Source organism: Methylobacterium sp. WL64, assembly GCF_008039945.1.
GTDB lineage: Bacteria > Pseudomonadota > Alphaproteobacteria > Rhizobiales > Beijerinckiaceae > Methylobacterium.
Window position 1 is genome coordinate 1 of the sequence record NZ_VRVA01000025.1, and the last position, 54404, is coordinate 54404.

The window sequence follows — 54404 nt, forward strand, 5'->3', positions numbered from 1 at the left end:
GGGGACAGGACGGGGACGGAGCCCGTCGCGACGGCGCGCGGCCACGCTCCACGGCCCGAGCCGGCAGCGCGCGCGCGTCGGATTATCGACCCGGGGGCGGCTTCGCGGAAACGGCCCGGTACGCGCTGGGGCTCAGGCCGTAGCGCGCCTTGAAGCGGCGGGCGAAATGGGCCTGATTGGTGAAGCCGCTGCCATACGCGAGGTTGCCGATCGCGATGTGGGCGCAGCCCGGATCCGCCAGGCGCTCGGCCGCGGAGTCCAGCCGGCGCTGCCAGATCCAGTCGGAAATGTGCTGGCCGCGCTCGTGGAACAGCTCCTGCAGACGGCGCAAGGAGACCCCGACGGCGGCCGCGAGACGGGGCGGGTCGAGGGTCGTGTCGCCCAGGTTGGCCTCGACATGGGCCTTGGCGCGCTGGACCACGACGCTGCCGTGGAGCGGTCGCGGCACCTCCCTGGCCAGGCGCTCGGCGAGGCTCGCCACGATCAGGTCGATGCCGACACCGGCCATGCGTTCGGCCGTCACGGCGTCGAGGTCCGCGTAGACCCGGACGAGATCGGTGAAGAAGGCCTTCACCAGCACGCCGGTGCCGTCGTCGCCCCCGAACGTCAGGGCGGTGAGGTGCTGGGTCGGCCCCAGCATGTGCGTCAGGGGCGCGACCGGGATCTCGAGCACGAGGGACTGATCGCTGGGCCCCGAGATGTGCACGTTCGGCCGGTCGGCCAGCAGCACGATCTCGCCGGGCCCCTGGATGGCCTCCCGGCCGTCCTGGATGTTGATCGAGCGGCCTTCGAGCTGGATCAGCGCGAACACCGCCCCCGTCCGCTCGCGCCGACGCAGGGTCTGCGGCGTGATCTCCGACCGCACGTTGCTTTCGCGAATGCGGGTGATCCGCAAGCTGCCGACATCGGCCGCCTGTATCAGTCCTTCGAAAGGCCGGTCACAAGTCTGACTCAGCTCAATTGGCCCCATGCGGTCGGAGATGACTTCACACCACAGTTTGAACCGCGTGTTTTCTTTGACTTCGCATGTAGAAAGGACTGTCTGCACACACCCTCGCGCACATCGCCGACGATTCGAGATTTGGAACCGTCATCGCAGGATAGCCCGGTCTTAATCTTATCATACGTTATTTTAATCCGTTTTAGACCGCCGCCGGTACTGGTCTTGCAACTGGTCTTGCAGACGCATCCCGTACGGTGACGATCGGACCTGCGGCCGGCGGCACCCAGGCGTTGGGCTGCGGCTTCGCCAGCCGGGCCCGTTTCTCTCGCCGTTTGAACGCACGCCTCGGCATGGCACCCAGCGCGTATCGCCACGCGGCTCTCCTCTGCACCCCGGCACGTTTCGACGAGGCGTGAAGCCCCCGGATCGATGCCGGCCGGTCACGCGTTTGTAGGAGAGCCGTCGATTCAGTGCGCTCGCCGATGCCGAACCAGTATTCGTTTCGGCGGCGAGCGCGAACGGCTCTTAGCCCGGGAGGATCGTCGTGGGACTCACTGCGTTCGTTTTTTTCGTCGTGCCCTGGATGCTGGTCGCGGCATGGATGTTCCGCTCGGCCAACGCCGTGCGGATGGGCGTGCCGGCTGCGCCCTGGCGCCCCCTGACGGATTTCCCGCCGCCACCGCGCGACCAGCGGGCCATGGTCGAGACCGGCACCGTGCCGAAGGGCGCGGCCACCGATACCGACGACGACAAGCACCGGCCGCTCCAGATGGTGTGAGATTTTTCGCCGGGGTCCAGGGTCTTTCGCGCGGCTGACCCGCCGCGCGCGATCCGGCGCGCCTCCGGTCCAAAGCCTGTCCGATCCGCGCCGTGGTTGGGACGCCATCGGTTCGAGGCGCCCTCGCCCCGGCTGGGCTCGACCGGACGTCGCCGGTCGCGCCGACGGATTTTTAGGCCGCAACCCGATCTTCCGCGGCAGGACGATACGCCGATCCGGCGCAAACCCGTGCCCTCCCCCGGCCCGCCACGACATTCGCACATCGCTGCCGGATGAACCTAGGGCCAGCCCCAAGCGCGGCTCCCTCCCCTGTGTGAGAGGAGGATCCACACGCCTCATTGGGAGGAAAGCGACCGGCCCCGGCCGTAGCGCGCATCCGACGCGCCGGGCAAGCTCCACGAGCGACGCCGGACAACGAGCCCGGCCTCGACGGGGCCTCACATGCCGGCATGCTCCAGCAGGTGCAGGTTGAAGCTCCCGTCCTCCGCTTGCCACAGGCCGCGCGGCTGCCAGCCGCTCCGGCGGGCCAGCGCCTGGAAGGCCGCCGACGTGTACTTGTGGGAGGTGTCGGTGCGGATGCGCTCGCCCGCGGCAAACGCGATCGCCTGCCCGCCGAGGTGATAGGTGGCCGGACGGAGCGCCTCGAGATGCGCCTCGACCCGTTGCGGATCGGGGCACAGGGTGATCCCGTGCCGGAAGTTGTCGAGGTCGAAGTCGGCCCCGAGCTCGCGGTTGAGCCGGACCAGGATGTTCCGGTGGAACGCCGCCATCAGACCGTCCGCGCCGGCATAGGCCCGCTGCAAGTGCTCGGGCTCGACCGTGGCGTCGGCGCCCACCAGGAACAGGCTGGGCCCGAGGGTCGTGCGCGCCCGCTCCAGGAACAGGCCGGCCTCCGGGGGCGCGAAGTTGCCGATGCTGGTGCCCGGGTAGAAGCCCAGGATGCCGCCCGGCCCCGCCGCGACGGGGAGCGGCACCGGCTTGGCGTAGTCGGCGCAGACCGGCACCATGGCGATGTCGGGGTAATCCGCGGCCAGGCGCCGGATCGCGCCCTCCAGGTATTCGCCGGAGATGTCGATCGCCACGTAGGCGGCCGGCCGGGTCAGCGCGTCGAGCAGGGTGCGGATCTTGCGGCTGGCGCCGCTGCCGAACTCCACCACGGTCACGCCCGGCGCGACCTTGCCGGCCAGCTCGGCGGCGACCCGGGGCAGCAACGCCATCTCCTGGCGGGTCGGATAGTAATCGGGGCTGTGGCAGATCCGGTCGAACAGGTCCGAGCCGGTCTCGTCCCAGAGATACTTGCCCGGCAGGGTCTTCACGTCGGCCGTGAGGCCGGCCAGAACATCGTTCAGGACCTCGTCGTCCAGGACCTCATCGCGCCCGCCATCGGCCTCGCTCATGACCGGGTCCCTGGCTGGGTCCCTGGCTGGGTCACCGTGAGCACCACCAAGGCGAGGCGCTCGACGGCGGCATATTCCGGGTTGGCCAACTCCTCACCGTACTCGTCCGGATCGAACTCGCGGTAGGTCCAGTCCAGGCCGGCGCGGCCGCAGGCCTCGGCCACCGCGTCCCGGAACGGGTCCGCCCCCTCGACGATCGCCGCCCCGGTGAACAGCACCAGGCTGCCCCCCGGCGCCAGCCGCGCGATCGCCTGCTCCACCACCGCCAGCGGCAGGCCGGCCCCGAGCGGACCGCCGCCATGCCGGTAGGCCCGGGCCGCCGGATCGATCATGAAGGGCGGGTTCGAGACGATCAGGTCGAACGTCCCCTCGACGTCGCGCAGCATGTCGCTGTGCCGGACATCGACGCCGTCGGTCCCGGCCAGCCGAGCGTTGACCCGGGCGGCCCGCAGCGCGGCGGGGTTGATGTCCACCAGCACCACCTCGGCGCCGGGCGACCGCTTGGCGATGCAGATCCCGGCGGCTCCGGAGCCGCAGCCGAGATCGACCGCCCGGCGCACCGGCGTCGGCCGTGCCTCCACATGGGCCACCACCGCCGCGACGAAGCGCATCGTGTCCGGCCCGAAGAACACGGCATCGGTGGCGGTCGGCGGGTAGGAGGAATGCGCGAGCAATTCGCCGTCGAGGCTGGAGAACCGGACGGTCGGGCGCAGCAGCGCGCCGTCCTCGACCACGGCCCCGGCATCCCGAAGCCGGCTCAGGATCTCTCCGGACAGGATCTCGGGCCGGAACGGGCGGCTCCAGCCAATCACGTCGCGCAGTGTGCGCGCCTCGGCGTTGCACGACCGTGCGTTGACGATGGCATGGGTCGCGGGGGTCACCGTCGTAAAGGTGTAGCCGCTGTCGCGCAGGGTGCGCCCCAGGGCCAGCAGGGCATCCTGGTTTTCGGGAAACGCTGCGGATCGGGTCATCGGCCGGACCCCGCCTGCCGGCTACGCGAAGTCTGGCGGGACCCGGGCGGGTGGTGGCCCCAGACTTCGTCGATTCTTCGCGTCGTCCGGCGCTGCGCGCGGGCCGGGACCGCGAAGGGACCGGTGCCGCCGGGCGCGCGGAGCCGGGCCGGGACGGCGATCGGGCGACGGATATCCGGGTTGGAAAGCTGCATGGGCGCGTCGGGTCGGGTCGCCGCAGGACGGCAGGAGCGGACGCCCCGCGGCCTCGATCGGCCCCGGACACGTCCGAATGAATACCCCGGCAACTGGAATTCTCAGGCCTTGTTCCCGGATTTATCTCCGGACAACCGAGCGATAACCTATGTTATTCTCGGGTTATTGCCGATCCAATACTTGATGTACGCGGTAGATCTGAGCGCGTCGCCCGTGCGGCCGTTTCGCCACCCTCGCAGGGACGTGATCACCGGGCGATTTATCGTTAACCATCTGATTACCATGCGAACCTAGCGCATTCGGCGGAAACGGCGCATCCGCGCCGGCTGAGCGCGACCGATGATTGCCGCCGACACCGTATTGACCTGGTATGATCTCGCCGGGACCCATCTCGACATCTTCGGATCCCTGGGCCTGACCCTGGGATTCATTGCCGGCCTGATGCCGCGCCGCCCGTGGATGCTTGCCGGGTCGGCGGCCTGCGCCGCCTGCTTCGGCGCCCACTACCTGACGCTCGGAGCGCTCACCGGCGCCGCGATGTGCGCCATCGCGGTGGTGCAGAGCCTGGTCTCCCTGACCTGCCTCGGCGCACCGAACCGGAACGGATGGGTCCATCCCCTGTTCGCCGCCACCACCCTGCTGGCGGCCTGGCTGACGATCGCCACCTGGAACGGGACGCCCTCCGCCTGCGCGGCGATCGGCACCCTGCTGGCGACGGCCGCACGCCTGCAGGCCGCGCCCCAGACGATGCGCCTGCTGTTCCTGGGCGCGTCCCTGTGCTGGGCCGGCCACAACCTCCTCGTCGGCTCCGTGTTCGGGCTGACCTGCGATCTCCTGACCCTCCTGGGCCTCGGGATCGCCCTGTGGCGCGCCCTCCCGGCCCGGCCCATCGCGGCGCCCACCTATCTTCAGGCCTGACCTGAGGCAGCGGGCTGCGGCGATCCATCCGGGAAACCCGATGCGCCGCGGCGGTTGCCTCACTTTCCGGCCGCACAGCCGGAGGCAGCCGAGAGAACCAGGCCTTGCCTGAAGCAACCTATCCACCCCTCGACGTGCTCAAGCCGGTCGCCGAGGACGTCTGGATCGTCGACAGCGGCCCGTTGCGGATCCTGGGCTTCCCGCTCCCGGTGCGGATGACCGTGGTCCGGCTCGGCGATGGTGGCCTGTGGCTCCATTCGCCAACCCGCTACGACGCGGCGCTGCATCGGGCGATCGAGGCGCTGGGACCGATCCGCCACCTCGTCGCGCCGAACATCGCGCACTGGACCTTCCTGAAGGACTGGCAGAGCCAGTGTCCGGAGGCGCTGACCTGGGCGGCGCCCAACCTGCGCCAGCGCAGACAGGTTCGCCGCTCCGGCCTGCGGATCGACCGCGTGCTCGGGGACGCTGCGCCACCCGAGTGGCAGGCGGACCTGCGCCAGCAGGTGGTGCCGGGCGGCCTCGGCTTCCGCGAGGTCGCCTTCTTCCACAAGCGCAGCCGGACGCTGGTGCTCACCGACCTCGTCCTGAACCTGGAACCGGCGAAGATGCCGGCGCTCCTGCGCCCGCTGCTGCGGCTGGCCGGAATGACCGCGCCGGAGGGGAAGCCGCCGCCCTATCTGCGCCTCGTGATCAAGCTGCGTCGGCGCGACGCGGCCCGGGGCGCGGCGGATCTCGTGGCCCTCAAGCCCGAAGCCGTTGTCTTCGCGCACGGGCTCTGGTTCGCACGGGAGGGCACCGCACGCCTGCGCCGCTCGCTGCGCTGGCTCGGCGACTTCAGCTGACCGCAGACCGGTCGACCGGCCGTCCCAGCCTCAGGGCTCCGCTGGCGTGTCGGTATCCCCAGAGCTGTCCAGCGACTTGGCCAGCTCCATCAGCACCTCTTCCACCATGGGCGGCCAGGGTACCCGCTCCTCGTCCAACAGCCGCGCCGCGCCGACCAGGGCATTGACCTGCTCCTCGAAGATCGGCCGCTGAACCAGCTGGGCGTATCGCACCCGGGCAGCCAGGGCGGTCGCGAGGCGCTGGACCTCGGCGATCCGTGCATTCGACGCGCCGGCACCATCCCGGTTGCCCATCCCTCACCCCTTTCGGATCCTCGCAGGGCCCAGATAGGCCTCAGGATGGGGGTCTCGGCAATCCCGGCGGAAGCCGCGTCAGCGATCCGAACGACCGCGAGCCGGGTCTACATGGCGCTCACGCCATGCCCTGGTCCGAGACAGCTCACCATGCCGGGACACTGTGTCCTCCGGCTGATGCGAAGATCGCCAGGGCGATCGCGGCAACCAGGATATCGCGCTTGCGATCGATAGCCCATACGGGCATCGACTCTACGCGGCGGTCGCCGATGAGCCGGGTCAGGCTTTCCGGTAATTGGCTCCGACCTGCGGGAAGCCTGACCCGGGTCCGCCTCAACCAAGCCGCGCCGATCCGCATGGAAGGCTCAGGCCGAGCGGCTCGCATCCTCGATGCGGCGCGGTGCGGTGCTGGCGAGGACCTTTCGCTTGCCGGACCTGTGGCGCACAAAATCGTCGAGGGGCTTGCAAGCCGGCAGGCCTGATGCCGGGGTCGCCACTGCATCCAGGCATGGGGCAGCCGCTTCCGAGTCGGTCGGATCCGCCGGCAGGTCGATCCGCTGGCCGACCAGATAGGCTTCCAGGTCGATCAAGCGGTGACGCAACCGCCAGATGTCATTTTCTACGCCATTCAACTGGACAAGAAGGTCTGAGACGGTCCCTTCACGGGCCGCGATGGCCGAGAGGACGGTCGCCCGCTCGTTCAGCAACACAGCCTTGACGGTCGGGTTCATCTGGAGCCCCATTAAGCGCGACCGTGTCAGGGACTAGTAATCCCGCGCAGCCGGCAAGCCTCAATAGGACTTAGCCGATACGCCGGATGGCGAAGTCCTGAATGGGGCGTACGAAGTCTGGATGCGGCAGCATCAACGGTTGGAGCTGAAAGTCCGAATCTGCGCGTCAACGGAACTTTCGCTCGGCAAGTGCGTCAGTTCCACGCAGAACAAAGCGCCGGGAGGTTATTATGCGCGCGCCCTTGAAGATCGCTACCGTCGCCTTCCTCGTCGTCGGCATTCAGCCAGGCTGGGCACAATCCATTAGCCAGACGGGGACGGGGGGCGGTCCGACCACGGCTGCGAAGGCCCCACATACCGCGGCTACCGGGCAGACGGTGCCCAATCCGAACGCACTCGGACCCAGCGAGACCGGCAGCATCGAACGGCGGAGCCCGGGCGAACAGCGCAACGACGCGATCACACGCGGGATCTGCATCGGCTGTACGCGCTGACAGACGCCAATCACATGTCCCCAAAAGACAGCATCTAGCGGGTCGGCCACGGATAGGCGTCCGACCCGGCGTCGCTAGCTCTCCGCCCGGAGGCTCTTGATGATGCGGCTGGCGATCTTGCGCACGGCCTCGTCGTCCCGCGCCTCGCCCTCCGCGCGGTCCCATAGGTGCGCCAAGCTGGCGTCAAGCTCATCCAGCAGTTCCGGGTGGCGGTGAGCCAGGAAGCGGATCGTGCCGAACAGCAGGTGTTCGGTGGCCATCTCGTGTCGCCGGGCGTCGGCAACTTGTTCCAGTGAGGCGGATGTTGGCTCGGTCATGGCGGTCCAACGGTCCGGGCAGATGCCGGTTCAGTCACGTCCGCACGGTGCGACCCTGCGGCACGCATCCCGAACGCTGCATCCATGAAACCCAGGCCTGAGCTGGAATGGCGCAGCCAGGAACCGCTGTGAGCAGGGCACGGTTTGACGACTTCACAGGGAGGATGAAGATGGTGGACGCTGCGCAGATCCAGGAACACGCCGAGGTCGTCGGCTCGGACGGGGCCCATGTTGGAACCGTCGATCACATCGACAAAGGCGAGATCAAACTGACCAAGCGCGACGCGGCGGCGGGTGGCCTCCACCACTACATCCCGCTCGACTTCGTTCGGGCCGTCGAGGGCGGCAAAGTCCATCTCGACCGGCCGGCCGACGAGGTGAAGCGCGAGTGGTCGACCTCCTGATCGGCACGCATCGGCGCAGTTTCAACGCCGAAGACCGCCGATCCAGGCGGTGAGCGGCTCCACGAAGGCCGCCCAGGTCCGGGCCCAGACGGTCCCGGTTCTGCCATCCTGCGCAGGCCCGGCTGCCATGAGCGACGCCACGAACGCATCTTCCTGCACCTTGCATTCGTCGAGGGCGTTGCGTTCGTCCCCAGCCCGGCTCTGACCGGGCGGCTGATGGGCGTAGGATTCCCGCAAGCAGCGATGCCACGCCCGTTCGAGCGCGCGCGGATCGGTCGCCGTCGCCATCGCTGTCGACCCAGCGTCGATCAGGACGAGCATCGCGAGGAGGCTGAGCACGGGCGAGCGCATGACGCCTCTATGCCCGATTCGACGACCTGGTGCCTAGAACGAACAAGCAACACCTCGCGATCAGAAGCTGCCCACTCGGATGAGGCGCCAAGCCTGCGACGCCGCTCGGACCGTCGGTTGAACTTGCGGCATCGGCTTTCCCGGTCCTGGCCGCCGAACTGCAACAGTTTCCAACCCTAAGGCCCTGTAAGCCGGAGGCTCGGCAAAGGGTTACGGGATATGCGGCGCATGATGGAGAAGTGGGTACTGGGTCTCGTGCGGGTCGCGGCCTGGATCCTGGTGGCGGCGATCGTCGCCATCACGCTGGTGCCGATCGGCCTCCGTCCGGTGGTGACGGCCAATCCCAGCTTCGAGCGGGCGGCCGCCTACGCGTTGGCCGGCCTTCTTCTGACCCTGGGCTACCCGCGGCGCTGGCCGTGGATCCTGCTCGGAGCCGTGCTGCTGGCCGGCGGGCTGGAAGCCGGGCAGTCCCTCACGGGTACGCGTCACGGCCGGTTTGACGACTTCCTCGTGAAGGCGGCAGCGGCGCTGGTGGGCGGCATTGTGGGCCTCGGGTTGGCATCCTGGGTGGACCGGCGCCTCCAGGCCCGCACCAGCGGGTGACAGGGAAACCGCCGAGTTTCGGGGGCGTTGTCGTTCCGGACTCTCATGCGAGGTGCTGCCATGTTCGGCGCAGGCAAGCTCACGGGGCGGTTCTGGTTTCGGAAAACGTGGTCGGGCAAGCTGATTCTGCTCGTCGAGGAAGAAAGGCCGCGCTGGTTCAGCCGCAAGAAGCTGACTAAGCCGCGCTGGCGAGACGCACGGCTGCTCGATCTAGCCGAGGCGCCGATGCGTACACTGATGACCCTGGAGCGCGCCTACCGCGCCGAATACGGATCCAGCGCGACGCTTCCGGCCGCCGCGCCGTCGGTCAATCGCGGAACGATACCAGCGCCGATCGGGCACGCAGCCAACGCCTGAGCGCTGCCAGGTATAAGGGCGCGGGCCGAGCATGAAGGGCAGGGCTCGGCCCGCCTGTCGTTCGGCTTCGTACCCCTCGAGGCCGCAGCGACGCCTCGAGAGACCACAGGATCGTTAAGACATCCCGAACGGGCCATCACGCGGCGGGCGCCCGGCGGCTCGACGCGCCTCGCCGTTGGGCCTGAGCCAGCGGGACGCAGTCCCACGCTTACACCGTTGCAAATCTATGTTGGTATTCATTCGATACAACAGTCGATAACCCACGGCGTCATCTGTTTTGTGCGATTTAGCGCTTGACTGTTGACAGATACAGCGATGTTCATCGCGTACTGTCCTCGCGAGAGCTGCCCATGGAAGACGACACCGCATTACCGCAAGACGATCAGACCGATGTCATTGCTCTGACCGCCGACATCGTGTCGGCATACGTATCCAACAATTCCGTCCCGATGCCCGAACTGGCGACCCTGCTGTCGCGTGTCCATGAAGCCCTCACGGGGCTTGGTCAGGCCGGCACACCCGCCGAGCCGGACGCCAAGAAGACCACGCCCGGCCAGATCCGGAAGTCGATCACCCCCGACGCGCTGATCAGTTTCATCGACGGCAAGCCGTACAAGACCCTGAAGCGGCACCTGAGCGGCCATGGCCTTACCATCGAGGCCTATCGAGAGCGTTTCGGGCTGCCGCGCGACTACCCGGCCACCGCTGCCAATTACTCGGCCATGCGCGCCGAGTTCGCCCGCACCGCAGGCCTCGGCCACAAGCGCCGGAAGCCTGCCGCGCACGCCTCCGAGGCCGCTGAGACGGTCGAGGCTCCGGCGGCAAAGCCCGCCCGCGCACGCAAGCCGGCGTGAGGTTGCGCCCGCTCCGGGGCACCCCGGCGTCGGCTGCGATCCGGTAAACCCGCGACAAATCGGAGGTCTTCAACGGGCGACGACTTCCGGTCACCGGGCTTTCGCGTTAGATCGGCTGACCAAGATCGGCAATCGAACCGACGGGCCGCGAGGAAACCCGAGATGATCCGCACGCGCTGCGCTGCGGCGGCGCTCTGATGGCGTCCACGATCGACTCCGGCCCGGACGACCGGGGCGCGCCGTTCGAGTGGATGCGCACGGCCGCCTGCCTTTTCGATGTCGAAAACTCCGACGCCGGAGCGCCGAACCGGCGCGCCCGGAGCCTGCGCCTGCACCCGTGAGCTGCTCGAAGACAGCCGCCGCCGAGGAGGATCATCATGGCTGAGTCTGAACTCGAACGGTCGGCGATGCGGCGGATCGGGTGGCGGCTGGTGCCGTTCCTGATCCTCGCCTACTTCGTGTCCTTCCTGGACCGGGTGAATGTCGGCTTCGCGGCCATCCAGATGAACCACGATGTCGGATTGACCGCCACGCTGTTCGGCTGGGGCGCCGGGATCTTCTTCCTCGGCTACTTCCTGATGGAGGTCCCCAGCAACCTGATGCTGGAGCGGTTCGGGGCGCGGCTCTGGATCGCCCGGATCATGGCGACCTGGGGTGTGATCTCCATGGCGATGGCGATGGTGCAGGGTCCCTGGTCGTTCATTGCCCTGCGTTTCCTGCTGGGCGTTGCCGAGGCCGGGTTCTTCCCGGGCGTGATCCTGTACCTAACCTACTGGTTCCCCTCGGCGTACCGGGCTCGGATCGTCGGCATCTTCATGATCTCGATCCCGATCTCGTCGTTCCTGGGCTCGCCGATCTCCGGGGCGCTGCTCGGCCTGAACGGATGGGGTCTGCGCGGCTGGCAGTGGTTGTTCATCCTGGAAGGCCTGCCCGCCGTCCTGATGGCCGGGGCCGTGCTGTGGTTCCTGCCCGATGGGCCGCGCCACGCGAAATGGCTCCCGCCGGCCGAGCGGGACTGGCTGGAGGGACGCCTGAAGGAAGAATCCGCCCGGAACGCCGCGCGCAGCGGCGGTGCCGCCTCGCCGTCGCTTGGAACGATGCTGCGCGATCGGCGGCTGATCCTGTTCGCCGCCATCTATTTCGGCTCGACCGCCAGCAGTTACGGCCTGACCTTCTGGACCCCGCAGATCGTCAAGAGCTACGGCCTGGGCAATTTCGAGACCGGCCTGCTGAACAGCGTTCCCTACGGCGTCGCCTCCGTGGCGATGATCCTGTGGGGGCGGCACAGCGACCAGGTCGGCGAGCGGCGCTGGCACCTCACCATCCCGTTCCTGGTCCTGGCCGCAGGGCTGGCGGGCGGGACCGTCCTGAATGGGATCCTGCCGCTGGTCGGGGCGCTGACCGTCGCGGCGGTCGGCGTCTACATGCTGAAGGGGCCGTTCTGGGCCCTGGCGACCGAGGAGCTGCCGCCGGCTGCGGCGGCTGCCAGCATCGCGGCGATCAACGCTGTGGGCAATCTCGGCGGATTCCTAGGCCCCTACCTGATCGGCGCGATCAAGGATGCCACCGGCAGCTTCACTCTGAGCCTGACGCCGCTGATCCTGTTCGCGCTGATATCGGCCGGACTATCGCTCGTTCCGGGCCGGGCACGCGCCGCGCCGGGCACCTCGCGAACAGCGCCGGCCCGCTGACCGTCGGCTCCGTCAGCCGACCGAGTTGGGCGGAGGCCGACCTATGCTAGAGCTTGCCGACACCGGAGCCGTGCCCGACCGAATAGCGGTCGAGCACGGCTCACGGTCGTCGGTCCGACGCGTGTGCGGCGGGCGATAATGGGATCTGTGGAGTCGACGGCGTGCGTGCTGGTTCCCGATTGTCCGAGCGCTGGTTCAACGTCGCCCTCTGGCTCGTCGCACTGCTGTTCGCCTGGTTCCTGATCGGGCTGGGCTCCCTAGTCGTTGGCGACCTGCCGCAGGTGGAGCAGCACTACACCCTCGAGCAGTTCCTCGGATCCGACCAAGCCCGGGCCTCGACCGACGCGCTGAAGCAAATCCGCCGCGAGATGGACGACAGCCGGCGCCGGACGGAGCGGGACCAACTCGCCCTCGATGCCGCCCAGGCGGCCTCGGAAGGCGCCCGCGAGACCTTCGCCAATTGGCTAAAGACCAGGGATGCGACCCAGCGCGTCGATCAGGATCCGGGACTCATCGCACGCACCCGGCAGCTCGACGCACTCAAGGACGCCGAGCGGACGATCGAGGAGCGGCTGGCCGGGCTTGCCGAAACGCAGCGCACGCTGTCCGAGCGGGAGCAGGACCAGAGCCGGGTGGACGGCGAGCTCCGCGCGGCGGCTCAGCAGAAGCTCGACTCGGCGGAGCGTGGCCAGGAACTCCGGGTGTTCGGCTACCGGCTCGCTCTGACCCTGCCGCTGCTGGTGCTCGCCGGATGGCTGCTGCTGAAGCGGCGGAACACGCGCAACTGGCCGTTCGTCTGGGGCTTCGCGTTCGCCGCCGCCTTCGCGTTCTTCGTCGAGCTGGTCCCGTACATGCCGAGCTACGGCGGCTACGTGCAGTACGGTGTCGGCGTGGTCGTGACGCTGGTCGGCGGTCGGGCGGCGATCAACGCCCTGCATGCCTACCGCGCACGTCAGGCGCTGGTCGAGACACGGCCCAACGAGGAGCGCCGCACCGAGATCGCCACCGATCAGGCTCTGGCCCGACTTGCCAAGAAGGTCTGCCCGGGCTGCGAGCGGCCGGTCGCGCTCGGCGATCCGAACACGAATTTCTGCCCCCATTGCGGGCTCGGCCTGTTCGAGGATTGCCAAGCCTGCACGCAGCGCAAGAGCACCTTCGAGCGGTTCTGCCACGCCTGCGGCACCCCGGGGGCCGGTGCGGTCCTGCCGGCGGCTTAAGGCGTCGCCTTCACTCCACCGAGGCTGGTGTCGGCCGTCCGACGACCCGGCTCAGCACGCGCCCGAGCTGGTCGGCGGAATAGGGCTTGTGTAGCAACTCGAAGCCGTGGGTGCCTTCCTGGGCCAGGACGTGGCTGTAGCCCGAGGTCAGCAGCACCGGCAGGTCCGGAAGGCGGCGCGCCAGCTCCTGGGCGAGCGCCAGGCCGCCCATCCCGGGCATGACCACGTCCGAGAACACCACCTCGAACCCGCCGCCGTCCCGGCCGAGCCGCTCGAGCGCCGCCTCGGCGTTGGCCGCCCAGACGGTTTCGTAGCCGAGATCCTGCAGGATCTGGGTGGCGAACTGACCGACCTCGACATTGTCCTCGACCACCAGGACCCGCTGCCCGGTGCCGAGCGGCGAGATTGTCGCCGGGACGCCCTCCGCCTCGTCGATCCCGCGATCGACCTCGACCTGCGGGAGATACAGGGTGAAGGTCGCCCCCTGCCCCGGCGCGCTGGTGACGTCGACGTTGCCGCCCGACTGCTTGGCGAATCCGAACACCTGGCTGAGGCCGAGGCCGGTGCCCTTGCCGACCTCCTTGGTGGTGAAGAACGGCTCGAACAGACGACCCAGGTCGGCCCCCGAGATCCCTGAGCCGGTATCGGTCAGCGACACCGCCACGAAGGCGGTGTCGGCCCCGGCATGCCCGCGGATCGCCGGCATAGTCCGACCGCCGGCGAGCCGCAGGGTCAGCGTGCCCTCCCCGTTCATGGCGTCCCGGGCGTTGACCGCCATGTTCACCAGGGCGGTCTCGAACTGGCTGACGTCGGCCCGGATATGGCAGGGCTCGTCCGGGACCTCGGCGATCACCCGGACGCGGGCGCCGATCACGGTGTCGAGCATGTCGGCGATCCCGCGGACCTTCTGCCCGACATGGAACACCTCGGGCTTGAGCGCCTGCCGCCGGGCGAAGGCGAGGAGCTGGCCGGTGAGCTTGGCGGCGCGGTCCACCGTGTCGGAGACCGCGTCGAGGTAGCGGGTCTTGCGCGCCTCCGGCAGATCGGGCCGGCGCAGGAAGTCCACCGAGGAACGGATGATCATCAGCAGGTTGTTGAAGTCGTGTGCGACACCGCCTGTGAGCTGGCCAACCGCCTCCATCTTCTGCGACTGACGCAGGGCGTCTTCGGCGCGCATCAGTTCGCTGGTCCGCTCGGCAACACGCTGCTCCAGCGTGTCGGTAAGGGTGCGCAGCATCATGATGGCGCGGTCGCGCTCGGCCTCGATGGCCCGGCGGTCCTCGACATTGATCAGCACCCCCGGGAAGCTCAGCGGCATCCCGTCCGGAGCGCGGTCGACCCGGCCGTTCGCCTCGATCCAGTAGTACTTCCCGTCGGTGCGCCGCACCCGGTACTGGTGCGCGTACGCCCCCCCGCGGGCGATGACCTCGTTGATCGCCGCGATCAGCCCCTGCCGGTCTTCGGGATGGACCGTAGCGATTACCTGCTCGAGGCTGAGCCCGACCCGGCCGAGGGCCGGATCGAGGCCGAAGCTGCGGGCGAAGGCCTCGTCCACGGTGAACGCGTCGGCGGGCAGATCCCACACCCAGGTGCCGATGATCGCGCCGGCCGACAGGGCGAGCTGGATGCGGTCGGCATAGAGCTGAGCCAGCGCCTGGCTCGCCTTCAGCCGCTGCTCCGCGAGCACGCGCTCGGTGGTCTCGACCACGACTGCGATCACCCCGGCCGGCTGCCCGGCCTCGTCGAGCACCGGCGAGTAGTCGAGATTCATCCAGACCTGCTCGGGTCGGCCGTAGCGGTGCAGAGTGAGTTCCTGATCCTTGTAGGACAGCGTGCCGCCGGCGAGCCCCACCCGCATCACGTTGTCGTTGAAGTCGGCGACCTCAGGCCAGCCCTCGCGGACCTTCGAGCCGAGGAGCTGCGGGTGCCGGCCGCCCGCGAAAGCCGAGTAGGCATCGTTGTAGATCATGATGCCGTCCGCGCCCCAGAGCAGCACGATCGGCACCGGCGACAGCAGCACGGTGCTGACCGCGGAGCGCAGGCTCTGAGACCAGCGGGCGATCGGACCCAGCGGCGTCGTCGCCCAGTCGTAGGCCCGGACGATCGCGCCCAGTTCGCCGCCTCCAGGCAGAAATGCGGCCGTGGCGCTCATGGCTCGCTCGAACTGCGCGGTCCTGCAGCAGCCCCTCGCACCGCCAGACCGGGCTCGCGATCGGTCGCGCAGGCTCGGTTGGCGGTGTCATGCACGTGCATCGCAGCCCCCGGTTCGGTCTTCGGCAAGATTGATACGGGTTCGCACACAGCCATGGCAGCGGCATCGCCCGTGGGGGGAAGGCTTACAAGCATCCGGTTGGCCGTCACCGCGTATTTTCGTCCAGAGGAAACGTCCTGAGACCCGCCCGCCACACGCCGCTCGACGGCTCACGACGGGGCCGGGCACGACGGAGCCGGGATTGATCGGCGTCTGGAGCGAACGCGCATCCCGGCGGTTCGGTCGCAATCCAGCCGGATCCGCAGCGCCACGACTGCGACGTACGGAACCGGGCACGCGCGAACGGTCTTGGACCAACGGCGGCCCATGAGAACCGACCTCGGCCGCGCTTGCTGGCCGCCGGGCGCATTCATAGATGGCGTCGATGACCCCGATCCCATTCGACAACAGCTACGCCCGCCTCCCGGAGCGCTTCTATGCGTCCCGCGCGCCGACGCCGGTGGCGGCACCGCGCCTGATCCGGCTGAACCGAGCGTTGGCCCAGGACCTCGGCCTCGATCCGGACTGGCTGGCCGGTTCCGAGGGCGTCGCGGCTTTGGCGGGCAACCGTGTCCCGGAGGGCGCGGCACCGCTCGCAGCGGCCTATGCCGGGCACCAGTTCGGCCAGTTCGTACCGCAGCTCGGCGACGGCCGTGCGGTCCTGCTCGGCGAGGTGATCGACCGGGCGGGACAGCGCCGCGACATCCAGTTGAAGGGTTCCGGCCCGACACCGTTCTCCCGACGGGGCGACGGCCGAGCAGCGCTGGGGCCCGTGCTGCGCGAGTACCTCGTCAGCGAAGCCATGGCGGCGCTCGGCATTCCGACCACCCGGGCACTCGCCGCCGTCGCGACCGGCGAGCCGGTGGCGCGCGAGACGGTCCTGCCCGGCGCAATCCTGACCCGCGTGGCGGCGAGCCATATCCGAGTTGGCACGTTCCAGTTCTTCGCCGCGCGGAGCGACGTCGAGGGTCTGCGGGCACTCGCCGACCACGTGATCGCCCGGCACTATCCCGATGCGGCCGGTGCGGAGAAACCTTACCGGGCACTGCTGGAAGGCGTTGTCGCCCGCCAAGCCGAACTGGTGGCCCGCTGGCTCTTGGTTGGCTTCGTCCACGGGGTGATGAACACCGACAACATGTCGGTGGCGGGCGAGACCATCGATTACGGCCCCTGCGCCTTCCTGGACGCCTACGATCCCCGGACGGTGTTCAGCTCCATCGACCGGAACGGCCGCTATGCCTATGGCGAGCAGCCCCGGATCGCGCTTTGGAACCTGACGCGCCTGGCTGAGACGCTGCTGCCGCTGCTCGATCCGGACGAGACCGAGGCGGTCGCGCAGGCCGAAGCGGCGCTGGCCGGCTACGCGCCGCGCTTCGAGGCCGCCTATCAGGGCGGTCTCAATGCCAAGCTCGGCCTGTCCGACATCCGGGACGGCGACCCCGCGCTGGCAGGCGACCTCCTGAAGCGTATGGCAGAGAATCAGGCGGACTTCACCCGCACGTTCCGGGCCTTGTGCGCGGTCGCGGAACGACCGGAGGCCGGCGCCGATCCGCGCGACCTGTTCGTCGATCCGACGGCCTATGACGACTGGGCGTCGCGCTGGCGCGCCCGCCTGGCCCAGGACGGCCGCAGCCCTGCGGCGGTCGCGGCGGCGATGCGGCAGGTCAACCCCGCCTACATCCCGCGCAACCACCGGGTCGAGGAGATGATCGAGGCGGCAGTGGAGCGTGACGACTTCGCTCCCTTCGAAGCCTTTCTGGCGGTGCTGTCGCGCCCCTACGAGGACCAGCCCGCGGCCGCCCCTTATGCCGAGCCACCCGAGGGCGGCGGGGTCGGATACCGCACGTTCTGCGGTACCTGAGCCGACCCCGCACTCAGCGTTGCGGCCAAGCGTAGATCTCGTGAAGGCTGCCGCCGTACCTGAACCAATGCACGCCCGTCGCTGGATTGAAGCCGTGATCCTCATGAGACGCGGCGATCGACGAGACGAGCGCCTGCGCCACATCCCGATCTGAAATCTCGTACGCGAGCAAGCGCGGATGATCCGCGTCGGCCTGCGCCCGATCGCGAAGAAAGATGGAATACGATTTCATCTTCATCACACCTGAGACAACCTGCTGGACGGAAGCAGATGTCGAAGGCAAGGCATTTGTTCAACATCGCCGAGCAACAAGGTTAATGCTTTTTAAGACAAATTCGAGCATTTTATCTACCAAATGCTGTCCTGCATGCGCCACCAGGCATCCCGAAAACGCATCGGGGCGGAAGCGTTATCGGTCTGGATTCGCTTCCTAGAATTGGTTACCTGCCTGCCCGGGGCGGTACGTGCCGCCCTGGGGCGTGGAAACCTCTTGCTCGACGGTTTGGTGCTGGCCGCGATGGCACCCGAATCCTTGACCGCGTGGGTCGGGGAGCCTGCGGCGTATGTCCAGGTGTTCCGGCACTAAAGGTCGTAGGGACCGTTCGAGCACGGTTTTCCAACTCCCCGACTATGGATGGTTCAGGAGGCTTGTCTGCGGGGACGTACCGCGGACACGAGCCTGTCGGGGGTGGCCCATGGGCTCCGATGTTCCCGAACTGCGTGCGCGCCAGCTTGCCGCTCTGCGGGCTGCCTACGAGGCCTGTGCCAGACAGGCCGACGATCGCGCCGTCACCGGTGCGGCGCTGCACACACGCGTGCTGCTGGGCCGGATCCTGGTCCTCCTGGGCGGGTTGGAGGAGCGGGCGCCCCCCCCGGCGATAGCGCTTCTCCCGGTCGTGCCGCCGTCAGGCAGGTCCGGCGCGGCGAGATTCACCGTACCGGCCGATTCCGTTTCGTCTCCACATCGGCGGGAGGGACTCCAGCGTGCCGGCGGTTCGACCGGATGCTAGGCTCGGGCTTCCCATCTCCGGGTCCCACGATGCGTCTCATCAACACGCTACACGTCGGAACGCGCGGGCTTGCCTGGACGGCGCTGCTCGGAGCCGGGCTGATCGCGCGCGCTGCCGCCGCGAGGGCGGATGAGCGCCCGAACTACGAGAGCGACCGGCGCGGCGTCTTCCTGACCTTCCTCAACGCACCCGGTCCCGGCGAAGCGATCGCCCGCTCACCGCGTTTCGGCCTGTCCTTCGGAGGCGAGGCCCGCCCGGTGCTCGTCGATACCGGCTCCACCGGCATCGTCGTGTCGGCCGGGCGCATCCCGGATGTCGACGCCCTGCCGAGCCGGCCCGGTCGCCTGACCTACACGAGTTCCGGCCGGATCATGATCGGCCGCTGGGTGACGGTGCCGGTGACCCTGTCGGGCCGCGACGGCGCCAGGGTCTCGACGCGGCCGCTTCCCGTGCTGGCGGTCGACCGGATCGACTGCACAGAGAAGGCCCGCTCCTGCACCCCGGAGGATGCCCCCGGGCACGTGGCCATGCTGGGGATCGGCTTCGGGCGCGAGGACGACAGCCAGACCCAGAGCACGCCGGACACCAATCCGCTGCTCAACGCCGAGCCGCCGGGTCCCGGTCCGGTCCATCGCGGCTACGTCGTGACCAAGTCGGGGGTGCATGTCGGGCTGACACGCGCCAACACCCGGGGACGCTTCCGCTTCGTGAGGCTCGATCCGCATCCGCGGGTCTCGGGCGACTGGCTCGGCGTACCGGTGTGTATCGGGGTGAATGCCCGGGAGCCGGGCGCCTGCGGTCGCGCGCTGATCGATACCGGCGTGACCGACATGTTCCTGACGCTCCCGCCCGAGCAAGTCACTGAGAGCCTCCGTACCGATGGCGCCGGCCACCGCGCGCTCGCCCCCGGGACGCGGCTGCGCTTCCGCTTCGGCGACGCGGCCGGCTACGCGATCACGAGCGGCGATACCGCCCCGCCCCTGGCGCCGGAGCGCATCGTCCTCAACACCACGCGCCCGCTTCCCTTCGTCAATACCGGCCTGCGCCTGCTCAACGGCTTCGACGTCCTGTACGACGCCGACGGCGGCTTCTACGCCTTCCGCGCCCGGCAGACGGATGATGAGCCCTGAAGCCCGCCTCGGTCCTGGAGCCTGCCATGCTGCGAACCGTCCTCATCGGAGTCCTGATCGCCCTGCCGGCCGTCGGCTCCGCCGTGGGGGCGGACTGCACGCAGGCGCCCGATCAGACGGCGGCGAATCTCTGCGCGGCCCAGAATTTCGCGCAGGCCGATGCGGAACTGAACCGGCGCTACGCCGCCCTGCGCGACAAGCTCGACAGCAACGGGCGGCACAACCTGGTGGCGGCGCAGCGGGCCTGGATCGCCTTCCGCGACCTCGAGTGCAACCTGCGCAGCGGCTACGACGCCTCCGCGCCCGATTCCAACGGAACGATCGCGCCCCTGCTCGACGGCACCTGCAAGACCGAGTTGACCCGCCAGCGCATCCAGGACCTGACCGCGCAGATCAAGTGCCCGGGCGGCGACCTCGCCTGCGCACCCTGAGCGGGATACGGACCGGCCTCAGATCACCTCGTAGGCGAACAGGAAGGCGACGCCGGTGATGCCCATGAGGCCGAGCAGGAAGAAGTTGTCCGCCACCTGCTCGGCGAAGCGGCTGATGCGCGGCCGGGCCTCGAGCCGCGTCGACAGGTAGGACAGGATCGCGCTCAGCAGGAACAGGACGGCGACGATGCCGCTGTAGACGTCGACCTGGCTGGGACCGGAATAGTGCTCCAGCAGCTTCACCAGACCAATCAGCGTGGTGCTGATTCCGATCATCGTGCTGGCGGTCGGGAGGATGTGACGGGATTTCTCCCCGTCCTTCACACCGGGCAGGCCCACCGATCGTCCCTCCTCGCGCCGCGTCCAATCCCGGGACGGTATGCGCGGGACGGATTGATAACCGGTATGCGCATCGGTGTAGTCCCAGCGAAGACACCGGGTGTCCGACAGCCCGATCGTAGGTCAGACCGCGCGTTAACTCGGGCCGTGGCCGCCCGATCCCGCGCAGTCACTGCGAAGTGTACGACCTGCGGCCGCGGAACGCTGACTTAACGCGAAGGCCTTCGCACGTGGGGCGGACGCGGCCGGCCGGTCCGCGCCCCGGCCGGCGTGACGCCGCCGATCCAGGTCGATGGGTGCGGGTTCCGTGTCCCGGTCGGTGAGCCGGTCGTGCCGGGCGGGGGCCAAGCGTCCGATCGTCGGCGCTGCCAGTCGCCCCCTTCCCGGTTGCGGACGTGCGGCGGGGTGATGATCGCGTCCCACGCAGGGATCTCTGCAATCCGGACGGCCTATCGCCGAGCGATGATTTTAATCCCGGCCTTATTTATGGATCAGGGTATTTACCGAAAGCCTTAATACGTGAATAATAGCAACATCAAAACCTATTCAAGATGCCCTCAAGAAATATTGCGCAATCTCTACGTGGGAAAATAACATGGAAGACAAAGAACTAAAGCTTGCGATCATAATAAATTGTCATAATTATGAAGATTACGTTCGAAATGCGATCGCAAGCGTACTCTCCCAGGACACGACCCACTGCGATGTCATCGTCGTCGATGATGGATCGACTGATCGTTCGTGGGAGGTAATCGAGCAGTTCAAGGTTCGCGCGTTCAGGAAAGAGAACGGCGGTCAAGTCAGCGCCTGCCGATACGGCGTGTCGAAAACGGATGCCCCGTTCATCCTGTTCTTGGATGCCGACGACGAACTCGTTCCGGGCTCGATACAGACGATCATCCAGCATCTCGATGCGGACGTTGCGAAGCTACAGTTCCCATTGCTTCGCATCGACAGCAACGGCACGCCGCTCGGCACGTCTTTTCCGAATCTGGCGAAAGGCCGGGCGCGCGCCACGTTCGTCAAGGCCATCGAGAGGGCGGGGACCTACATCTCGCCACCGACCTCGGGCAACGTGTTTCGCAGGGACCTGTGCGCGCTCCTGGAGGACGCCCATTACGATTCGGCCGTCGACGGCGTGATGCTGCTCGCCGCGCCGTTCCACGGTGACGTCGTGAGCCTGTCCGAACCGCTCGGCCGCTACAGATTGCACAACAAGAACAAGTCCGGCACCAACCGGACACCGACGGTGGCCCTGATCAGAAAGCACCAGAAACGGTTCGTCGATCGGCTGGAACATCTTAGAACCGCACTGCCCGACAGGGATGGATCCTGGAAAATCGCCTCGCCGACCCGTATGTACATGCATGCTCGGTACAATAATTACTGCGACATACTGGAGATGCGCCGCATCACCTGGGCGGGCGTCGTCGTCACGATCCGATCGTTCCCAACCTGGTACAGCCCGATCAGGCGCGTATCCGTCGTGCTGTTCCTGCTGGCCTGCACAATCCTGCCGCGCCGGACGGTCAGATCGATCCTGGAGGCGCGTCTGACCGGGAGTTGGAGGCCTGTCGTGTCGAACATCCGCACCTTGGGCATGGCCCGGTCGGGCTGACGGGCCGCAAGCCGGCCTTTGCCCGCATCCGGCAACGATCGGGGACCATCGGCCCCGGCAGGGAGAGGCGGCACACGCGCGCCAGACGTGGGACGACCGGTGCCCACGCCGGCGAGCACCGGGACCGGAGCGCAAGACGAAGCGATCGCGGAGACGGCAATGGCGAGATCTCCGGGGCGTCAGGCTTGCCCGCGATAGTCCGTCCGGGCTCTTTTTGCCGACCGGCCCAGAACGTGCTTGGATGCAGACGCCGGAACTATGCATCTCGATAGAGGCATCGGTTCCGGATGTCTGCGCGGGGCCCGATGCCGGGCCCGCTCATCTTCGGAGGCCTGTCGACCGGCATGAAGGACGCCATTTCTTGCTGTCCAAGGGGCGTCACGTCCGGGAGCGCGACGCGTCCGCACCGGGCGGTGGCGCGCTAGGATGGCGGCCGCGGAGCCACCGGACGTCATCGTCGTCGGAGCGGGCGTCATCGGGCTGTCCGCCGCCCTGGCCCTGCGCGCGCGCGGCCTGTCGGTCACGGTGCTCGATCGGGAGGGCCCGGCGGCCGGGGCGAGCGCGGGCAATGCCGGCGCCTTCGCGTTCTCCGACATCCTGCCGCTAGCCTCGCCCGGCATCCTCAGGAGGGCGCCGCGCTGGCTGCTCGATCCGCTCGGGCCGCTCTCGGTGCCGCCGGCCTACGCGCCCCGGATCCTGCCCTGGATGCTGCGCTTCTGGCGAGCCTGCGCGCCGGATCGCGTCCGCCGGGCGACCGCCGCCCAGACCGCGCTCATGGACCTGTCGCGGGACACGCTGGAGCCATTCCTCGAGGCCACCGGCACGCGGGGGATGCTGCGCAAGGACGGCAACCTCCAGGTCTACGAGGGAAAGCCGGAATTCGAGGCCGCCCTCCCCGGCTGGGACGTCCGCGCCGATCACGGCATCGCCTTCCAGCACCTCGACGCCGCCGCGATGGCGGCGATCCAGCCGGGCCTGGCGCCCCGCTTCACGCACGGGACGTTCACCCCCGGCTGGTACTCGATCGCCGAACCGAAAACCTACGTGCTCGCCCTGGCCGAGCGCCTGCGGGACGAAGGCGGCGCGATCGCGCGGGCCGAGGTCACGGCGCTGCGCCCCACGGCCGACGGCGTCGCCGTGGTGACATCCGCCGGCACCCGCATGGCCGGGCAGGTCGTGGTCGCGGCCGGGGCCTTCTCGCACCGCCTTGCCCGCACCTTGGGCGAGCGGATCCCGCTGGAGACGGAGCGGGGCTACAACACGACCCTGCCCGAGGGCGCCCTCGACCTGCGCACGCAGGTCACCTTCGGGGGCCACGGCTTCGTGGTGACGCGGCTCTCCTGCGGGATCCGGGTCGGCGGCGCGGTGGAACTCGGCGGCCTCGACCGGCCGCCGGATTTCCGGCGTTCGGAGGCGATGCTGCGCAAGGCCAAGACCTTCCTGCCGGGCCTCAAAACCGAGGGCGGCCAGCCCTGGATGGGCTTCCGACCGTCGCTGCCCGACTCGTTGCCCGCCATCGGTCGGGCCGCGTCCACCCGCCGGGTCGTCTACGCCTTCGGGCACGGTCATCTGGGGCTGACCCAGTCGGCGGGCACCGCGCGCCTCGTCGCCGACCTCGTCACCGGCGCGCCGCCGTCCATCGACCTCGCGCCGTTCTCGCCCCAGCGCTTCCGATAGGGCTTCGCCTATGGCCAACCACACCTTCTCGTGCCTCGACGGCCATACCTGCGGCAACCCGGTCCGCCTCGTCTCGGGCGGGGGCCCGATCCTCGAAGGCGGCACCATGCTGGAGAAGCGCGCCCATTTCCTGCGCACCTACGACTGGATCCGCACCGGGCTGATGTTCGAGCCGCGCGGCCACGACATGATGTCGGGCGCGATCCTGTATCCGCCGACGCGGCCCGATTGCGACGTCGCGGTGCTGTTCATCGAGACCAGCGGCTGCCTGCCGATGTGCGGCCACGGCACCATCGGCACGGTCACCATGGCGATCGAGAACGGCCTGGTCACGCCGCGCGCGCCGGGGCGGCTCTCGATCGACGCGCCGGCCGGCAAGGTGGACATCACCTACCGGCAGGAGGGCCGTTTCGTGGAGGAGGTGCGGCTGCGCAACGTGCCGGGCTTCCTGCACGCCGAAGGGCTGACCGCGCATCTCGATGGGGTCGGCGAGATCGTGGTGGACGTCGCCTACGGGGGCAACTTCTATGCGATCGTCGAGCCCCAAAAAAACTTCCGGGACATGGCCGATCACACCGCCGGGGACCTCATCGCCCGGTCGCCGAAGCTGCGCGCGGCGCTCAATGCCACGTACGACTTCGTCCATCCCGAGCATCCGGAGATCCGGGGCCTGTCCCACATCCTGTGGACCGGCGCGCCACGCCACCCCGAGGCCCAGGCCCGCAACGCCGTGTTCTACGGCGACAAGGCGATCGATCGCTCGCCCTGCGGCACCGGCACCTCGGCCCGCATGGCGCAGCTCGCCGCCAAGGGGCGCCTCGGGGTCGGCGACGATTTCGTGCACGAATCGATCATCGGCTCGCTGTTCCGCGGCCGGGTCGAGGCCGCGACCACGGTGGCCGGCAAGCCCGCGATCGTGCCCTCGGTGGCGGGCTGGGCGCGCCAGACCGGCATCAACACCATCTTCATCGACGACCGCGATCCGTTCGCGCACGGCTTCGTGGTGGCGTAGCTCCCAGCGGGTCCGCGTCGAAGTCGCCGTGCCCGCGGTCCCTCAGGGCGCGAGCCGGGTGAACACGTAGTCGTGGTCCCGGACGTTGGCCTGATGGCAGGCGAAGCAGGTCTCGTGCTGGGCCGCGTCCGTGGGCTTGCCGTCGATGAAGCGGCCGAACCCCCAGCCGCCGGTTTCCGGGTAGCGCTTCGAATCCTTGACCATGACCTGGATCGTGGTCGCCGCCCCGGGGACGAAGGCGGGCTCGAATTCCCGGGAGGAGGTGCGTTTCCAGGCGCGCTTCACCAGGATCGTCCCGTCCGGGAAGGGCAGCGTGCCCGCCCGGTAGGCCTGCAGCGCCGGGGCGTTGCCCACCACCGCGCGCAGCTCGTCGAGGGCGCCGGTCTCCTGTGCGACCCCGATGAGCGGCCAGTCGCGAAAACCGTCCGGAACGGTCACGCCGTAGAGCGGCGACGCGTCGGGCACGGTCCCGGCGCGGAGGGCGGCGGCACCCAGAAGGGCGGCCGCGAGCAGGCTGGACGCAGCAACCGTGATGGCGCCCATCGCCAGCTCCTGTGCCGTCTCGCGACGATCCGGGCGCCGGGACCTCAACCCGAGGCCGCATCGATGACGGCCTGCGCGAAGGCGCCCGGCGCCTCCTGCGGCAGGTTGTGGCCGATCCCGCCGGTGATCAGCCGGTGCGCGTAGCGGCCGGTGAATTTCCCGGCATAGGTCGCAGGCTCCGGATGCGGGGCGCCGTTGGCGTCGCCCTCGAGCGTGATCGTCGGCACGGCGATCTCCGGCGCCCGGGCCAGCCGGTCCTCCAGGGCCTCGTAGCGCCGCTCGCCCTCGGCGAGCCCAAGCCGCCAGCGGTAATTGTGGACGACGATGCCGACATGGTCGGGGTTGTCGAAGGACTGGGCGCTGCGGGCGAAGGTCGCGTCGTCGAACGCCCAGCGCGGCGAGGCGCTCTGCCAGATCAGCCGGGCGAAGGCATCGCGATACGCCTCGTAGCCGGCCCGGCCCCGGCTGGTGGCGAAGTAGAACTGGTACCACCAGGACAGCTCGGCCTTCGGCGGCAGCGGCGCCTTGCCGGCCTCCTGGCTGCCGATCAGGTAGCCGCTCACCGAGACGAGGGCGCGGCACCTGTCCGGCCAGAGCGCCGCGACGATGCAGGCCGTCCGGGCGCCCCAGTCGAAGCCACCGAGCACGGCGCGGGGGATGCCGAGGGCGTCCATGAGGGCGATGACGTCCACCGCCAGAGCCGCCTGCTCGCCGTTGCGGATCGCGTCCTTCGCGAGGAAGCGGGTCGTCCCGTAGCCGCGCAGGTGCGGCACGATCACCCGATGGCCCGCTGCGGCGAGGATCGGGACGACCTCCGCGAAGGCGTGGATGTCGTAGGGCCAGCCGTGCAGCAGGATGACCGCCGGACCGTCGGCGGGGCCGGCCTCGGCATAGCCGACATCGAGCATTCCGGCCTCGACCTGCTTCAGCGTGCCGGGCATGGTTCCGGCCGCGGAGGCTCCCGTCTCGGCCCGCGCGACGCCGATGCGGCCCAGCTCGGCGACCGCCACGGTCGCGGCCGTGGCGCCGAGGAGCCGGCGGCGGCTCCGGTCGATGGTCTCGGGAGGGGGTTCGGGGCGCGTGTCGGAGGGCATGGAGGCCTCCGCTTTGACGGATCTTCGAGTGCGCGAAGACTGCATCACGGGCCGGCATCGCGCTCGAACACAGCTTCGAGATAGCTCTCGGAAGCGCTTGTGTCTTACAGGGCGGTGCCTGTGGCCGTCCATCGTCCCGAACTGTGGCCGAAGACTTTCGGGACGCCGGTGTTACTCACGGCGTCGGCGACACGATCTCCGCTCGCATCCCCGCCACGATCGCATCACTGGGACAGGGTGCGCAGCTCGCCGCGGGCGAGGCCGACCAGGGTCCGGCCGAGCAGCCACAGGATCACCAGCGTCGCCAGCGCCAGGAGCGCCAGGGCGGTGCCGTCGGCGAGCGCGCCCGGCATCGCGGTCGCGACGCGCAGGGACGCCACCGCGGCGGCGGCGAGGGGGAAGCTTACCGCCCACCAGGCGACCCGGAACGGGCAGGCCTGGACGAGGCGGGCGAGCTTGGGCAGCAGCACCGCCAGCAGGAACAGCGCGACGGTGTAGAGCGCCTCCGCGAACAGGTCGATCGTCCCGGTGGTCGCCACGTAGGTCGAGAACCCGACCGCGAACGGGGCGATCAGGATCAGCAGCGCCGGCTGCAGCGCCACCGGAAGCGGCGCCTCGAACAGCAGGCGCGACAGGATCAGCGTGAACAGCGGCACCGCGAAGAACAGGCCGACCGCGAGCCCGAACATCATGACCGCGTGCATCGGCGGCAGGCCCAGCCCCGGCAGGGCGAGCGGCACGTCGAGGAGGCCCACCACCGGGACGATCCAGGCCGGCGTCGCGTGCGCCGCCTGCTGGCGCTCGCTCAGCCAGCGGGTCACGATCAGCCACGCGAACAGGGTCATGCCCACGGCGCCCAGAACCCACAGGACCTGCGCGACGAGCAGGTTCGCTCGCGCCAGCGGGATCGGCAGCAGCAGCAGGCTGATCAGCGGCGTCCCGAACAGGTTTCCGGCGATCGGATGGAGAAACTCGGCGCGCACCGCCTGCGGGGCGATGGCAGCCTTCACGGCGTAGCCCGCCGCGATCGCCACGAAGGCGGCGAGCGCGGCCAATCCCAGGGCATCCGCGATCCAGGCCGGCGCGGCATAGCGGGCCTGGGCCAGGCTCCAGGCGACGCTGAGGCCGGTCAGGCCCATCACCGCGGCGAACAGGCCGACCGGCAGCGCCTCGACCTGCCGCCAGCCCGCCGGGGGGGCCGGCGGCGTGTCGGGGGCCTTGTGCGCGGTCAGGGCGGTCTCGGTCGGATCCGCGATCCGCACGCCCGGCGCGACCATATCCAGCATCGGCTGCCTCCAAGATGGCCCCGGCGAGCCCGGCCCCCGTCGCCGCCCTGCCGGACGCGTCCCCAAAACTCGTCAGGCCGCGGTGAGCCTGGTGTTGGCGATCGGGAGGGCGCGGATGCGCTGCCCGGTGAGGGCCGCGACCGCGTTCAGCACGGCGGGCGGCACCCCCGGAAGCCCCGGCTCGCCGACGCCGCCCATGGGCGCGCCGCTCTCGACGATGCGCACGTGGACCGCCGGCATGTGCTCCCGGCGCAGGATCGGGTAGGTGTCGTAATTCTGCGACTGGCGCACGCCGTCGCGGTAGACGATCTGCTCGAACAGCACCGACGAGAGGCCCAGGGCCGCGGCCGACTCGACCTGGGCCCGCACGATCGCCGGGTTGACCACGCTGCCGGGATCGAACGCGATCCACAGGGTGTGGACCCGCGCCTCGCCGCCCTCGACCGACACCTCGGCGATCGTGGCCGTCTCCGACCCGAACGGCGAGGCCATGGCGAGGCCGCGGGCGCGCGTGCCGCCCTCGGCCGCGTAGGGCCCGCGCCGCCAGCCGCCGGACATCTCGGCCACCGCGGCAAGCAGCGCCATGTGGCGCGGGCTGTCCTTCAGGAGCGCCTGGCGCAGCGCGAACGGATCCTGCCCGCCCCCTTGCGCGATCTCGTCGAGGAAGCTCTCGTAGAACGCGTCGTTCATCGAGTGGCCGACGGAGCGCCAGAACGCGATGGTCACCGGGTGGGCGAGCTTGGTGAAGGTCATCCGCCGGTTCGGGATGGCGTAGGGCTTCTCGACGATCCCCTCCACGGCGGAGGAATCGATCGGGTTCTTGAACAGCGCCCCGAAATAGCGCCCGATCGGCCCCTCGCCGACGGTGCGGACCTCGATGGCGCTCGGCCGGCCCTCTGCGTCGAGGGCGGCCCGGAAGCGGCTGTAGCTGAGCGGGCGCAGGGCGTCGGAGCGGAACTCCTCCTCGCGCGACCACAGCACCTTCACCGGACGCTTGGTCGCCTGCGCGAGGCGGATCGCCTGCGGGAACGGGTTGCCGGGCCCGTAGGCGAAGTGGCGGCCGAAGAAGCCGCCGAGCATCGGCGAATGGATCCGCACCTGCGCCGGCTGCAGGCCCGCGGCCTGGGCGGAGATCGCCTGGAACAGCTCCGGCATCTGGTTGGGCAGCCAGAGGTCGAGCGTCCCATCCTCGGCAAAGCGCGCGAGCGCCGAGGGCGGCTCGAGCTGGGCATGGGCGAGATAGGGTGCCTCGTACTCCGCCTCGATGACCTTGGCCGCCTTGGCGAAGGCGTCGGCGGTGTCGCCCACCGCCTCGGCCGCGAGGCCCGGATCGGTGGAAGCCTTGAGCGCCGCCACCATCCCGTCGGACGAGAAGTCGGCGGCCACCGTGTCGAGCCCGCCGGGCTTGGGCGCCGACCAGCGCACGGTGAGCGCCTCGACCGCCTTGCGGGCCCGCCACCAGCTGTCGGCCGCGACCGCGACGGCGCCCGGCAGGCGATGCACCGAATGGACCCCCGGCATCGCCCGGATGTCCGCCTCGTTGGTGAGCGCCTCCGGCTCGGTGCCGAGATGCGGGGCGTGCTGCACGGCCGCGTACAGCATGCCGTCGAGTTTCTGGTCGATCGCGTAGACCGCCCGCCCGGTCGCCTTGTCGTGCACGTCGAGCCGCGGGACCGGCTGGCGGATATACCGGAAGGTCGCCGGGTCGCGCAGTTGTACGGCCTCGTTCGGCTTCAGCAGCAGGGCGTCGGCCGCCAGGTCACCGTAGGGCAGCGACCGGTTGGTCGCCGCGTGCAGCACGACCCCGTCGCGGGTGGTGAGTTCGGCCTCCGGGACCTTGAGCCGGGCCGCGGCGGCGCGGATCAGCATGTCGCGGGCGGTCGCGCCGAGCCGGCGCATCACCGCGTAGCTGGAGCGGGTCGAGAAGCTGCCGCCGGTCATGCGCAGCCCGTTCACCACGGCATAGTCGGGACCGGGCGGCGCGCATTCCACGACGAACCGCGCGGGCGGCACGTCGAGCTCCTCGCCGACGATCTGCGCGATGCCGGTGGCGATGCCCTGACCGCCCTCGACGAAGGGGCTGAGCAGCTTGACGGTGCCGTCCGGGTGGATCTCCAGGAAGGCGGCGACCCGGGTGCCGGGCTTGGGCGCGATCGCGCCCGCTCCCTCCGCGGGCCCCTGCACCTGGGCGCGGGCGCTGCGGCCGGGGAGCGCCACGCTGAGCACCAGCGCGCTGCCGGCGGCCGTCAGGAAGCCGCGCCGCGATGCCTCGCGCGGCATCGGTTCGACCACGGTCACGGCGTCCGCCGGGGCCGGAGCGAGAAACTGTTCCATGCCGCTCTCCTCAGGCCGAGGCCTGCCGCACGGCGGCGGCGATGGCGTTGTAGGTTCCGCAGCGGCACAGGTTGGTCATCGCGTCGGCGATGTCGGCGTCGGTGGGGCGCGGCGTCTGCTTGAGCAGGGCGGTCGCGGCCATGACCTGACCCGACTGGCAATAGCCGCATTGGGGCACCTGAAGCGCCACCCAGGCCGCCACGACCTTTTGGCCGACCGCGTCCTGCTCCACCGCCTCGATCGTGGCGACGGGCTGCGTGCCGACGCTCTCGATCGGGATCTGGCAGGAGCGCGTCGCCTGGCCGTCCAGCAGCACCGTGCAGGCGCCGCATTGGCCGATACCGCACCCGTACTTGGTGCCGGTCAGGCCCAGCGTATCACGCAGGACGAACAGTAATGGCGTGTCGGGCTCGGCATCGACTGCATGCTGGCGACCATTGATCGACAGGTTCACCATGATCGTGTCCGTCCGAATATCAGCAGGGCCTGCACCATGCTTAAGCGTGGCCCTGCCCGCGGCCTACGCCATAAAGGCCACGTTTTCGGACATCGCCCACGGCCGCAGCCCGCCGGCACCGCCCGCGGACATGGTCCGCGTCACATCACGGCGAGCGGCCCGGCAGCCTGGCGGATTCGCCGGGGGACCTCGCCGTAGACCCGGAGGAACGACCGGCGCATCCGCTCCCGGTTGGCGAACCCGACCGCCTGGGCGATGGCCTCCAGCGGCAGCCGGCTCTCCTCCAGCATCAGCTTGGCCGCATCGACCCGGATCGTCTCGACGGCCTTGGCCGGGGAGGTCCCGGTCTCGGCGCGGAACAGGCGCGTCAGCTGGCGCGGGCTCAGGCAAGCCACCGCCGCCAGGTCCTCGGCCGTCAGCGGCTTGCCCGGGTTGCGCCGGGCGTAGTCCAGGACCCTCTGGATCCGATCGGTGGGGGGATCGACATCGAGCAGGGCCGAGCGCTGCGCCTGGCCGCCGGACCGGCGCCGCTCCATCACCAGCCCCCGGGCGACCGAGGTGGCGAGGTCCCGGCCGTGGTCGCGCTCGACCATGCCGACCGCGAGGTCGATGGCCGCCGACATGCCGGCCGAGGTCCAGATGTTGTCGTCGGCGATGTAGATCTTGTCGACGTCGAGCTTGCAGGCGGGGTAGCGCGCGCGGAAATGGGGCGCGAAATACCAGTGCGTGGTCGCGCGCCGCCCGTCGAGTATCCCTGCATCGGCCAGGGTGAAGGCCCCCAGGCACAGGCCGGCGAGCCTGCGTGTCCCCTGCGCGGCGGCGCGGATATAGGCGGCGAGCCCCGGCGCAGTCGTCGGGATGCCGACGCCGGCCGCGACCAGGATCGTGTCGAAGGCGTCCGGCTCGGCCAGCGGCTCGGTGGCGACGTCGGCGCCCAGTCCGGCCCGGAGCCGGCCGCCCAACTCGGAATGCAGGCGGACGTCGTAGAGCTTCTCGCCCGCATACCAATTCGCCATCTCGAACGGCGAGGTGACGGCCAGACCCATGAAGTCGAAATCGGGACAGAGGACGAGGCCGATGCGACGCGTCGCTGCCATGAAGAACCGTCCCGTTCCACCCCGGTATCGGCTTTTATAGTAGCATTCCTTTCGAGAGAGGGCGAACGGTAGAAGCACATCCCGACGTGCGCGACGCGGTTTTCGCACCGGATACGGGTCAACCGCCGGGCGGACGGAGCGCATGACCGACGCAGGCGCCGCGGATCCTTCGGGCCGGACGCGCGATCTCGACGCCCGCCGGACTCAGCGAAGGGCGAATCGGAAGCACCGATCCCTCAAGATCGCAATGAAGCAGGACGCCAGCCGCGAACGATACATTCTTCCCATCGTATTGCACAACACCACGACGATTCTTCCGTCTTGTCCTGTTCGCCGATCGAAGACGATTGACGACGAACAGCGCCGCGCAGATCGTGATACTCTGCAACATCCCTTCCGCAGAGGTGCCGGTTTTGCCTACGGAACGCATCGTCCTGAGCGAGAACATCGCCGCCACGGCCCACGCGATCTTCGCGCAGGCGGGATTCGGCGCGGTCCAACCGCTGTCCCACGCCTTCGGCCTCGCCGAGGCGGCGCGCCTCGCCGACACCAACGTGCTCGGGATCCGCTCGCGGACCACGGTCACGGCGGAGCTGCTCGACGCGCTGCCCGACCTGACCGTCATCGGGTGCTTCAGCGTCGGGACCAATCAGGTCGATCTCGAGAGCGCCCGGGCGCGGGGCGTGCCCGTCTTCAACGCGCCGTTTTCGAACACGCGCAGCGTCGCCGAACTCACGATCGGCGAGATCGTGATGCTGCTGCGGCGCATCCTGCCGCGCTCGGCCTCCGCGCATGCGGGCGGATGGGACAAATCCGCGACGGGCGCCTTCGAGGTCCGCGGCAAGACACTGGGGATCGTCGGCTACGGCAATATCGGCTCGCAGCTGTCCAATCTCGCCGAGGCGATGGGCATGCGCGTCATCTTCCACGACCTGACCGACAAGCTGCGCCACGGCAACACCGAGCCGGTGGACAGCCTGGAGACCCTGCTCGCCCTGAGCGACGTGGTCAGCCTGCACGTTCCCGAGACCCCGGCGACGCACGGGCTCATGAACGCGGCACGGATCCGCGCCATGAAGCCCGGCGCCTACCTGATCAACAACAGCCGCGGGACGGTGGTGGACCTGGAGGCCCTGGCCGCGGCGCTGCGGGAGGGCCGTCTCGGCGGCGCGGCGATCGACGTCTTCCCGGTCGAGCCGACCTCCAACGCGGAGCGCTTCGTCTCGCCGCTCCAGGGCCTCGCGAACGTGATCCTGACCCCGCACATCGGCGGATCGACGGAAGAAGCGCAGGACCGCATCGGCGCGGAGGTCGCCCGCAAGCTGGTGGAGTATGCCCAGACCGGCTCGACGCTGGGCGCCGTCAACTTCCCGCAGGTGCAATTGCCGCCGCGCCTGTCCGGCGCACGCTTCCTCCACGTGCACCGGAACGTGCCCGGCGTCCTGGGCAAGATCAATACGGTCTTCTCGGGCCGCGCGCTCAACATCGACGCGCAGTATCTGCAGACCGACGGCGATTTCGGCTACGTGGTCGTGGATGCGTCGGTGGAGCGGACGGAGGCGGATGCGGTTCTCCAGGCGCTCCGGAGCATCGACGGCACCGTGCGCGCCCGGCGCCTGGTGCCCCGGGCCGCGTGAGCGGTACCGGCGTGGAGCAGTACGGCCCGGGCAGAAACCCGTCTTTCCACGAATGCCGCCCGTATTCGTCGCCGCTCCGAAGCTTTGCTTTCCTGCATTCAAAATTTCTGGCAGCTTGTGAGTCCTCGAACGCGGGCGGAGCCGGTCTCCGCCGGCGTCCGGGATCGTTCGTCGCCGCGCCGGGGCCGTCGGCGGCCGGCGCCGCGCGATGGCCAAGGGAGACCCTCGCATGCCGCTTCCATCATCGGGGCCGCGCTCGACCCTGACCTCGCTCGCGGTCATCGCGGCCGTCTGCGTCGGCGCGACCGGGGCGCTCGCCTACACGGCGGGCTGGCTCTCGCCCGACCGCCTGACGCCCACGAAGCTCGTCGACGCGCTCGCGCCGCCGACCGGCCCGGTTCCCGGGTATCGCCGCAACCACGCCAAGGGCATCTGCTTCACCGGAACGTTCGAGGCCAACGGCCAGGGCAGCGCGCTCTCGCGGGCACGCATCTTTGAGGCCGGGCACCATCCGGCGCTGGGGCGGTTCAACCTCGGCACCCCCAATCCGGGAGCGCCGGATGCCACCGTCCGGGTGCGGGGCCTCGGGCTGCAGATCACGTCGGACGACGGCGCGGTGTGGCGCACCGCCATGATCAACGCGCCGGTCTTCCCGGTTTCCACCCCGGAGGCGTTCTACGCCCTGCTGCGGGTCCCGGCGAGCAAGGAGCCGAACGCGATGGCGGCCTTCGTCGCCGCGCATCCGGGGTTCGCCCCGTTCGGCGCCTGGGCCAAGAGCCCCGACTGGACCGCGAGCTACGCGCAGGAGCCCTACAACAGCCTCAACGCCTTCCTGGTGACCGACGCGTCCGGCGCCGAGCGGGCCGTGCGCTGGTCGTTCCGTCCCGAAGCGCAGGCGGTGCGGATCACGCCCGAGGATCTGGCCAAGCGCGGCCCCGCCTACCTGGAGCAGGAGATCGCGGACCGGGTCGCGGCCGCGCCGCAACGCTGGACCCTGGTCCTCACCGTCGCCGAGCCCGGCGACCCGACCGCCGATCCGAGCCAGGCCTGGCCGGAGGGACGGCGCAGCGTGGAGGCGGGCACCCTGGTGGTTCGGCGCATCGAACCCGAGGCGGACGGCCCCTGCCGCGACATCAACTTCGATCCGACGATCCTGCCGGACGGCATCCGGGTCTCCGACGACCCGTTCCCGGCGGCGCGCTCGGCGGCCTACGCGCGATCCTACGACCTCCGCACCGCGGAGGAGAAGGATTATCCTGGGCGCACGGCGGAGGCGCGGCGATGACGACCGACAGGACGCGCTTCACGGGCGGCCAGCGGCTGCTGCACTGGTCGATGGCGGCGTGCATCATCGCGATGTTCTTCATCGGGGTCGGCATGGTCTCGACGATCATGCCCACATACGTGCCGTTGCTGGCGACCCATAAGACGCTGGGCGTGGCGATCTTCGTCCTCGCCCTGATCCGGCTGGCGGTGCGGGCGCGAAGCGGGAGCCCGCCCCTGCCGGCCGACCTGCCGGCGCCGATGAAGCTCGCCGCGCACCTGTCCCATTACGGGCTCTACGCGCTGATGTTCGCCATGCCGCTTCTGGGCTGGGCGATGCTGTCGGCCGGGGCCTACCCGGTCGTGCTCTACGGCGGCCTACGCCTGCCCGCGATCCTACCGCAGAACGCCGCGCTCCATACGCTGCTGTGGAACGCGCATTTCTACCTCGCCTTCGCGTTCTTCGCCCTGGTGCTGACCCATGTGGCGGCGGCGCTGTTCCACGCGCTGGTCCGCCGGGACGGCGTGTTCGAGGCGATGGCCCCGGTCGGGTCGCGGAGCGGCGCGGGCCCCCGATGAGCCGGCGTCCGGCGCTCGGGCACCGCTCTAGCGCAGCACGCCCTCGGCCAGGGCGCGCTGGATGCCGCGCACGTCGGCGCCCTTCTTGAGGGTGCGCTCGATCGGCTGCGGCGTGCCCGAGACCCAGATCTTGAGCTCGGCATCGAGATCGAAGGTGCCGGCCGTCTCCACCGAGAAGCGGACCACCGCCCGGTAGGGAATCGAGGTGAATTCGACCTTGCTGCCGGTGACGCCCTGCACGTCGATCAGGATGATCCGGCGTTCCGTGAACACGAACACGTCCCGGATGATCTTGAACGCCAGGCGCGCCGTCTCGCCGTCGATCAGGATGCCCGCGAGCCTTCGCTCGAGCGAGGCGGCGTCGACTTCGGCGCCGTGTCCCAGCAATCCATCCAGCAGACCCATGGCTCGAATGCTCGCTTCGCCTGTTCCGGGGCCGACACCATGCCGGCCGGGTCCCGCGCCGGCAACAGGCCGGCGGTCCGAACCGGTCATCCGACGCGTTGGCGTTTCGAAGGGCGGGCGCTAAAGGCCACGCCATGTTCGATGACGCAGCCGCTCGACGCTATCTCGCGGGACTGGCCCCGGTGGCCGAGGGGTCGGTGCGCTGGCTCATCCATGACCAGGCCCGGCACTGGGTTTCGGTCGTGGACACCGCGTTGGCGTCGCTGCGGCAGGATTGCGCGCATGTCCTGAGCACCCTGCCGGAGGAGGATCCGAACGCCTCCCTGGTCGAGGCGATCCGCGCGTTCCTCGCCGAAGGGCCTGACCGCACCCCGCACGTCATCGCCCTCTCGTGCGCCGTCCTGATGCAGAGCATGGGCGATCCCGACGCGGTCTTCGCGCGGATCCAGTCCGGCGTCATGGCGACCCTCGTCGACGCCGAGGACGTGGTGGTCAGGCCCGTCGCCGCATGACGCGTCGGCGGCGCGCGCCGACGCGTTGCCCCGCCCGGTTGCCGGCGTCTCGACGAGGGCCGCGTGCGCTGGGCCGGTGACGCCGCCCGCCCCGAACGCGGCCCGTGGTCTCAATCGACGACGAGGTTGAGGGTCCGGGCGGCGGGGGCGATGTCCACGCGCCGCCCCCAGTCGAAGGCGAGGAAATCCTGCTCGATCCCGTCGGCGAACACGACGCCGCCCTCGTTCATCCGGGAGGTCACGGCCAGGGCCGCGTCGGCGAGCTTGCCCGCGCGCAGGCCCGTCGCGGTGGCGACGCTCGGAAACGGCTCGCGCACCCAGTAGCCGACCGCCGCCTCCTCGACGCCGACAGCGAGGGCGATGTGGGTCGCGTCGCTGATCGACCGGGCCCAGCCGGTCAGGCCGGTCCCGGACGCCACGATCAGGCCGCTCGACGACTGGTCCTCCGCCCGGCCGCGATCCTCGATCCGGTAGCGCGCGGATTGGTGGCTGCGGTGGCCGACGAAGATCTCGTTCAACGCCAGCAGCCGCTCGCCGCCGTCGAGCACCGCCTGCACCATGGTGCGGCGCTCGATCCGCGCGGCTCCGGCGACGCTGGCCGGCAGCAGCGCCCCCAGCCGCTCCACCGGGGCGCGCGCCAGGATGCCGTCGTAGAGGTCGGGCGCCGGATTGACGCCGACCACCGGCTGCCCGTCGAGATACTTCGCGACGTTGGCCACGAGCCCGTCCTGGCCCACCGCGACCACGACGTCCTCGGGGGCGAACAGGAAGCGATCGAGGTCGGGGCGGCGCACCAGCGCCTGGCGCCACTCCGTCGGCACGCAAGCGCGGGCCTGCGCGAGGACCGCGTGGGCGCGCGCGTGGCGCTCCTCGATCTCCGCGATCGACTGCCCGCGGCTCTCCAGGAAGAACCGGACCTGGCCGCGGGTCGCGTGCCGGATCAGCAGCAGTTCGTAATCGGTGTCGCGGATCACGAAGACCACCCGGGGCGTGACCGCCGCCATGGCCCGCCCCCTCAGCGCGTCGCGGCCGGCAGCGGGACGGCCCGGCGGAATTCGCCCAGGGCCGCCGCGAGCAGGTCGGGCGTGACGTTGAGGTGCTCGATCGTGTCGAGCTTGCCGGCGAATTCCCGTGCGGCGAGCCCCAGCAGCACGGCCGGCGGCATGTCGCGGTAGATCGCGGCGCGCTGCTGCTCGGCCTCGGCGCGGGCGCCCTCGACGAGCCGGATCCGCTCGGCCTCGGCGGCCGCCTCGAGCCCCTGGGCTTCGGCGAGGCCGGCCGCCCGATCGCGGGCGTTCTGCGTCTCCTGCACGATCAGGAGCGTCTCGCGCCGGGCCAGCTCGGTCTTGGTCGCGAGTTCGTTCTCCGCGATGGCCCGCTCCTTCTCGACCGCGAGGGCGCGGCGGGCGAAGGTCGCCTCGTCGGCCTTCTGCTGCAGCGCCTCGTAGGTCGGCGTCTGCAGGGCGCGTTCCAGCTCGCTGGTGGGTGCGAGGTTGGTGAGCCGCACCGACACCGCCGCGACTCCGATCTCGGCGAGCGCCGGGGCCGATGCCAGGACCGCCTCGAGGATCACCCGCAGCGGCTCGGGGCCCGCATCGAGCAGGGCACCGATCGGCGCGGCGCCGAGATATTGCAGGACCGCCTGGCCGGCGATGCCGCTGAGGCGCGCCTCGATCTGCTCGATCGGCTCGCCCTGCAGGCGGCCGGTGGCGAGGTTGATCGAGAAATCCACCCGGCGTGCCAGCAGTTCGGGATCGACCACGTGCCAGCCGACCGTCCCCTGCACCGCGACCGTCTGGAAGTCCCGGCTGCGGCCGCGCACGAACAGCGTCATCTCGCGGTCGTCCACCGGCACCTCGCTGATGCTGGCGGTCTCGGGCCTGAACCAGAAGACCAGTCCCCGGCCGCTCTGCCGGACGCGGCCGCTGCTGTAGCGGATGACGTGGCGGCTCGCCTCGCTCCTCAGCTGGGCGATCAGGCCGATGTTGCGGATCGTAGCCATGATGTCCTCCTTGCGGGTCAACGGGACGGTCGGAACCGGTAGAGTTCGGCGGGGCGGAACGCAGTGCCGGCCTCGCGCGCGCCGGTCGGCTCCAGCCAGCCGCGGTCGAGCATGCGGCGGCGGAAGGCGGGCTTGTTGAGCGACGTACCGAGGATCGCCGCGTGCACGTCCTGCAGCTGCCGGAGCGTGAAGTGCTCCGGCAGCAGCGCGAAGGCGACGTCCGAATAGTCGAGCTTGCCGCGCAGCCGCAGCACGGCCAGCGCCAGGATGTCGGCATGGTCGAAGGCCAGCGCGAGCGGGTCCCCGTCCTCCGGCAGGGCCGAGACGGGGCCGCCGGCCTCGCCCTCCCAGGGCACCGCGACGCTCGCGGCCGTCAGGCCTCGTTTACCCGCGAGCGCTTCCGCGAAGGTCCGCTCCGGCAGCAGCGCCAAGTAGGCCACGGAGACGATGCGCATGCGCGGATCGCGGTCCAGGGCGCCGAAGGTGTAGAGCTGTTCGAGGCGCGCTTGCGGGATCCCGGCCTTCTCCCGCAGGACCCGCCAGGCCGCCGCGTCCAGGGTCTCGGCGATGCCGACGAAGCCGCCCGGCAGCGCCCAGCGCCCGGCATGGGGATGCTGCGTGCGCTCCGTCAGGAGCGCCGTCAGGCGCCCCTGACGCAGGCCGAGCAGGACGAGATCGACGGCGAGCGCCGGCCGCTCGTAGGCGGCGGGGTCATATCCGGCGAGGAACTCGGGTTCGGTCATGGCGCCAACTATGCTCAATTTGAGCATAACTAAGACGCAGATTGCGCATAAGTCAAGGAGCCACCGGGTTCAGGCGCGGAGCGGGCGCCCCGATCCGCCGGGGCGCGACCGGCCGGGGAGAATGGGCGCCGAAGACGGGCGACGCGTCGCGGGCCGCCGGAAGCCGTGCGCGAGAACCCGATGTGCGAGCCGGCCTCACGGGTTCGATCCGCCCCGCGGCATGGCCTGCGGGCGGCGCGAACCGGTTTGCCGGGTCACGGCCAAGGCACGACGCGCAGGTGAGGAGGCGCCTATGAAGCAGCGCCGATCGTTTGAACACTTAATATGCGTCAATAGAAAATCATCGAAACAAATATTTCCCTCGAAGGTTATCGCCTCAAGAACCGGCATCATCGTCGCGTTATGCAGCTGAACCGTCTTACCAAGAACGTCCGCTGGGCCTGTCATGTCGGACGAGACGGGCGCTCTGTTTCCTTTCCAGCGCGCCGCTGCTGCGCGGGCTCGTCCGGGACGAGACGAAGACTGTGCTCCGCGTGCGGAGAGCGGGACGGCTCGTCCGCGTCGCTCGGGCGGCCAACGGTCGGCGGCGGGCCGATCCGGCGCGCGGATCACGCTTCGTGCCGGACGACCGAGAGGACGGCGACGTTGTGCGCGACGGCGACGTTGTGCGCGACGGCGACCTGGAAAACCTAAGTCCACCTCGGGCCGCCGCACGGCTCGACAACGGGACCGCCTCGCATCCGGCCGCCGTGCCCGGATGGCTGCACCGTCTTCGCGACACCGGATGCGTCCGCGCCCCGACCCACCCGCGTCAGAGAATGGAGATCCGCGGATGACGAATTTCCCAAAACCCCCCTTCGAGCGGCAGCGCCCGCTGACGCCCCCGGCCCGCGACGCCGACATGGATCCCCGGCCCGATTATGGCGAGGCGCATTACCGGGGGTCGGGACGTCTCACCGGGCGCAAGACCGTGATCACCGGCGCCGACAGCGGCATCGGCCGCGCGGTGGCCCTCGCCTTCGCCCGCGAGGGCGCCGATGTGCTGGTCAGCTACTACGACGAGCACGATGACGCGCAGGAGACCTGCCGCCTCGTCGAGGAGGCCGGTCGCAAGGCCGTGGCGGTGCCGGGCGACGTCAAGGACGCCGCGCATTGTCGCGCGATCATCGATCGGGCGGTGGCCGAGTTCGGGCAGGTGGACGTGCTCGTCAACAACGCGGCGCACCAGAAGACCTTCGCGTCGCCGGAAGACATCTCCGATACGGAATGGGAGATCACCTTCGCCACGAACATCCACGCGATGTTCTACCTGGTGAAGGCGGCGCTGCCGCACATGAAGGCGGGCGCCGCGATCATCAACACAACCTCGGTCAACGCCGATACGCCGAGCCCGCAATTGCTCGCCTACGCGACCACCAAGGGCGCCATCCAGAACTTCACCGGCGGCCTCGCGCAGATGTTGGCCGAGCGGGAGATCCGGGTGAACTGCGTCGCGCCCGGGCCCGTCTGGACGCCTCTGATCCCCTCCACGATGCCGCCCGAGAAGGTGCGGACCTTCGGCTCGCAGGTGCCGATGCAGCGCCCCGGCCAGCCGTGCGAGCTCGCCCCCGTCTACGTCCTGCTGGCGAGCGCGGAATCGAGTTACGTCTCGGGCGCGACCATCGCCGTGACGGGCGGCAAGCCGATCCTCTGATCCCGATGGCTGCCGACCGCAGGCGGAGCCTGCGCGCGACGGAGATGCCCGAGGCGCGCGGGCATCCCTGTCGAGCGTCCGCGCTCGCGCCGGATACGCATTCCAGGAGGCTGGCATGACCCGCGAAACCCGTGAGCCGGTGTCCGGGAAACCGGATTCCACGGGGCCCAACGCGCGACCGCGCAAGAGCACGATCGCCCAGACCGGCGAAGGTATTCCCGACGACAGCGGCCGTCCGGTTCAAGTCGACGAAGCGGAGGCGAAGCGTATCGCGCAGAACATCCGCAAGCTTTAGCGTAAGACGACAGATCTTCCATGCGCCATCGCCGATCACGGGAACAGGCGCGCCGTGACAGCGATTGCCATCGATGTATCGGTCTCGTGACGAGAGGAGCCCAGCATGACGGCGAAGCCACCGCCCGTTCCACCGGCCAACCAGTCCGACAAGGGGCCCGGAAGCGCACCCGAGACGCCGGTGGCCACCGGTCCGAAGGGATCCGGCCAGACCAAGAATCCCGATTCGGTGGGTCAGTCCGGCAATTCGAAGATCAACACCACGAACCAGGGCTATCAGCAGGACCGCTAATGAGCAGCTCGCAGAAGACGCCCGCGGCCGACCGCCACCACGGCGGCCCCGGCAGCAGCCATCAGGATGCCTCGAAGCCGCAGCCGGAGGCGCATCGCGGCCCCGCCCCGGGCAGCCCGACCAGCGATTCCCGGTCGCACGTCTCCGGGGGCGGCGGGGAGCGTGACAGCCATCATACCCACACCGCCGCCGGCAAGGCCGCGAGCCGCTCGCACTGAGCGGGATCGCGGGTGGCCCTTTTGTCGGCCACCCGCGTCAGCCCCCGAGCACGTGCCGCAGCAGCTGCGTGTAGCGCGCGCACGATCGTCGATGACGACCGGCTTCGAGCGGATCGTGCGCGCCCTCCCCCGCCATGTCCGCAGCGCCGAGTTGGAAGGCGAGGTAACAGGGCGTCAGGACGGCAAGGAGTTCGGGGTCGACCGGGTACCCGCCCACGCGTTCCACGATCGTGGCGAGGTGCCCTTGCGCGTCCTCCGGAAGCGGGAGTTCGACGGCCGCTCCGACGATGTCCCAGGCGATGTCCTGGCACCCCACGAGATCGTGGGCGGCATGGTGGTCGAGGGCGTCGCATTTCAGCAGGCCGCCATCGGGTCGGACCAGGAATTCCCAGGGTTGCATCCGGCCATCGATCTCGACCGGACGCGCGCGGTCGGCGAGCAAGGCCATGCGGGATCCGGCCATGCGGGGTCCGACCCAGGCGTCGAGCCGTTCGGCCCAGTCCGGCCCGAGGGCCTCGCCAACGTTGTGTCGCGCCATCGCGACGAGTTCGCTCAGGCGTGCGCCGCGTTCCGGCCCGCTCGGGAAATGTCGGGCCCGGAAGCCGAGGTAGCGACCGACCCAGTCGATGAGCGCGCCTGGCGCCACGGGGCCGAGATCGAGGGGCCGGCCATCCGCGACCCAGCGCTCGACGAGGAAGCCGTGGCGATACCCTGCGACCGGCGGCGTGAACCCGGCCGCGTGCAGGGCGCGGGCGCGGTCGAGCTTCGCGCGGCCGGCGGGGCCGAGACCGGCGAACTTGAGGTGCCAGAGCGTGCCGCCCGCCCGGAGCAGGAATTTCCGCTTCTCCTGTTGCGCATTGACGGGCGGCCACGCATCCGCGCCGCGGCCCTGGAACGCGCGCCAGCGCCCGCCCGAGATCTCGATCGGGGGCGCCTGCACGGGGCCGACCAGATCGGCCACCCAGGACGCGAGCCCGCCATTGGCCAGCACCACATCCCCGAACGGAACGGTGTGGCGCGTCGCGCGCCGCCAGCGTGCCTGGTCCCGTTCGGTCGCTTGCGGTCCCGGCGTCCCCGTGTGGCTCGGGAACAGGGTGAGCCGATCCTCGGCGATCCCGAGATGCGCGAGGGTGTCCATGACCGCGCCGAACGAACTTCCGGACAGGCCCGGTCCCTCGTCGACGATCGCGAATCCCGCCGGGTCGCCCGCGGTCAAGGCTGCCGCGAAGGCACCGTCCAGGGCCAACGCACGCCGGAACGGGTGGCCGACGGGGCGCACCGTCCGCAGGTCGGACGATCCGAGGCCGGCCGCCACCATGGCGCCGAGGGGGACCCCGATGCTGCGGATGCCGACGACGCGGGTGGTCGCGGCCAGGCCGGCCCGCGCCGCGGCCATCGCGTAGCTCTCCGGATAGAGCGCGTAGAAGGCGAAGCCTTCGGCCCAGCGCGTGATGATGCGCGCGGGCAGCCGCGTCGCGGCCAGGGCGGACAGGTCCGGGGTGCCGGGCGGCGTTCCGAACCCCGTCCGCCACGAGTCCCAGACCGATCGGGCAAGGTCCAACAGCAGCGCGGTCGCGGCGTCCCGGGCGGGGCAGGCCAGGTCCCGGCCGTGATCGTGGAACGCCGCGTCGGCGATCCCCTGCGCGAGTTCCCCGGCCTCGATCAGGGCGGCGACCCGGGCGCCGTGCTGGCGGATGCCGGGCGGCTCCTCCGCCACGGCGCGCAGCAGGGTCGCCAGCGTGGCGAGCCGGTCGCGGGGATCGCCGGTCCGGCTCGCCTTACCGTAGACCAGCACGGCTGCCGCTCATCCGGCGCGCGCCGGCGCGTAGCGGCGCACCATGTCGGCGCAGAACGCGGCGAACTCCGCGGGCTCCTGCGGCGCGCTGGTGTGATGGGGTGCGATGCCGCGATGCTCCGGGGTGAAGCAGAAGGTCACGGTGACGTCGAAATCGCGCAGCGCGTTCATCTGCCGGTCGAACCAGTCGAGGGCGTTCGGCCGGAAGCTGTCGGCCCAGGACAGGCCCGTGCGCAGATAGGTCACGCCGAGGCGCTTCATCCAGGCCACCGCATCGTCCAGGCGGTGATCCTCGAAGTGGAACCACTGGCAGAGCCCGAGGGCCGGGGTGTGCTTGGCGAAAGCCGCGAGCGCGAGCTTCGGCGTGCCGTCCTGGCGCAGCAGGCCCATGTGGAAGTGCCGGTAGTAGGACGAGCCCTCCGCCTCCCGGTGGCGGGTGGTCGCCTCCCACTCGCGGGGCAGATCGTAGAGGCTGTACCAGTGGATGCGCGGCGCGCGCCCGATCAGCAGTTCGGCGGTGCGGGCGAGCCCCCAGGCCTGCACCTCCTCGGCTCCGAAGGTCGAGACGCCGACTTCCGAGACCCAGATCGGCAGCGGCGTGACGGCGCGGATCTCCGCGATCTTCTGCGGCCATTCGTGGATCTGCCAGAGGTTCCAGTCGAGCGGGAAGCCGTGCACCGCGACCGCGTCCACCGCATCGAGGACGCCCTGGCTCTCCATGCGGCGGATGAAGAGCGGGTCGATCGGCGAGATGCCGCCGAGGACCCGCGGCACGCTCGGATTGACGGCGTGGATCGCCTCGCCGGCCGCCTTCGCCATGGCGCCGAAGCGCAACCAGTCGGGATCGATCTCGGGGTCCCAGTGCGATTTGTTGTTCGGCTCGTTCCAGAGCATCACCGCTTCGATCACAGGTGGGAATCCTCGGCTGTCGGGGAATCGGGCCGCGGGCCGGGTGCCGGCGCCGGGTGGACGGCACCGGCGCCCGGCGGAAGGGGCGCGCAGCGGCAGACGTAGACCTCCTCCTCCGGGTGGGCGGCGATCGCGAAGCCGCTCGCGCGCAGCATCGCCTCGGTGCAGGCCCGGTTGGGGACCCACCAGTTGGTCCAGTCGTTCGCGTAGCGATGCTCGATGAAGTGCAGCTTCGGGTAGCCGGGCTCGGCGAAATGGCCGACATCCCAGAAATCGTAATTCTCGGCGACCGGAGCGATGTCCGGCGCCCCGCGCTGCATGGACTGGAACACGAGCAGGTCGCGGGCCGCGTGCGTGCGGATCAGGTCCAGGGCCAGGAGCGGGTGGCGCAGGTGGTAGAGCACGCCCATGAACAGCACGACGTCGAAGCGTTCGCCGAGCGCCCCGACATCGTAGACCGAGAGGTTGCGGAACTCGATGTCCTGGCCGGTCCGCGCGGCGGCGAAGCGGGCCTGTTCCAGGTAGCGCGCGTCGGAATCCAGACCGAGCACCCGCGCGGCGCCGCGGCGCTTCATCTCGATGGCGTAGAAGCCGCCGTTGCAGCCGATGTCCAGCACGCTCTTGCCAGTGAGATCGGCCGGGATCGCGTCGGCGAAGCGCCGCCATTTCACCCGCGGGTAATCCCCCAGGAAATGGTTCGGCGCGGTCGGCACGCCGTCGAGCTCGATGTTGTGGAACCAGTCCCCCAGCGCGTCGATCTCGCGGCGCAGGGTGGCGTTCTCCTCGGCCAGGCTCATCATCAGGCTTCCTCCGGGCGTCAGGGGATGGACAGCGCGCAGGCTTTCGCGGCGGGCTCGCCGAGGGAGAGGCGTCCGGGCCCTCCGGTCCGCTCGGCCTCGCCGAGGAGCGCGATGGCGGCGCGATACCCGTCGAGGGTACCGACATCGACGTAGGATCGTCCGGCCCGGATCCCCCGCGCCTGCCCGCCCCCGGCCAGGTAGGCGTTGACCAGGGTGCCGACATAGTCGTCGGCGCAGCCCCGCGACTGCCAGAGCGCGTGCAGCGCGCCGAGGGTTCGCCCCGGCATCTTGAAGGCCCCCCAGATCCAGCGGGAGGTGGCATCGCTGCGCTTCACCTGGATCTCCGTGATCCGGTCCTGCGCATCCAGGACGACCGCGTCGAAGCGTTCAGGCCGATCCACGGGGAAGAGCAAGAACGAGAGGATCGCGTCCGGAAGCGTCGTCAGGGCGTCTTCCGGAAACCAGATCGTGTCGGGAAGCCCCACGATCACCGGCTCGTCGGGGCCGATCAGCGGAAGGGCACGGAACACCGCGTCGCACAGCCCGCTCGCCCGCGGCTGAACCACGTAGGCGATCGGAACGCTGCCGTAGCCGGCGCCGTAATACTCGACGATGTCGGACTTGCCCGGTGCGATCACGAAGCAGATCCGCGTGACCCCCGCGCGCAGCATCCGCTCCACCAGGTATTCGCTCACGGCGCAGGGGCGTGCCGCGCCCTCGCGCAGGCGGCTTCCGACCGGCAGCAGCTCCTTCGAGAAGGCAAGGGGCTGGATGCGGCTGCCCAGGCCCGCCGCCGGCACGATTCCCCACATGCTCAAGGCTCCGCGCTGAGTTCGGGCTGGCGCGCATCGACGGCGGATGCGCATCCGGGCAGGTCCGCGAGGATCCGCTCGAGGGCATCGACCCGCCGGGCCGCGGTGTGATCGGTCAGGGTCCGGTCGCGGCCCGCCTCCGCGACCCGCCGGAGTTCGGTATCGGTGAGGTCCATGGCGGCGCAGACGTCGTCCGCGTCGCGCGCGATCAGGATCTCCGCGCCGGGCCGGTAGAAGGCATCGAGCCCGGCCCAGTCGTCGCTCAGCACGGCGGCGCCGCAGGCCGCGGCCTCGAACACCCGGCCGGACGGGCACCACCCCGTCTCGGCCATGGCGGCCCGCGTCACGTTGAGCGTGAGCCGCGAGGAGGAGAAGAAGGCGGCGTGCTCCTCGGGGACGACGTGATGCACGAAGTGGATGTTCGGCCCCCAGGGGAAGTCCGCGGGGTATTGCGCCCCGCCGATCAGGAAGCGGCGCTCCGGACGGCGCCGGGCCGGCTCGACGAGGAGGTCCGCGACGCCGGCCTGCCGGTCGGCCGCGTAGGTCCCGAGATACGAGAGGTCCGAACGGTAGCGCACGATGGCGGCCGCGGGGCGGTGCACGGCGGGGTCGACATGCCCGTAGAGCGGCGCCACCCGGCCTGCCCCGAGCTCGTCCCGCAGGGCGGTCAGGGCGCGGCCGCCGGTGTAGCTCAGCACGAGGTCGAAGCCGGCCAGACCGTCGGGCCCGATATACGAGACCGCCTCGCCGCGCCGCAGGCGCGCCAGCGTCACGGGCGTGTCGAGGTCGTAGAAGACCCGCTTCGCCCGAGAGGCGTTGAGCACGAGATCGGTGGCCGCACCCGCGTCCGGGCAATAGGACGTCACCATGGCGACATCCGCGTCGGCCAGCTCGCGCGCCGCGCGGGCCTCGACCGCACTCCAGGCCTCGAACAGGACGAGCTGGCCGCCGGGCAGCGCGGCGAGGTCGCGATGCGCGCGGTAATACGGCACGTCGCGCTCGAAGAAGACGACGTGATGCCCGCGTTCCGCCATGGCGCGGCAGAGGCCCCGCCACAGGGTCGCATGACCGTTGCCCCAGGCGGAGCTGACGGTGAGTCCGAAGACGATCAGCTTCATCGTGGCCTCATGCGATGGCCGGTTGCTCGTTCAGGCCGAGGAGGCGCCCGCCCCCCGGCCAGAGTTCCACGAGGCTCAGCGAGCCGGGATCGACCGCGATCCGGTCGTAGGCGTCGAGGGACAGCCCGAGGACCGTCACGAGGGCCGCCCGGATCACGTCGCAGTGGCTCACCAGCACGCAGGTCCCGCTGAGCCGCTCGAGGAGCCCGAGGATGCGGCCCTGCGCCTCCGCCATGCTCTCCCCGCCCGGCGTACGGGCCGTCGCACGCGCCTCGTTCCAGCACCGCCAGAGCGGGTCGTCCGCGAGGTCCGCGAAGCTGCGGCCGGTCCAGTCGCCGAACGCGATCTCGTTGAGTTCCGGCGCGACGGCGATCGGCCGGCCGAGGCGAGCCGCGATGGGCTCGGCGGTCTCCAGGGCGCGCCGCTGCGGGCTGGACAGGATTTCGGTGGCGCCGGAGCCCGCGAGCCGGCCGGCCAGCGCCGCCGCCTCGGCGTGGCCGCGTGCACCGAGCGCAACACCGGGCATCCGCCCGCACAGGACCCCGTGCACGCGGTCGTGCGACGCGTGGCGCACGAGGTAGACCCGGGTCACGTCGGCTCCGGCGACCCGGACGGCTCCGGATCGGGCAGCCCGGCGATGAATCGGAGCGCCCGCTCCCGCGCCTCGTGATCGGTGAACTGGCGCGGCGGCGCCTTCATGAAGTAGCTCGACGGGCCGATCAGGGCGCCTCCGGTGCCACGGTCCCGGGCGAGCTTGGCGCAGCGCACGGCATCGATCACGATGCCGGCCGAGTTCGGCGAATCCCAGACTTCGAGCTTCAGCTCGATGTTGAGCGGCGTTCCGCCGAAGGCCGTGCCCTCGAGCCGGATATGCGCCCATTTGCGATCGGTGAGCCACGGCACGTGGTCGCTCGGACCGACATGGATGTCGTGAGGGGCGAGGGGCACGTCGAGCTGGCTCGTGACGGCGCGAGTCTTCGAGAGCTTCTTCGATTCCAGCCGCTCCCGCTCCAGCATGTTCTTGAAATCGGCGTTGCCGCCGAAGTTGAGCTGGTAGGTCCGATCGAGGCGGACGCCGCGCTCGCGCAGGAGGTTGGTGAGCATCCGGTGCACGATCGTGGCGCCGACCTGGCTCTTGATGTCGTCGCCGATCAGCGGCAGCCCGCGCGCCTCGAACCGCGCCCGCCATGCCGGGTTCGAGGCGATGAAGACCGGGATGCAATTGACCAGTGCGCAGCCCGCCCGCAGGGCGCAGTCGGCGTAGTATTCGGCGGCGCGCTCGGAGCCGACCGGCAGGTAGCAGACGAGGACGTCGGTGCGGGTCCGCTCGAGTTCCGCCGCGACGTCGATGGGCGTCTCGTCCGATTCCGGCACGTCGGCCCGCAGGTAGGTCCCGAGCCCGTCAAGCGTCGGCCCGCGCCGCACCACGACCCCGCTCGCCGGCACGTCGGCGAAACGCTGCGTGTTGTTCGGCGGCGCGAGGATCGCATCCGCGAGGTCGCGCCCGACTTTTCCGGCGTTGATGTCGAAGGCGCAGACCACCTCGATATCGGCGACGTGATAGCCGCCGAGCGCGACGTTCATCAGCCCCGGCACGGTCTCGTCGGGGCTCGCGGCACGGTAGTAGTGCAGGCCCTGCACGAACGATGAGGCGCAGTTGCCGACGCCGACGAGGCCGACGCGTACTTTCGGTCCACCCATCACGACCTCCACGGGCGCACTGGCATTCGGGTTGCGGACGGCGATCGATGTTCTCCCGCGGGGGCGCCGTCACTCCGCGGCAAGGATGCGGTCCCGCGGCGGCTGCGCCGGTGTCGCGACCTCCGGCGGCGCGACCTCCTGGGGCGCGACTTCCTGCGCGAACCAGGCGATCGTGGCCGTGAGTCCGTCCTGGAGGGCCACGGTGGGGGACCAGCCGAGCAGGTCCCGCGCCCGCGTGATATCGGGCTTGCGGCGGCGCGGATCGTCGATCGGGAGCGGCCGCTCGACCACCCGCGAGGCGGTCCCCGTCAGGCCGACGACGCGCTCGACCAGGTCGCCGATCGTCAGCTCGCTCGGGTTTCCGAGGTTCACCGGGCCGCCCGGCACCGTGTCCCGCGCCATCAGGCGCATCAGGCCGTCGACCAGGTCGCTGACGTAGCAGAACGAACGGGTCTGGCTGCCGTCGCCGTAGATCGTGATGTCCGAGCCCGCGAGGGCTTGGCAGATGACGTTCGAGACGACGCGCCCGTCATCCGCCCGCATGCGCGGCCCGTAGGTGTTGAAGATGCGGGCCACCCGCACGTCCGTGCCGTGGCCGCGCTCGAAATCGAAGACCAGGGTCTCCGCCGCCCGCTTGCCTTCGTCGTAACAGGCCCGTGGGCCGGTCGGGTTCACGTTGCCCCAGTAGGATTCCCGCTGCGGGTGGACATCGGGATCGCCGTAGACCTCGCTGGTCGAGGCCTGGAGGAAGCGGGCTCCGTCCGCCCGGGCCCGTTCCAGCAGGCGGTTGGTCCCCAGCACGCTGGTCATCATCGTGTGGACCGGGTTCGCCTGGTAGTGCGGCGGCGAGGCCGCACAGGCGAAATTGAAGATCCGGTCGAACCGCGGCAGGTGCGGCAGCGGATCGACGAGGTCCGCCTCCAGGAAGTCGAAGCGGGGCTCGCGCCGAAGATGATCGAGATTAGCCTGGCGCCCGGTCAGAAGGTTGTCGAGGCAGGTCACGCGTGCGCCGTCGGCGATCAGAGCATCGGTCAGGTGAGAGCCGATAAAACCGGCTCCTCCTGCCACAAGAACTTTGAGTTCCCTCTCTCCCGGCATGACGCTATCTTTTTCTGAGACCGATCTCTATTGATCAGACCATCGGCGACATTTCGCCAAGTACTGGTCGCGCTGCGATGTTCCCGCGGCGGCCGGCGGCTTCGCGCAGGTGGGCCTCGAGTTCCGCAGCCCGGTGCCCGGCGCTGTGGCGCGCGAGAACCCGGGCGCGCGCGGCGTCCGCGAGCCTCCGGCGCTCGGTCTCGGGCTGCCCTTCGAGCAGGCCCAGGACCTCCCCGGCGGTCTCGACCGGCAGGATCTCGCGCCCCGGAGCCAGCACGGTCTCCAGGCCGTCCCAGCGGTCGGTGAGGATCGGCGTGCCGCAGGCGGCGGCTTCGAACAGGCGGACGCTCGGGCTGTAGCCGGCTCGGATCATGTCGGCCCGGGTCACGTTCAGCGTGTAGCGGCTCGCCGCGTAGAAGGCCGGGTGATCCCGCGGCGCGACGTGTTCGATCCGCTCGACGTTGCGCGGCCAGTCCACGGCGTCGGGATATTGCGGGCCCGCCACCACGAAGCGCAGGTGCGGGGCCTGCCGGGCCGCGTCCACGAGGAGCCGCGTCAGGGTCGGCTGCCGATCCGGGCTGTAGGTCCCGAGATAGGAGAGGTCCCAGCGCGCGTCCCGCGCCAGCGCCGGATATGCTTCGGGATCGACCGAGCAATAGAGCTGGCGCGCCGCGGGCGAGCCGTAGCGCGCCTCGATCCGGCGCAGGGTCGGACCGCCGGTGAAGGACAGGTAGAGGTCGTAGGCGCGGATCAGGTCGGGCGTGAGATACCCGTGGTCACGGGCCTCGAGCTTCGCCAGGGTGACGGGCGTGTCGATGTCGTAGAAGGCGCAGACCGATCGGGTCCAGGCGCGGACGCGCCGGCCGACCGTGGCGCCCTCCGGCACGTAGGAGCCCACGATCACCGCGTCGGCGGCGGCGATCCGGTCGCGGAACCGTTCGAGATCCGCGAGATCGCGGTAGAAGGCGAGGTCGCAATAATCCGGGGCCGTCAGATCGCGGTGCTCGGCGTACCAGGGCACCTCGCGCTCCAGGAACAGGATCGCGTGCCCGCGCCGGGCGAAGGCCTTCAGGAGCGCCCGGTAGGTGGTGGCGTGGCCGTTGCCCCAGGACGAGGACAGGCTGAGCCCGAGCACGACGAGACGGAGCGGGGCGCCGGTCACGCGACGCTCCGTTCGCGCTTGCGCGCGCAGACCGCGCGCAGGATCGCGTCGACCTCCGCGCCCCGATGCGCGTAGGTGTGTTCGCGGGTGATCCGGGCGCGGGCGGCGGCTCCGATCGAACGCGCGCGCTCGGGGGTCAGCCCGGCCACGTGGTCGGCGACGTCCTGGCCGTCGCGGGCGACCAGAACCTCCGCGCCGTCCCGGAGGAACAGCTCGAGCCCGGTCCAGGCGTCGGTGATCAGGCAGGCGCCGGCGCCCGCCGCCTCGAACACGCGGGTCGCGGGCGAGAAGCCCACCGCCGCCATGCTGTCGCGGGCGATGTTGAGCACCGCGCGCGGCGTCGTGTTGAAGGCGTTGTGCTCGCGCGTGTAGACGTGCCCGAGCGCGCGGACGTTGGCCGGCATGGCCTTGCCGTCCCAGCCGTTGCCGCCGATCAGGAAGGACCGATCCGGCAGCCGCGCCGCGGCGCCGAGGAAGAACGTCTCCACGCGCGCCTCCCGGTCCGGCAGGCGGTTGCCCAGGAAGGCGAGGTCGGCCGCGAAGCGCGGATCGGCCGGAACCGGGTGATGGGTGTCGGGATCGAGCGCGTTGTAGATCGGGATGCAGCGCGCCGCGCCGAGGCCCTCGTACGCGGCGATCACCGGCGGACCGCCGCCATAGGTGAGGACAAGGTCCAGCGCCGGCATCGCGCGGCGCAGGGCGTGCCCCGGATCCTGCGCGATCTCGGCGAGGGTCGCGGGGGCGTCGACATCCCAGAAGATGCGGATCGCGTCGGGACGGGAGGCCGCGACGAGGCCGGCCAGCAACGCGTCGTCGAACACGCCGACGCCGCTCGCCTTCACGACCACGTCCGCCTGGGCCGCCTCCGCCACGACGGCGCGCATCGCCTCCGGCGTCGCGGGATACACGCGCACGTCGGCGTAGGGCGGCGGGTCGATGTCGCGGTGCTTCTGCCGGTCGTAGGCGTCCGGCTCGTAGAAGGTGATGCGGTGGCCGCGCGCCGCGAGGTCCCGCAGCAGGCCGCGGTAATACGTGGCCGCGCCGTTCCAGTAGGAGGAGAGCAGGCTCGATCCGTAGAAAGCGATCCTCATGCGCACCTCTCCTGCAGGGTTGGGGCGCGCAGCCGCTGGACGACACGCAGAAGCTCCTCGGCCCGGTGGCCGCAGGTATGACGGGCTCGGATCACCGCGAGGCCGTTCTGGACGAGGTTGCGCCGCAGTTCGGCATCGTCGCGCAGGGCGCGCAGGGCGCGCTCCATCTCCGCGCCGCTGCGGGCGACGAGGTAATCCATGCCCGGCCGGAACAGGCGCTCGGCATCCTCCCAGGGCGAACAGACCAGGGGGATGCCGCAGGCCAGCGCCTCGAACACCCGGATGGTCGGAATGCCGGGCAGCCGCTCCACGTAGAAGCGGCGCGGCACGTGCACGGTGGCGCTGTGACGGGCGAACAGCGCCGGGGCGGCCGCGTTGGCGGCCCAGCCGTGATAGCGCGCGCCGTAGCGGGCGAGAGTCGCCAGGGCGGCCTCGGGATAGCGAACGCCGTAGACGTCGAGGGGCAGGCCCACCGCCTGCGCGGGCCCGAACAGGAAGCTCTCCAGCTCGGCGCCGCGCTCGTCGTCGCCCCAGTTGCCGATCCAGACCAGACCCTGCCGCGGGCCCTCCACGATCGGCGGATGGAACAGCCGGATATCGGCGGCCTCGTGCCAGACGAAGACCCGGTCGCCCCAGCCCCAATCGCGATACACCGCGGCCAGGGCTTCGCCGAAGGCCAGCACGCCGTCGTAGCCCGACAGATCGAAGCGCCGCATCGTCTCCGGCTCGCTGACCGCCCGGTGATGCGTGTCGTGGAACAGAAGCGTGTCGAACGCGCCGCGCTTGCGGGCCGCGCCGAGCGCCGCGACGAGGGCGGGCGCGTTCCACTCGTGCACGATGACGAGGTCGGCCCGCGCGGCACACTCCACCGCCGGCTCGATCGCGTCGTAGATCTCGGCCTGCAGCTCCGGGTAGGCGGCCCGGAACGGCGCAAGCCCCGCCTCGCCGTGGTCGCGCAGGAGGTTCGCCAGGCTCCAGGCCCCGCGGGGCTCGAACGACTGGACCTCGTGCCCGCGCCGGATCAGCTCGCGGAGGACGCCACGCAGGAAATGGGCGTTGCCGTGGTTCCAGCACGCGGCGAGCGAGTGGGTGAAGTAGGCGATCCTCATGCGGCCGCTCCCTGTCGGGCGGCGCGAATCCCGGGGCCGGCGCGGAGCGCCTCGAACACGTCGAGGACGGAAGCCGTCGCGGCGGCGACCGTGTAGCGACCCGCCCGTTCCTGCGCCGCCCGCCCGAGGCGCGCACGCCGGTCCGGGTCGGCCGCGAGGCCATCCAGCAGGCCGGCGACCGCGTCCGCGTCGTCGGCCTCGACGAACAGGGCGGCATCCGCCCACACTTCCCGGAAGGTCGGCAGGTCCGACAGCACGAGGGCACAGCCGGCCTGGGCCGCCTCCAGGACGGCGAGGCCGAACGGCTCGTAGCGGGCCAGCGAGACGAAGATCGGTCGCCCGGAGAGTTCCGCCGCGATGCCGGCCTCGTCGAGTTCGCCCAGAACCGTGAGGTGGACCGGCCGGACGCGCTCGCCGTTGGGGCCCGTCACCGGACCGGCCGCCCGCACCGGCAGGACGGTCCTGGCCGCGACGCGGTCGAGACCGGCGCAGTTCTTGGCCCGGTCCCACAACCGGCCGGCCGTGAAGGCGAAGGGCACCGGATCGGTGCCGGGGGAAGCGACGGAAGCCAGGACAGGGGCCAGCTGCCGCCGACCGTTGTGGACGGCCCTCGGCGGCCGGGACAGACCGTAGGCGCGGGCCGTCGCGTCCGCGAACGCCCGGCACGGAGCCAGGAGCGCGTCGGCGCGGCGGCACCCGCGTGCGACGAGTTCCGCCCGCCACGCCAGATCCCCGGGGAGCGGCCCGGTCCCGGCCGCCGCCCACCAGGTCGCTACGCAGGAATGGCAGACCGCGACGACGGGCACCGGGAAGTCCGCAGCCGCCGCGAAGGCGGGACTGTGCAGGTGGACGAGATCGGCCCCGACCGCGCGGGCCGTCCGCGCCAGCGCTTCGCCGGCCCCCGTCACCGCGCCGGGATCCGTCGCCATCCAGTCGAGGGGCAGCCCGGTCCTGACGAGGCGGCACCCGGCGGCTTCGGCACGTGCGGCCTGCGCCGCGGACGGGTCCGGACCGAGCACGGCGAGCGTCACGCCGACACCGGCTTCGACGAGCCCCCCGGCGAGGTCGACCGCGTAGGACCAGACGCCGCCGACGGCGTCGGCGGTCATCAGGACGTGGAAGCGCTGCCGCGTCAGGTCCGTCCGCATGCCGCCTCCAGTTCGCGAAGCGTCAGCGGCCGCTCGTCCTGGATGTCGCTGAACGCGTCGAAGAGGCCGAGGTAATGGGCGTGCGCCCGCTCCCAGGCCGCATCGTCCGGCTCGCCCCAGAGGCGCCGGTAATCGGGGGAGCTGGGATAGGGGTAGAGCGGCACGGGATCGTTCGCCCAGACGCCCCGCCCGCGCAGGCGATCGCGCCACTGCGCCACCATCGCGGGGTCGTCGCCCGCGACCTTGATCAGGTTCGCCTGCACGAACGGCACGGTCCTGCGGGCGTGGATCAGCCGCTCTGCGAGTTCGTCGGTGGTGGCGCGGCACTTCTTGTCGAGGGCGGCCCGGCCTTCGACCGTCAGGCTCTCGATGCCGGCCTCGATCGAGACGCATCCGGCCGCCCCGAGCAGATCCAGCATGTCCGGCTTCCACAGGTCGATCCGGGTCTGGATGCCGAAGCGCAGGTCGCGCGCGACCAGGGCTTCGAGGAGCGGCTTCTGGGGCAGGAAGATCTCGTCGATGA

58 protein-coding genes (1 of these 58 running past the window's edge) are annotated in these 54404 nt (G+C 70.4%); 25 read left to right on the forward strand and 33 right to left on the reverse strand.

The window, feature by feature from the left end:
• Positions 1-82: 82 nt before the first annotated feature.
• Positions 83-1048, reverse strand: a complete 966-nt coding sequence (locus FV242_RS13550; RefSeq protein ID WP_147939285.1) for a helix-turn-helix domain-containing protein — start codon at positions 1046-1048, stop codon at positions 83-85.
• 439 nt (positions 1049-1487) lie between these two features.
• Here FV242_RS13550 and FV242_RS13555 point away from each other — a divergent pair, with 439 nt between their 5' ends.
• Entirely contained in the window at positions 1488-1721 is a 234-nt protein-coding gene (locus FV242_RS13555) for a hypothetical protein (RefSeq protein WP_147908101.1), read from the forward strand.
• Between the two features lie 437 nt (positions 1722-2158).
• On the opposite strand, the gene egtD is transcribed toward FV242_RS13555, so the two are convergent.
• Positions 2159-3118: an L-histidine N(alpha)-methyltransferase gene (egtD, locus tag FV242_RS13560; protein ID WP_147939286.1), complete on the reverse strand. Its 960-nt coding sequence runs from the start codon at positions 3116-3118 to the stop codon at positions 2159-2161.
• Positions 3115-4089: a methyltransferase gene (locus FV242_RS13565; protein ID WP_147939287.1), complete on the reverse strand. Its 975-nt coding sequence runs from the start codon at positions 4087-4089 to the stop codon at positions 3115-3117. Before FV242_RS13565 ends, egtD begins: the two co-directional genes overlap by 4 nt.
• A 534-nt stretch (positions 4090-4623) precedes the next feature.
• On the opposite strand from FV242_RS13565, the gene FV242_RS13570 reads away from it, so the two are divergent.
• Both FV242_RS13570 and FV242_RS13575 read left to right on the forward strand, forming a co-directional pair.
• The gene (locus FV242_RS13570; RefSeq protein WP_147908098.1) at positions 4624-5202 is read left to right on the forward strand and encodes a YgjV family protein; all 579 of its coding nucleotides are present in this window, start codon (positions 4624-4626) and stop codon (positions 5200-5202) included.
• A 104-nt stretch (positions 5203-5306) separates the two neighbouring features.
• Positions 5307-6047 (forward strand): DUF4336 domain-containing protein, encoded by a 741-nt coding sequence (locus tag FV242_RS13575; protein ID WP_147939288.1) that lies wholly within the window; start codon positions 5307-5309, stop codon positions 6045-6047.
• A gap of 30 nt (positions 6048-6077) precedes the next feature.
• On the opposite strand, the gene FV242_RS13580 is transcribed toward FV242_RS13575, so the two are convergent.
• Positions 6078-6341: a hypothetical protein gene (locus FV242_RS13580; RefSeq protein WP_147853809.1), complete on the reverse strand. Its 264-nt coding sequence runs from the start codon at positions 6339-6341 to the stop codon at positions 6078-6080.
• A 365-nt stretch (positions 6342-6706) separates the two neighbouring features.
• Complete coding sequence (locus FV242_RS13585) at positions 6707-7072, reverse strand: hypothetical protein (protein WP_147939289.1); 366 nt, start codon at positions 7070-7072, stop codon at positions 6707-6709.
• Between the two features lie 230 nt (positions 7073-7302).
• On the opposite strand from FV242_RS13585, the gene FV242_RS13590 reads away from it, so the two are divergent.
• Positions 7303-7566 carry a hypothetical protein gene (locus FV242_RS13590; protein WP_147939290.1) on the forward strand — a complete coding sequence of 88 codons (264 nt, stop codon included), beginning with the start codon at positions 7303-7305 and terminating at the stop codon, positions 7564-7566.
• Positions 7567-7640: 74 nt separating this feature from the next.
• On the opposite strand, the gene FV242_RS13595 is transcribed toward FV242_RS13590, so the two are convergent.
• Entirely contained in the window at positions 7641-7826 is a 186-nt protein-coding gene (locus FV242_RS13595; RefSeq protein ID WP_147908094.1) for a hypothetical protein, read from the reverse strand.
• A gap of 227 nt (positions 7827-8053) precedes the next feature.
• On the opposite strand from FV242_RS13595, the gene FV242_RS13600 reads away from it, so the two are divergent.
• A complete protein-coding gene (locus tag FV242_RS13600; RefSeq protein ID WP_092037671.1) occupies positions 8054-8287 on the forward strand; it encodes a DUF2171 domain-containing protein in 234 nt (77 codons plus the stop codon).
• A gap of 21 nt (positions 8288-8308) precedes the next feature.
• Here FV242_RS13600 and FV242_RS13605 read toward each other — a convergent pair whose 3' ends face one another.
• The gene (locus FV242_RS13605) at positions 8309-8638 is read right to left on the reverse strand and encodes a hypothetical protein (protein ID WP_147939291.1); all 330 of its coding nucleotides are present in this window, start codon (positions 8636-8638) and stop codon (positions 8309-8311) included.
• A 231-nt stretch (positions 8639-8869) separates the two neighbouring features.
• Between FV242_RS13605 and FV242_RS13610 the strand changes: the two genes are divergently transcribed.
• From FV242_RS13610 to FV242_RS13630, 6 genes are all read left to right on the forward strand, one after another.
• Positions 8870-9241, forward strand: a complete 372-nt coding sequence (locus FV242_RS13610; RefSeq protein ID WP_147939326.1) for a hypothetical protein — start codon at positions 8870-8872, stop codon at positions 9239-9241.
• Between the two features lie 60 nt (positions 9242-9301).
• Entirely contained in the window at positions 9302-9598 is a 297-nt protein-coding gene (locus FV242_RS13615; RefSeq protein ID WP_147939292.1) for a hypothetical protein, read from the forward strand.
• Positions 9599-9948: 350 nt separating this feature from the next.
• Positions 9949-10452 carry a MucR family transcriptional regulator gene (locus tag FV242_RS13620; protein ID WP_147908091.1) on the forward strand — a complete coding sequence of 168 codons (504 nt, stop codon included), beginning with the start codon at positions 9949-9951 and terminating at the stop codon, positions 10450-10452.
• A gap of 197 nt (positions 10453-10649) precedes the next feature.
• Positions 10650-10793: a hypothetical protein gene (locus FV242_RS34535; RefSeq protein ID WP_187278418.1), complete on the forward strand. Its 144-nt coding sequence runs from the start codon at positions 10650-10652 to the stop codon at positions 10791-10793.
• A gap of 36 nt (positions 10794-10829) precedes the next feature.
• Positions 10830-12143: an MFS transporter gene (locus FV242_RS13625; protein WP_147939293.1), complete on the forward strand. Its 1314-nt coding sequence runs from the start codon at positions 10830-10832 to the stop codon at positions 12141-12143.
• 161 nt (positions 12144-12304) lie between these two features.
• On the forward strand, positions 12305-13360 hold the full coding sequence (locus FV242_RS13630; RefSeq protein WP_147908089.1) for a zinc ribbon domain-containing protein: 1056 nt from the start codon (positions 12305-12307) through the stop codon (positions 13358-13360).
• A gap of 10 nt (positions 13361-13370) precedes the next feature.
• Here FV242_RS13630 and FV242_RS13635 read toward each other — a convergent pair whose 3' ends face one another.
• Positions 13371-15512, reverse strand: coding sequence for a PAS domain-containing protein (locus tag FV242_RS13635; protein ID WP_147939294.1), 2142 nt, complete (start codon positions 15510-15512; stop codon positions 13371-13373).
• Positions 15513-15996: 484 nt separating this feature from the next.
• On the opposite strand from FV242_RS13635, the gene FV242_RS13640 reads away from it, so the two are divergent.
• Positions 15997-17472 (forward strand): YdiU family protein, encoded by a 1476-nt coding sequence (locus FV242_RS13640; RefSeq protein ID WP_147939295.1) that lies wholly within the window; start codon positions 15997-15999, stop codon positions 17470-17472.
• A gap of 13 nt (positions 17473-17485) precedes the next feature.
• Here the strand turns inward: FV242_RS13640 and FV242_RS13645 are convergent, their stop codons facing one another.
• Positions 17486-17710, reverse strand: coding sequence for a hypothetical protein (locus FV242_RS13645; protein WP_147939296.1), 225 nt, complete (start codon positions 17708-17710; stop codon positions 17486-17488).
• A gap of 801 nt (positions 17711-18511) precedes the next feature.
• Between FV242_RS13645 and FV242_RS13655 the strand changes: the two genes are divergently transcribed.
• Complete coding sequence (locus FV242_RS13655; protein ID WP_147939298.1) at positions 18512-19612, forward strand: hypothetical protein; 1101 nt, start codon at positions 18512-18514, stop codon at positions 19610-19612.
• A gap of 26 nt (positions 19613-19638) precedes the next feature.
• A complete protein-coding gene (locus FV242_RS13660; RefSeq protein ID WP_147939299.1) occupies positions 19639-20043 on the forward strand; it encodes a lysozyme inhibitor LprI family protein in 405 nt (134 codons plus the stop codon).
• Between the two features lie 18 nt (positions 20044-20061).
• Here the strand turns inward: FV242_RS13660 and FV242_RS13665 are convergent, their stop codons facing one another.
• Positions 20062-20319: a hypothetical protein gene (locus tag FV242_RS13665; RefSeq protein ID WP_238262570.1), complete on the reverse strand. Its 258-nt coding sequence runs from the start codon at positions 20317-20319 to the stop codon at positions 20062-20064.
• A gap of 658 nt (positions 20320-20977) precedes the next feature.
• Between FV242_RS13665 and FV242_RS13670 the strand changes: the two genes are divergently transcribed.
• The 3 genes from FV242_RS13670 to FV242_RS13680 all read left to right on the forward strand — a co-directional run bounded on the left by FV242_RS13670 (position 20978) and on the right by FV242_RS13680 (position 24689).
• Positions 20978-22000, forward strand: coding sequence for a glycosyltransferase family 2 protein (locus FV242_RS13670; RefSeq protein WP_147939301.1), 1023 nt, complete (start codon positions 20978-20980; stop codon positions 21998-22000).
• A gap of 426 nt (positions 22001-22426) precedes the next feature.
• Complete coding sequence (locus FV242_RS13675) at positions 22427-23677, forward strand: FAD-binding oxidoreductase (protein WP_147939302.1); 1251 nt, start codon at positions 22427-22429, stop codon at positions 23675-23677.
• Between the two features lie 10 nt (positions 23678-23687).
• Complete coding sequence (locus FV242_RS13680) at positions 23688-24689, forward strand: 4-hydroxyproline epimerase (protein WP_147908081.1); 1002 nt, start codon at positions 23688-23690, stop codon at positions 24687-24689.
• Positions 24690-24731: 42 nt separating this feature from the next.
• Here FV242_RS13680 and FV242_RS13685 read toward each other — a convergent pair whose 3' ends face one another.
• The 6 genes from FV242_RS13685 to FV242_RS13710 all read right to left on the reverse strand — a co-directional run bounded on the left by FV242_RS13685 (position 24732) and on the right by FV242_RS13710 (position 31500).
• The gene (locus FV242_RS13685) at positions 24732-25232 is read right to left on the reverse strand and encodes a cytochrome P460 family protein (RefSeq protein ID WP_147939303.1); all 501 of its coding nucleotides are present in this window, start codon (positions 25230-25232) and stop codon (positions 24732-24734) included.
• Between the two features lie 44 nt (positions 25233-25276).
• Entirely contained in the window at positions 25277-26326 is a 1050-nt protein-coding gene (locus FV242_RS13690) for an alpha/beta fold hydrolase (RefSeq protein ID WP_147939304.1), read from the reverse strand.
• 224 nt (positions 26327-26550) lie between these two features.
• Entirely contained in the window at positions 26551-27612 is a 1062-nt protein-coding gene (locus FV242_RS13695) for an SLAC1 anion channel family protein (protein WP_246692698.1), read from the reverse strand.
• A gap of 72 nt (positions 27613-27684) precedes the next feature.
• On the reverse strand, positions 27685-29946 hold the full coding sequence (locus tag FV242_RS13700) for a xanthine dehydrogenase family protein molybdopterin-binding subunit (RefSeq protein WP_147939305.1): 2262 nt from the start codon (positions 29944-29946) through the stop codon (positions 27685-27687).
• Between the two features lie 10 nt (positions 29947-29956).
• The gene (locus FV242_RS13705) at positions 29957-30403 is read right to left on the reverse strand and encodes a (2Fe-2S)-binding protein (protein WP_147908076.1); all 447 of its coding nucleotides are present in this window, start codon (positions 30401-30403) and stop codon (positions 29957-29959) included.
• A 140-nt stretch (positions 30404-30543) separates the two neighbouring features.
• A complete protein-coding gene (locus FV242_RS13710; RefSeq protein WP_147908075.1) occupies positions 30544-31500 on the reverse strand; it encodes a GlxA family transcriptional regulator in 957 nt (318 codons plus the stop codon).
• Positions 31501-31904: 404 nt separating this feature from the next.
• Here FV242_RS13710 and serA point away from each other — a divergent pair, with 404 nt between their 5' ends.
• The 3 genes from serA (at position 31905) to FV242_RS13725 (ending at position 34979) form a co-directional block, all read left to right on the forward strand.
• Complete coding sequence (serA, locus tag FV242_RS13715; RefSeq protein WP_187278419.1) at positions 31905-33137, forward strand: phosphoglycerate dehydrogenase; 1233 nt, start codon at positions 31905-31907, stop codon at positions 33135-33137.
• Positions 33138-33366: 229 nt separating this feature from the next.
• The gene (locus FV242_RS13720) at positions 33367-34422 is read left to right on the forward strand and encodes a catalase family peroxidase (RefSeq protein WP_147939307.1); all 1056 of its coding nucleotides are present in this window, start codon (positions 33367-33369) and stop codon (positions 34420-34422) included.
• The gene (locus tag FV242_RS13725) at positions 34419-34979 is read left to right on the forward strand and encodes a cytochrome b (RefSeq protein WP_147939308.1); all 561 of its coding nucleotides are present in this window, start codon (positions 34419-34421) and stop codon (positions 34977-34979) included. The genes FV242_RS13720 and FV242_RS13725 overlap by 4 nt, the downstream gene beginning before the upstream one ends.
• 27 nt (positions 34980-35006) lie before the next feature.
• Here the strand turns inward: FV242_RS13725 and FV242_RS13730 are convergent, their stop codons facing one another.
• Positions 35007-35384 carry a PH domain-containing protein gene (locus tag FV242_RS13730; protein WP_147857259.1) on the reverse strand — a complete coding sequence of 126 codons (378 nt, stop codon included), beginning with the start codon at positions 35382-35384 and terminating at the stop codon, positions 35007-35009.
• Between the two features lie 134 nt (positions 35385-35518).
• Here FV242_RS13730 and FV242_RS13735 point away from each other — a divergent pair, with 134 nt between their 5' ends.
• Positions 35519-35896, forward strand: coding sequence for a hypothetical protein (locus FV242_RS13735; protein WP_147939309.1), 378 nt, complete (start codon positions 35519-35521; stop codon positions 35894-35896).
• Positions 35897-36006: 110 nt separating this feature from the next.
• On the opposite strand, the gene FV242_RS13740 is transcribed toward FV242_RS13735, so the two are convergent.
• From FV242_RS13740 to FV242_RS13750, 3 genes are read right to left on the reverse strand one after another with little or no spacing between them, the layout of a single operon-like run.
• Positions 36007-36900 carry an NAD(+)/NADH kinase gene (locus tag FV242_RS13740; protein ID WP_147939310.1) on the reverse strand — a complete coding sequence of 298 codons (894 nt, stop codon included), beginning with the start codon at positions 36898-36900 and terminating at the stop codon, positions 36007-36009.
• Positions 36901-36911: 11 nt separating this feature from the next.
• Positions 36912-37898 (reverse strand): SPFH domain-containing protein, encoded by a 987-nt coding sequence (locus FV242_RS13745; RefSeq protein WP_147939311.1) that lies wholly within the window; start codon positions 37896-37898, stop codon positions 36912-36914.
• A 17-nt stretch (positions 37899-37915) separates the two neighbouring features.
• A complete protein-coding gene (locus FV242_RS13750; RefSeq protein ID WP_147939312.1) occupies positions 37916-38641 on the reverse strand; it encodes an NUDIX domain-containing protein in 726 nt (241 codons plus the stop codon).
• Positions 38642-39473: 832 nt separating this feature from the next.
• Between FV242_RS13750 and FV242_RS13755 the strand changes: the two genes are divergently transcribed.
• From FV242_RS13755 to FV242_RS13770, 4 genes are all read left to right on the forward strand, one after another.
• Positions 39474-40334, forward strand: coding sequence for an SDR family oxidoreductase (locus FV242_RS13755; protein ID WP_147908067.1), 861 nt, complete (start codon positions 39474-39476; stop codon positions 40332-40334).
• Between the two features lie 115 nt (positions 40335-40449).
• Positions 40450-40629: a hypothetical protein gene (locus FV242_RS13760; protein ID WP_147908066.1), complete on the forward strand. Its 180-nt coding sequence runs from the start codon at positions 40450-40452 to the stop codon at positions 40627-40629.
• A 105-nt stretch (positions 40630-40734) separates the two neighbouring features.
• Entirely contained in the window at positions 40735-40920 is a 186-nt protein-coding gene (locus FV242_RS13765) for a hypothetical protein (RefSeq protein ID WP_147908065.1), read from the forward strand.
• Complete coding sequence (locus FV242_RS13770) at positions 40920-41138, forward strand: hypothetical protein (protein WP_147908064.1); 219 nt, start codon at positions 40920-40922, stop codon at positions 41136-41138. Before FV242_RS13765 ends, FV242_RS13770 begins: the two co-directional genes overlap by 1 nt.
• Before the next feature lie 37 nt (positions 41139-41175).
• Here the strand turns inward: FV242_RS13770 and FV242_RS13775 are convergent, their stop codons facing one another.
• The 13 genes from FV242_RS13775 to FV242_RS13835 form a co-directional block, all read right to left on the reverse strand.
• A complete protein-coding gene (locus FV242_RS13775) occupies positions 41176-42933 on the reverse strand; it encodes a hypothetical protein (protein ID WP_147939313.1) in 1758 nt (585 codons plus the stop codon).
• Between the two features lie 9 nt (positions 42934-42942).
• Positions 42943-43842, reverse strand: coding sequence for a beta-xylosidase (locus tag FV242_RS13780; protein WP_147939314.1), 900 nt, complete (start codon positions 43840-43842; stop codon positions 42943-42945).
• Positions 43839-44642, reverse strand: a complete 804-nt coding sequence (locus FV242_RS13785; protein ID WP_147939315.1) for a TIGR04290 family methyltransferase — start codon at positions 44640-44642, stop codon at positions 43839-43841. The genes FV242_RS13780 and FV242_RS13785 overlap by 4 nt, the downstream gene beginning before the upstream one ends.
• 17 nt (positions 44643-44659) lie before the next feature.
• The gene (locus FV242_RS13790; protein WP_147939316.1) at positions 44660-45454 is read right to left on the reverse strand and encodes a nucleotidyltransferase family protein; all 795 of its coding nucleotides are present in this window, start codon (positions 45452-45454) and stop codon (positions 44660-44662) included.
• Between the two features lie 2 nt (positions 45455-45456).
• Positions 45457-46572, reverse strand: coding sequence for a glycosyltransferase (locus FV242_RS13795; RefSeq protein ID WP_147908060.1), 1116 nt, complete (start codon positions 46570-46572; stop codon positions 45457-45459).
• Positions 46573-46579: 7 nt separating this feature from the next.
• Entirely contained in the window at positions 46580-47164 is a 585-nt protein-coding gene (locus FV242_RS13800) for a histidine phosphatase family protein (RefSeq protein WP_147939317.1), read from the reverse strand.
• Positions 47161-48273 carry an inositol-3-phosphate synthase gene (locus FV242_RS13805; protein ID WP_147939318.1) on the reverse strand — a complete coding sequence of 371 codons (1113 nt, stop codon included), beginning with the start codon at positions 48271-48273 and terminating at the stop codon, positions 47161-47163. The genes FV242_RS13800 and FV242_RS13805 overlap by 4 nt, the downstream gene beginning before the upstream one ends.
• 69 nt (positions 48274-48342) lie before the next feature.
• On the reverse strand, positions 48343-49371 hold the full coding sequence (locus tag FV242_RS13810) for a UDP-glucuronic acid decarboxylase family protein (RefSeq protein WP_147939319.1): 1029 nt from the start codon (positions 49369-49371) through the stop codon (positions 48343-48345).
• Positions 49372-49405: 34 nt separating this feature from the next.
• Positions 49406-50533, reverse strand: a complete 1128-nt coding sequence (locus FV242_RS13815; protein ID WP_147939320.1) for a glycosyltransferase — start codon at positions 50531-50533, stop codon at positions 49406-49408.
• Positions 50530-51624: a glycosyltransferase gene (locus FV242_RS13820; protein ID WP_147939321.1), complete on the reverse strand. Its 1095-nt coding sequence runs from the start codon at positions 51622-51624 to the stop codon at positions 50530-50532. The genes FV242_RS13815 and FV242_RS13820 overlap by 4 nt, the downstream gene beginning before the upstream one ends.
• Positions 51621-52733 carry a glycosyltransferase gene (locus FV242_RS13825; RefSeq protein ID WP_147939322.1) on the reverse strand — a complete coding sequence of 371 codons (1113 nt, stop codon included), beginning with the start codon at positions 52731-52733 and terminating at the stop codon, positions 51621-51623. The genes FV242_RS13820 and FV242_RS13825 overlap by 4 nt, the downstream gene beginning before the upstream one ends.
• Positions 52730-53881: a glycosyltransferase family 4 protein gene (locus FV242_RS13830; RefSeq protein WP_210248931.1), complete on the reverse strand. Its 1152-nt coding sequence runs from the start codon at positions 53879-53881 to the stop codon at positions 52730-52732. Before FV242_RS13830 ends, FV242_RS13825 begins: the two co-directional genes overlap by 4 nt.
• Positions 53866-54404 carry the 3' portion of a TIGR04295 family B12-binding domain-containing radical SAM protein gene (locus tag FV242_RS13835; RefSeq protein ID WP_147939323.1) on the reverse strand. 754 nt of this gene lie beyond the right edge of the window, so the window shows 539 of its 1293 coding nt (coding positions 755-1293); the start codon falls outside the window, past its right edge; the stop codon is at positions 53866-53868. The genes FV242_RS13830 and FV242_RS13835 overlap by 16 nt, the downstream gene beginning before the upstream one ends.

What these genes read in the sequence shown, in the direction of transcription:
- egtD (WP_147939286.1), bottom strand. Translation starts at nt 3,118, where the DNA reads ATGAGCGAGGCCGATGGCGGGCGCGATGAGGTCCTGGACGACGAGGTC.
- FV242_RS13565 (WP_147939287.1), bottom strand. Translation starts at nt 4,089, where the DNA reads ATGACCCGATCCGCAGCGTTTCCCGAAAACCAGGATGCCCTGCTGGCC.
- FV242_RS13570 (WP_147908098.1), top strand. Translation starts at nt 4,624, where the DNA reads ATGATTGCCGCCGACACCGTATTGACCTGGTATGATCTCGCCGGGACC.
- FV242_RS13580 (WP_147853809.1), bottom strand. Translation starts at nt 6,341, where the DNA reads ATGGGCAACCGGGATGGTGCCGGCGCGTCGAATGCACGGATCGCCGAG.
- FV242_RS13585 (WP_147939289.1), bottom strand. Translation starts at nt 7,072, where the DNA reads ATGAACCCGACCGTCAAGGCTGTGTTGCTGAACGAGCGGGCGACCGTC.
- FV242_RS13590 (WP_147939290.1), top strand. Translation starts at nt 7,303, where the DNA reads ATGCGCGCGCCCTTGAAGATCGCTACCGTCGCCTTCCTCGTCGTCGGC.
- FV242_RS13595 (WP_147908094.1), bottom strand. Translation starts at nt 7,826, where the DNA reads ATGGCCACCGAACACCTGCTGTTCGGCACGATCCGCTTCCTGGCTCAC.
- FV242_RS13600 (WP_092037671.1), top strand. Translation starts at nt 8,054, where the DNA reads ATGGTGGACGCTGCGCAGATCCAGGAACACGCCGAGGTCGTCGGCTCG.
- FV242_RS13605 (WP_147939291.1), bottom strand. Translation starts at nt 8,638, where the DNA reads ATGCGCTCGCCCGTGCTCAGCCTCCTCGCGATGCTCGTCCTGATCGAC.
- FV242_RS13610 (WP_147939326.1), top strand. Translation starts at nt 8,870, where the DNA reads ATGGAGAAGTGGGTACTGGGTCTCGTGCGGGTCGCGGCCTGGATCCTG.
- FV242_RS13615 (WP_147939292.1), top strand. Translation starts at nt 9,302, where the DNA reads ATGTTCGGCGCAGGCAAGCTCACGGGGCGGTTCTGGTTTCGGAAAACG.
- FV242_RS13620 (WP_147908091.1), top strand. Translation starts at nt 9,949, where the DNA reads ATGGAAGACGACACCGCATTACCGCAAGACGATCAGACCGATGTCATT.
- FV242_RS34535 (WP_187278418.1), top strand. Translation starts at nt 10,650, where the DNA reads ATGGCGTCCACGATCGACTCCGGCCCGGACGACCGGGGCGCGCCGTTC.
- FV242_RS13625 (WP_147939293.1), top strand. Translation starts at nt 10,830, where the DNA reads ATGGCTGAGTCTGAACTCGAACGGTCGGCGATGCGGCGGATCGGGTGG.
- FV242_RS13635 (WP_147939294.1), bottom strand. Translation starts at nt 15,512, where the DNA reads ATGAGCGCCACGGCCGCATTTCTGCCTGGAGGCGGCGAACTGGGCGCG.
- FV242_RS13640 (WP_147939295.1), top strand. Translation starts at nt 15,997, where the DNA reads ATGACCCCGATCCCATTCGACAACAGCTACGCCCGCCTCCCGGAGCGC.
- FV242_RS13645 (WP_147939296.1), bottom strand. Translation starts at nt 17,710, where the DNA reads ATGAAGATGAAATCGTATTCCATCTTTCTTCGCGATCGGGCGCAGGCC.
- FV242_RS13655 (WP_147939298.1), top strand. Translation starts at nt 18,512, where the DNA reads ATGCGTCTCATCAACACGCTACACGTCGGAACGCGCGGGCTTGCCTGG.
- FV242_RS13660 (WP_147939299.1), top strand. Translation starts at nt 19,639, where the DNA reads ATGCTGCGAACCGTCCTCATCGGAGTCCTGATCGCCCTGCCGGCCGTC.
- FV242_RS13665 (WP_238262570.1), bottom strand. Translation starts at nt 20,319, where the DNA reads ATGATCGGAATCAGCACCACGCTGATTGGTCTGGTGAAGCTGCTGGAG.
- FV242_RS13670 (WP_147939301.1), top strand. Translation starts at nt 20,978, where the DNA reads ATGGAAGACAAAGAACTAAAGCTTGCGATCATAATAAATTGTCATAAT.
- FV242_RS13675 (WP_147939302.1), top strand. Translation starts at nt 22,427, where the DNA reads ATGGCGGCCGCGGAGCCACCGGACGTCATCGTCGTCGGAGCGGGCGTC.
- FV242_RS13680 (WP_147908081.1), top strand. Translation starts at nt 23,688, where the DNA reads ATGGCCAACCACACCTTCTCGTGCCTCGACGGCCATACCTGCGGCAAC.
- FV242_RS13685 (WP_147939303.1), bottom strand. Translation starts at nt 25,232, where the DNA reads ATGGGCGCCATCACGGTTGCTGCGTCCAGCCTGCTCGCGGCCGCCCTT.
- FV242_RS13690 (WP_147939304.1), bottom strand. Translation starts at nt 26,326, where the DNA reads ATGCCCTCCGACACGCGCCCCGAACCCCCTCCCGAGACCATCGACCGG.
- FV242_RS13695 (WP_246692698.1), bottom strand. Translation starts at nt 27,612, where the DNA reads ATGCTGGATATGGTCGCGCCGGGCGTGCGGATCGCGGATCCGACCGAG.
- FV242_RS13700 (WP_147939305.1), bottom strand. Translation starts at nt 29,946, where the DNA reads ATGGAACAGTTTCTCGCTCCGGCCCCGGCGGACGCCGTGACCGTGGTC.
- FV242_RS13705 (WP_147908076.1), bottom strand. Translation starts at nt 30,403, where the DNA reads ATGGTGAACCTGTCGATCAATGGTCGCCAGCATGCAGTCGATGCCGAG.
- FV242_RS13710 (WP_147908075.1), bottom strand. Translation starts at nt 31,500, where the DNA reads ATGGCAGCGACGCGTCGCATCGGCCTCGTCCTCTGTCCCGATTTCGAC.
- FV242_RS13720 (WP_147939307.1), top strand. Translation starts at nt 33,367, where the DNA reads ATGCCGCTTCCATCATCGGGGCCGCGCTCGACCCTGACCTCGCTCGCG.
- FV242_RS13725 (WP_147939308.1), top strand. Translation starts at nt 34,419, where the DNA reads ATGACGACCGACAGGACGCGCTTCACGGGCGGCCAGCGGCTGCTGCAC.
- FV242_RS13730 (WP_147857259.1), bottom strand. Translation starts at nt 35,384, where the DNA reads ATGGGTCTGCTGGATGGATTGCTGGGACACGGCGCCGAAGTCGACGCC.
- FV242_RS13735 (WP_147939309.1), top strand. Translation starts at nt 35,519, where the DNA reads ATGTTCGATGACGCAGCCGCTCGACGCTATCTCGCGGGACTGGCCCCG.
- FV242_RS13740 (WP_147939310.1), bottom strand. Translation starts at nt 36,900, where the DNA reads ATGGCGGCGGTCACGCCCCGGGTGGTCTTCGTGATCCGCGACACCGAT.
- FV242_RS13745 (WP_147939311.1), bottom strand. Translation starts at nt 37,898, where the DNA reads ATGGCTACGATCCGCAACATCGGCCTGATCGCCCAGCTGAGGAGCGAG.
- FV242_RS13750 (WP_147939312.1), bottom strand. Translation starts at nt 38,641, where the DNA reads ATGACCGAACCCGAGTTCCTCGCCGGATATGACCCCGCCGCCTACGAG.
- FV242_RS13755 (WP_147908067.1), top strand. Translation starts at nt 39,474, where the DNA reads ATGACGAATTTCCCAAAACCCCCCTTCGAGCGGCAGCGCCCGCTGACG.
- FV242_RS13760 (WP_147908066.1), top strand. Translation starts at nt 40,450, where the DNA reads ATGACCCGCGAAACCCGTGAGCCGGTGTCCGGGAAACCGGATTCCACG.
- FV242_RS13765 (WP_147908065.1), top strand. Translation starts at nt 40,735, where the DNA reads ATGACGGCGAAGCCACCGCCCGTTCCACCGGCCAACCAGTCCGACAAG.
- FV242_RS13770 (WP_147908064.1), top strand. Translation starts at nt 40,920, where the DNA reads ATGAGCAGCTCGCAGAAGACGCCCGCGGCCGACCGCCACCACGGCGGC.
- FV242_RS13785 (WP_147939315.1), bottom strand. Translation starts at nt 44,642, where the DNA reads ATGATGAGCCTGGCCGAGGAGAACGCCACCCTGCGCCGCGAGATCGAC.
- FV242_RS13790 (WP_147939316.1), bottom strand. Translation starts at nt 45,454, where the DNA reads ATGTGGGGAATCGTGCCGGCGGCGGGCCTGGGCAGCCGCATCCAGCCC.
- FV242_RS13795 (WP_147908060.1), bottom strand. Translation starts at nt 46,572, where the DNA reads ATGAAGCTGATCGTCTTCGGACTCACCGTCAGCTCCGCCTGGGGCAAC.
- FV242_RS13805 (WP_147939318.1), bottom strand. Translation starts at nt 48,273, where the DNA reads ATGGGTGGACCGAAAGTACGCGTCGGCCTCGTCGGCGTCGGCAACTGC.
- FV242_RS13810 (WP_147939319.1), bottom strand. Translation starts at nt 49,371, where the DNA reads ATGCCGGGAGAGAGGGAACTCAAAGTTCTTGTGGCAGGAGGAGCCGGT.
- FV242_RS13820 (WP_147939321.1), bottom strand. Translation starts at nt 51,624, where the DNA reads ATGAGGATCGCTTTCTACGGATCGAGCCTGCTCTCCTCCTACTGGAAC.
- FV242_RS13825 (WP_147939322.1), bottom strand. Translation starts at nt 52,733, where the DNA reads ATGAGGATCGCCTACTTCACCCACTCGCTCGCCGCGTGCTGGAACCAC.
- FV242_RS13830 (WP_210248931.1), bottom strand. Translation starts at nt 53,881, where the DNA reads ATGCGGACGGACCTGACGCGGCAGCGCTTCCACGTCCTGATGACCGCC.